We start from the raw sequence: 53,622 nt of genomic DNA, 5'->3' as shown, positions 1-53,622 counted from the left end.
GAAAATTATCTGGCGCATTAAAGACTCGACCGCTAAATTCATGACGATGAATGATCAAGGTTTAGACATGAGCACCCAACGCAACACCCCGGACAACTGCGACAACCTGCTGCTGGATAACCAGCTGTGCTTTGCCCTGCACTCGACGTCACTGCTGATGACCAAGGTCTACAAACCCTTGTTGCAAGCACTGGGCCTGACCTATCCGCAATACCTGGCAATGATGGTGCTGTGGGAGCGCGACGGGCTGACCGTCGGCGAAATCAGCACGCGCCTGCTGACCGATCCCGGCTCCCTGACGCCACTGCTCAAACGCCTGGAAGCCGAAGGCCTGCTGAGCCGCACCCGCAGCCGCGAAGATGAACGCGTGGTGATTGTCGAGCTGACCGAACAAGGTCGCGCCCTGCGGGAAAAAGCCCGAGAGATTCCGCCGTGCATCCTCGGCGCCAGCGGCCAGACCCTGGAACAAATGCGCAAACTGCAGGCCGATCTGCAAAATCTGCGCAGTCATCTGCAAGAGAGCCTCTAACCTTCAGTACACCACACCACCACTGTGGGAGCGGGCTTGCTCGCGAAAGCGGACTCACATTCAACATTGATGTTGGCCGATAGACCGCCTTCGCGAGCATCGGAACGCCGCCCGGCCCGCTCCCACATTTTTTGTTCGGCAAACTTTTTAAAATTTATCTTGCGCGCAAAACATTCGCGAGCTACATTCATTCCGCAATTACTTAGCGCGCAAACCTTTAGCGCAAAAATCAAATTCGAACGAGGCCCATACCATGCAAACTCTCTATACCGCAGTTGCAACCGCTACCGGTGGCCGTGATGGTCGCGCCGTTTCCAGCGACAACATCCTCGACGTCAAGCTCGCCACGCCAAAAGAACTCGGCGGTGCCGGCGGTGCGGCGACCAACCCTGAGCAACTGTTCGCGGCCGGTTACTCCGCATGCTTCATTGGCGCACTGAAATTCGTCGCCAGCCAGACCAAGCGCAAAATCCCTGATGATTCCTCGATCACCGCTCACGTCGGCATTGGCCAGATTCCAGGTGGTTTCGGTCTCGACATCGACCTGCACGTCAGCCTGCCAGGCCTGGAACAGGCCGACGCGCAATCGCTGGTCGACGCCGCGCACCAGGTCTGCCCGTACTCCAACGCCACGCGCGGCAATGTAGACGTTCGCCTGCACGTCACTGTCTGAGTGTTCGCACCCAACAGACGCGCACAAAAAAGCCCGACTCGATGGTCGGGCTTTTTCTTTCCTGCAAAAAACTGCGCTTATTTAGCGCGGCCTTTGTAAGAACCGCCTTCGCGGGTATCGATCTCGATCATGTCGCCGATTTCGATGAAGTCGGCAACCGACAGTTCGGTACCGTTCTTCAGTTTGGCAGGCTTCATCACCTTGCCGGAAGTGTCACCGCGAGCGGAACCTTCGGTGTAGTCAACCTGACGCACGATAGTGGTCGGCAGTTCTACGGAAACCAGACGTTCTTCGAAGAAGATCGCTTCGCAAACATCGGTCATGCCTTCTTCAACGAAAGGCAGAACAGCTTCGATGTCTTCGGCGTTCAGCTCGTACATGGTGTAGTCAGTGGTGTCCATGAACGTGTAGGTGTCGCCGCTGATGAACGACAGGGTCGCTTCTTTGCGGTCGAGGATTACGTCGTCCAGTTTGTCGTCAGCGCTGTAAACGATCTCGGTCTTGTAACCGGTCAGCAGGTTTTTCAGCTTGGTCTTCATGATCGCGCTGTTACGACCGGACTTGGTGAATTCAGCTTTCTGAACCAGCCAAGGGTCGTTTTCGAGACGGATCACCGTACCGGGTTTCAGTTCTTTACCAGTTTTCATTGCGAATATCCGAATTTGGATGGGATTTACAAAAATCTAGGCCGCGTATCATATCCAATTTACATAAAACTGTACCAGCGCCGTGGCAAGATCGGCCTGCAAAGCCTGATCCAGACACCATGCCTGGGCGTGCTTTTGCAGTTCTGGCCAGTGTTCCTGTGTCGCAACCCATGCCTGAGCCATTCCAGCGCCCGTGTTCCAGGCTCGCCATAATCCGACGAGCGCGGCTTTTGCCGCCGGAGAAAGGCCTGCGGTGTACAGCGTCAGAAAGGCTTCGAGTTTGTCCAGGTGAACATCTTCTTCCTGTTGATAAATATGCCACAGCATTGGCCGGGCCGCCCATTGCGCGCGGACGAACGAGTCCTCTCCACGCACCGCATTGAAATCACAACACCACAGCAGCAGGTCATATTGATCCTGTCGGACGAACGGCAACACCTGCACGGTCAACGCCCCGCGCACCTGTAATGCGCCGACACCAAGCCCTTCAACGCCCAGCCAGCGCTCGACGTCGCCCAGAATCCGGCCCTCGGGTACCAGCAGATGAGTGGCATGAACGTCGCTCGCCATGACGTCCAGCCAATCGGCCAATCCGGCATTCTCGTAGGCGAATAACGAAATCAGCCGCGTACCTTCGGCGCGATCGACGCCCAGCCCTTGCAGGAATTCGCGCTGAGCCTCAGTGCTGTGTTGAAACTGCTCGCGCCGCTCCAGCAACCCGCGCTCACGCAACAAGCCGCCAGTACCCGCCTTAAACCCCGGAAAGAAGAAGTACTTCTGCACCTGTTTGTACTTCACCGACGGCAAGCCATGGCAGCCGACGATCCAGTCTTCGGCACTCAAATAATCGAGGTTCATCCACAGCGGAGTCTTTTCGCGCGCCGCCATTGCCTCCATATAGGCATGCGGCAACTGGCAGGCGAATGCAGCGATCACCACATCGGCGGCCTCTGTCGGCGCCCAGTCGGCCGGCCAATGGCAAACTTCGACGCCTTGCTGCCACTGCCGGGCAGCACTGATGTCGAGTTCCGGGCACAAGCGTTCGAAGGCCCGCAGGTCATCGACCCACAGCCGTACTGCGCAGTGATGTTCGGCCACCAATTGTCGGGCCAGGCGCCAGGTCACGCCGATGTCGCCGTAGTTGTCGACGACCGTACAGAAAATATCCCAGTCGACTTTCATTCCAGGCTCCGTGGGGCAAAGACCTTAATTGTCCGCATAAATCGTTGCGCGCAGAAGAGCCGACGCCGATTAATCTTCATGCGACAATCGCCGCAGCCCACCACCCTCGCCAGGAAGCAGCCATGCCCTACCGTCCACACGTTCGCCGCACGGTGTCCATCACACTCAGCCCATTGCAACTGATTGCCAGCATCGCCGTGGGTTTGTGGCTGGGTTTTTTGGCCATCGCGCTGACCTGCTGGCTGGCGTCGAAACTGCTGTTCAGCGAACAACTCGCCCCGCTTGCTGACGCAGCGCATCGAATAGCACAACCCAAGCCTGCGGCGGTTGAGCCGGCACCCGAGAATCCGATGTTCGAGCAGTACAAGGAAAACCTGCGCAAACAGGCGCAACAGCAAACGCTCGATCAGGCACGCAGCAATACCCGCAACCTGTCCAACCCGAAATGCCAGTTCTGGCTACAGCAAGACCAAACCGCACCCACCGAAAAAAGCCGCGCCAACGTCCAGCAATTCTGCGATTGATCATGAACAAACACACGGTCCACCAACTGATTCTGGAAAAGCTTGCGGTCGATCTCGACATCGCCGAGCGTGCAGCGCAAACCGCGTACGAAACCGCGACTCACGAAGAAAACATCGCCGAGAACAAGTACGACACCCTGGGACTGGAAGCGTCTTATCTGGCCGCCGGTCAAGCCAAACGGGTGGAGGAAATCCGCCAGTCGCTGGTGCTGTGCCAGAACCTGACATTGCGCGCTTATGACGACCAGCGCGGGATTGAAGTCGGTGCGCTGTTGGGCCTGGAAGACGAAAAGGGGCGCGAACAGTGGCTGTTCCTGGCGCCTGATGCAGCCGGCTTGAAGGTTGATCTGGTGGGGCAACTGATTACCGTCATCACCCCACGCTCACCGCTGGGCAAAAGTTTGCTGGGCAAGTTCGAGGGTGATGAGGTGGAGATCGTGGTAGCAGGCACTCGGCAACAGTTCGCTGTCACCGAGGTGGTCTAGTGGCCTGTACGGTTAGTTCGTTAGTCCAAATTCGGATGCCAGAAACCCATAGCCAAGGCGCTGTGACGAGTCATAGCCCGCTATGGCGAGGAACAGCAACGCAGGATATGGGTTTCTGGCGCCGAAGTTGGGCTAACAGAACTGACCACACAGGCCACCATACTCAATGAACCGGTAGTTCAACGCCTTCGAACAGCTCTTCCAGTTCCTGCTTGTTGTGGCACTGGATGGCTTTGGCCATGACTTCGCGAGTCAGGTGCGGGGCGAACTTCTCGATGAAGTCGCACATGAAGCCACGCAGGAACGTCCCGCGACGGAAACCGATTTTGGTCACGCTGGATTCGAACAGTTCGCTGGCGTCGAGCACCACCAGGTCGTTGTCGAGTTTGGTGTCGACGGCCATTTTCGCCACGATCCCGACACCCAGGCCCAAGCGAACGTAAGTCTTGATCACGTCGGCGTCGGCGGCAGTGAACACCACTTTCGGGGTCAGGCCGCGATGGCTGAAGGCTTCGTCGAGTTTCGAACGACCGGTGAAACCGAACACGTAGGTCACGATCGGGTATTCAGCCAAGGCTTCGAGGGTCAGCTTTGGCAGCTTGGTCAGCGGGTGACCTTGCGGCACGACTACGCAACGGTTCCAGCGGTAGCACGGCATCATCACCAGGTCGCCGAACAGCTCCAGCGCTTCGGTGGCAATGGCAAAATCCACGGTGCCATCAGCGGCCATTTCGGCGATCTGCATCGGTGAACCCTGGTGCATGTGCAGGGCAACGTCCGGGTATTGCTTGATGAAATTGCTGATCACCGGTGGCAGTGCATAACGTGCCTGGGTGTGGGTGGTGGCAATCGACAGGGTGCCTTTCTTCTCGTTGGAGAACTCCTGCGCGATCTGCTTGATGCTTTCGACCTTGCGCAGAATTTCGCCAGCCGTGGTGATGATTCGCTCACCGGCCGGGGTCACTCGGGTCAGGTGTTTGCCGCTGCGCGCGAAAACCTCGACACCCAACTCGTCTTCCAGCAGACGGATCTGCTTGCTGATGCCCGGCTGCGAGGTGTACAGGCTTTGAGCAGTAGCGGAAACGTTGAGGTCGTGGTGCGCCACTTCCCAGATGTAGCGCAATTGTTGAAGCTTCATATCAATCCCTCAAAGCAGATAGACGCCACGGGCATCAGCGACGGTATATAACTATATTAATGGTTTGAAGAATAAATCTAGAACTTTTTCATCAAAAGGCCAGCATTCTCGCCTTAAATATCGCCGTGACGCCGACGCTGCGACAATGGCACCAGGTAAACCGGAACCTGCGACAACTGCAGCACACGCGCAGCAGTCCGTCCCAACGGTGTTTCTCCACCGGCCCCATGGCTGTGACTTCCTAGGATCAACAAATCCACCGAGAGTTTCTGTGCCTGATCAAGAATGACCTGCGACGGGTCACCCTGAAATACTCTGACCGATTGAATAAGCTCCAGGTCCTGCTGCCCCTCCCCCAACTCTTCGCGGAAACTGTCGAATACCCGTTGCTCGATATTGGCCATCACCGTGTTCAAACCCTGACTGTGAAATTCATTCAAGGCTTGCTCGTCGAGATAGCTCTGCAACACCGATTCGGCAAAAAGCCCCATGGGCTCAACGGCGTGCACCACATACAGATCGGCTTTGAATGTTCGTGCCAATGCCAACGCATGCTGCATCACAAAGGGTGCGTACAGGCCGAGGTCAGTGGCATACAGCATCGAATGGATCATTTGATCTCCTCGAATGCAAAGATGGCGGCGATTAATTCAGCTTAGCAGTGCCACAGCGATACGACGTTCTGCGCAAGGCATTGAACGTTGGGCTTAAATCTTCAGTTCATTACTGACACCGTGAGGGACGTGGCCGGTGGCGACCACCTCACGCGCCAACTCGCAATGACCTGCCTGGTCGTCGAAAAATACGTCGGCGGCGAAGGCTTCAAGAAACGCCGATTTCGCCAGCCCGCCGAGAAACAGCGATTCGTCGAGTCGAATATCCCACTCGCGCAAGGTACGGATGACCCGCTCGTGAGCCGGTGCCGAACGCGCGGTCACCAGTGCAGTGCGGATCGGGCAACTGTCATCAGGAAACTCGCGCTGCAACAGATTGAGCGCGGCCAGAAAACCTTTGAACGGACCTCCGCGCAACGGCTCGCGAGCGGCTTCGCGCTCGTTGGCCTGAAAGGCCTCGAGGCCACCCGACTGATAAACCCGCTCCGACTCATCGGAAAACAGCACAGCGTCGCCATCGAAGGCGATGCGCAACTCTTCGCTGGCGGCGCGGCTCGCACCACCGGACAGAATCGTCGCCGCGGCGAAGCCGGCATCGAGTGCGCTGCGCACATCATCGGCGTGGGTGGAGAGAAACAGATCGCAGCCGAAGGCCTTCAGGTACGGATATGGACTGCGCCCGCCGACAAACGCCGCGCGGGAAATCGTCAGCCCGTAATGGTGAATCGAGTTGAAGACTCGCAAACCGGTGTCTGCACTATTGCGCGACACCAGCACCACCTCGACCCGCGCCCGACCGAGGCTGGTATTGAGGTTCAACAGTTTTTGCACCAGAGGGAACGCATCACCCGGCTCGAGGATTTCGTCTTCGTGCTCGATCTGATACTGCCGATAAGCCTCGACGCCACTCGCCAGATAGAGCTTGTGGCTTTCGCTCAGATCGAACAGCGCTCGCGAAGAAATCGCCAGCACCAATTTGTCGCCTATCCCTTTTGCCATGCTGCTCCCCCCGGGTGAAACGACTTAACCGTTATGCCGATCGATAAAACCCAGGGCCTGATACAAGGCCTCGATTTTCGGCAACTCGCAACCGGCGGCCTTGGCGGCTGCCAGTGGCCGCGCATAAATCGCAGCCAGTTCCAGTGGCCGTTTATGCTGGTAGTCGTGGTACATGCTCGGCCAGTAGTCGGGCATTTTTTCGGTGACCTTGAACAGGTGCTCGGCATACCCCGGCGGCATGCTGTGGCCACAGGCAAGTGCGCCCTTCACCACTTCGGCCATCAATGCCTGAATCAGTTCACGGCTGCTGTCATCAGTCATCAGCGGTGTCGTGCTCGCGCCGAGCAAGACCGATAAACCGTTGTAAGGAACATTCCAGACCAGTTTTTGCCAGCGCGCCTGCTGAAGGTTGCTCATCGCCTGCGATTCAAGACCGGCGGTACGAAACAACCCTGCCCCTTGCTCGACAATCGCCTGGCGCGCCGTCTCGTCATCAAGCGCCGGTCCGCTGTGATAACCCACGTTCACCGCACCGAGTGCCTGATGTTCGATCACTCCGGGCCCCGCGCGGTGAACGCAGATAAAGCACAGCCCACCCAACAAGTGCAGTGAGTCGGGTAACAGATCGCGCAGGCTGTCTTCGACATCCAGGCCATTTTGCAGCAACAGGACCTTCGCCCCCGGCGCCGCGGCCTTGATGATCGCCGGTGCAAGCTCGGCGTTGCTGGTGGTTTTCGCGCCGACCAGCAACCAGTCGCACAGCGGCATATCGTCGGCCGACGAATACGCCTGAACCGGATTCAAGGTCAACGCGCCATAGGGCGCGCTGTTGAGTTGCAGGCCGCGTTCGGCGACCGCTGAAAACTCGCTGCGCAACAGAAAGTGCACATCGAACCCGGCCCGCGCCAGCATCACACCGTAAAAGCCACCGATTGCTCCGGTGCCGATAATGCCGATTCTCGGCTTTTCAACTGCAGTGCCCGTCATGGCAACTCCTCTGGATTTCGACTCAGCGCCTGCCCCAGCGCAGCATTCAGTTCGGTGCGGGCCAGGCGCGACTGTAACGCCCCATAAAACTCGCCATCGCGCACGACAAACAGCGCGGGCAAATGAAAGACCTGATAACGCTCTACCGCGCCACCATTGTTCCCCGCGTCGATCCAGCACAGCTGATCGACTTCAAGCTCCAGTTCCGGCAACTGCTGGCGCGCCCAACGGCAACTGGAACAGCCGACGCTGGTAAAAATCACCAGCGACACACCACTCATCGCCAACAGCCGCTGGTCGGCATCGAAATCAGTCAGCTCGCATTCGACAACTATACTGGGTGAAGCACTGTCGAATGACCGACACTTGGAGTCTGTGTTCATGGGGCGCTTTATTCCTCATCCTGACGATGTGCCTGTCGAGTTAACGTTGCGCAAGCATCAGTGTATTTCTCGGCAAGAACTGCACACTATCAGTCTCGGAGGCGTGGCTTGCAATTACCACCGCGCCTGGCGCAAAGGAACGGCACTGGAAGTGCGAATGCCGACCCTGAGCGAAAATGTCTGTTATCTGGGCTACGTGGCCTGGTGCCTGCGACGAAAGCACGGTTATCTGGTCGGCATCGCATTCATTGACGAACAGACCCTGTTTAAAGCGCGGATGGGCGAGCAGGTCTGCCAGATCGAACGTTTTTGCCGTCAGCAAAAGCCCCAGGTTGAACAGCAAGGCGTCGATGCGCTGGCCCTAAAATGGCTCGACCAGCATGCCACCGAGTACTCTCACGAGACCGTTCGACAGGCCTTTGCGCAGTAAACGCTGGATAAACCCGCGCCTGCCCATTGTCGAGCCACCGCGTAACGCGCTAAGGTTCGGCTCCCCGCTGCGCTTAAATCATGCTGTGCTCCGCCGCGCGGGGATCGCTGGCGGCCGGCACCCGTGACCTGACGAGTAACACGATGGCTGATTTACCGATCAATGACCTAAACGTCGCCTCCAACGAGACGCTGATCACTCCTGACCAGCTCAAGCGTGATATCCCCCTGAGCGATGCTGCCCTGCGCACCGTGACCAAGGGCCGCGAAGTCATTCGCAATATCCTGGATGGCACCGACCACCGCCTGTTCGTCGTCATCGGGCCTTGCTCGATCCACGACATCAAGGCTGCACACGAATATGCCGAGCGCCTCAAGGTACTCGCCGCTGAAGTGTCCGATACCCTGTATCTGGTCATGCGGGTCTATTTCGAGAAGCCTCGTACCACTGTCGGCTGGAAAGGCCTGATCAACGACCCGTATCTGGATGACTCGTTCAAGATTCAGGATGGCTTGCACATTGGTCGTCAGTTGCTGCTGGACCTGGCCGAAATGGGCCTGCCGACGGCGACCGAAGCCCTCGACCCGATCTCGCCACAGTACCTGCAGGACCTGATCAGCTGGTCGGCGATTGGCGCACGCACCACCGAATCCCAGACGCACCGTGAAATGGCTTCGGGCCTTTCCTCGGCAGTCGGCTTCAAGAACGGCACCGACGGTGGCCTGACGGTTGCCATCAACGCCCTGCAATCGGTTTCCAGCCCGCACCGCTTCCTGGGGATCAACCAGGAAGGTGGCGTGTCGATCGTCACCACCAAGGGCAATGCCTACGGTCACGTAGTACTGCGCGGCGGCAACGGCAAGCCGAACTACGATTCGGTCAGCGTCGCACTCTGCGAGCAAGCGCTGAACAAGGCGAAGATCAAGCCGAACATCATGGTCGACTGCAGCCACGCCAACTCCAACAAGGATCCGGCGCTGCAACCACTGGTGATGGAGAACGTCGCCAACCAGATCCTCGAAGGCAACCAGTCGATCATCGGCCTAATGGTCGAAAGCCATTTGAACTGGGGTTGCCAGGCGATTCCGAAAGACCTCGCCGAGTTGCAATACGGCGTGTCGATCACCGACGCCTGCATCGATTGGACAGCGACCGAAAACACCTTGCGCAGCATGCATGCCAAGCTCAAGGATGTGCTGCCGAAACGTCAGCGCACCTGACTGCATTCAGCGCACACAAAAACGCCGGGCTAAGCCCGGCGTTTTTTTATTCGGTGATCCTGCTCAGAGCTTGGCCGCATGCCGTTGGTGACGTTCCATGTAGCGCTCCACGTAGGAACACGACGGAATGACTGTGTAGCCCATTTCCTCAGCGTACTGCAGCGCCTGTTCGGTCAACGCCGCCGCAATACCGCGACCACGCAGCGCGTTGGGCACGAAAGTACGATAGATATCCAAGGTCTGTTTCCCCAGATCCATATAGGTCAGGTAGGCACGATGACCGTCCACATTGGTCTCGAACTGATGACCAGCCTGGTCATGGTGGATGGACAACGCCTCGCTCATCACTACTCCTCGCGGGTCTTGAACTGACCCCTACCTTACCGATGTTTTCCCGGCGAAGGAACCTCTACGCCACCCCGTGTCTGTTTGGACACCGAGAGGAACTGCAGCCATCTCGCGCAACCGGACACATTTCGAATAGTAGTCACCAAAGGCTGAAATGCTCAAGGCGCACTTGTCATCATGTCGATTGCGTCGGTCCAGCGCAGGGCACGTAGTGGCGGCTCGACCGAACATCTCCCCTGGTCGATAGCCTGAACATTGCCGGATGTTGAGACTTAAGACGAACCGGCCTTGTTAAAGTCACCTCTAGATGCACAAAGAGGCGTGAGCCGCTCCGCAAATTCTGAACAAAAGTGTAGACGAATCGATATAGAGCGACTTGGGCTCTAGAGCGTGAAACAGTCATATTCGTCTGTCAGCTATACAAGCAGGTCGCTCAGGGCGGGCTTCCCAGCTGACTAATTTTTATACAACACGATTAAAAGTTGCTCGAAAAAGATTCCGCGCCTACAATTTTTTTTGCTTCTTGCGCTACGTCAGTTTACTTACTACAAGTAATGGGTAGTATGTATGCCGGCTATTTCCTCACTCTGAGGAGACAGCTACTTAATAGAAAGTCCTTGAAGGGGAACACGATGAACAACGTTCTGAAATTCTCTGCTCTGGCTCTGGCCGCAGTTCTGGCTACCGGTTGCAGCAGCGTATCGAAAGAAACCGAAGCACGTCTGACTGCTACTGAAGACGCAGCAGCTCGCTCCCAGGCTCGTGCAGACGAAGCCTACCGTAAAGCTGATGAAGCTCTGGCTGCTGCTCAAAAAGCACAACAGACTGCTGACGAAGCTAACGAGCGTGCTCTGCGCATGCTGGACAAAGCTAGCCGCAAGTAATAGTCCCTCGGGACTGTTATCAAGCCGATCCATTTTTTGGGTCGGCTTTTTTATTGCCCCGATTTTGCCGAGGGCAATAAAAAACCCGCCGACGCTGTGAGGCCCCGGCGGGTCGTTTGAAGCGCTTACTGCAGATCGATCGGTACAGCCGACGCCACAGGCGCGGAGGTATTCGGTACAGCGATTTCCACCGGCATACCATCTTCAGCGGCGACCACGTCGCGCACCACATCCCAGTTCATGCGCAGGTTCTTGGCCAGGTCTTCACGCTTGAGCAAAGCGTTGATCACCGCGGTGTGCTTGTCGACCACCGACGGGTTGCCAGTGTCGTCCAGCGGCGTATGCGCCTCCAGGTAAACCTTGCCGCCACTCATGCCGAACTTGTACGGGTCGTTGAGGATCCGCACCGACGTTCCCACCGGCACCATGCCGGCCATTTCCAGCACATTGTTGTTGAACATGCGGAAGCAGCCATGGCTGGTACGCATGCCGATACCGAACTTCTTGTTCGAACCGTGAATCAGGTAGCCCGGTGTGCCCAACGTGAACTTGAACGGCCCCAGCGGGTTGTCCGGACCGGCCGGCACCACGTTTGGCAGCGGATCGCCATCGGCGGCGTGTTCGGCCTTGATCGAGGCTGGAGGGGTCCAGGTCGGGTTCGGTGTTTTGGCAGTGATGCTGGTGTGGGCGATGGGTGAGCCCCAGCCTTCACGACCAATACCCAGCGGGAAGGTGTACACCACGTTCCGGCCTTTGGGGTAGTAGTAGAGGCGATACTCGGCCAGGTTGATCACGATGCCTTCACGCGGGCCTGGTGGCAGGATGAAGCGTGTTGGCAGTACGACTTCGGTACCGGCACCCGGCAACCACGGATCGACGCCCGGGTTGGCGGCGACCATTTCCAGGTAGCCCAGATCGTAGGTGGTGCCCAGATCGGCAAAGGTGTCTTCGTACTTGGCTTTGACCGTTTGCACCTGGCCGACGATATCTTCGCCCGGCGGCGGTAAAGGCAGCTCCAATGCTGCAACGGGACCCGCTACACACAAGGCGGCAAGAGACAAGTAGCGGGTGACGGCAGGAAAGCGCGGCAGCATCCGGAACATCCTTCGTATGATCAACAGAGGGTATGGGGGCAAGATTGTACACCGAAGCCCCCGAATTCGGGGAGCCGGGTCGATGGGCTGCCCTTTTGGGGGCTTTACAGCTCGAAGCGCAACTCGGGCCAGATCGGCGATGTGCCGCGCTTTTGCGACTCGAGGATCGCCCGGCACAGCGAGCACAGTCGCTGGTCCTGAAACACCGTCCGGTCGACGCTCGACCAGCGCGGTTGTGCCGGCAGCAAAGTGCCGCACAGGGTACGGTCGGCCGAGCCACCCAACTCCAGTTGACGCGTCACCAGATGCACCCGGACTTCCTGGCAGGCGAACAGATCCAGCTGTTCGTCAGGCTCGATCAGTTGGTAGGCAAACAGGGACCAGGCAGGACGCGGCATCGGGGGCTCCAAATCAGGGGGGCGCCACATTAGCCGAAAGACTGCCGCTAGAAAAGCGTCATAACAGCGGTTTTAGCGTAGGCCAGACATTTTCCAGCAACTTGCCCTGCGCCGCGACCGCCGGATGAATGCCATCGGCCTGCATCAGCTCGGGATTCCCGCCGATTCCCTGAAGGAAAAACGGCACCAGCGGGACTTTTTTCTCCTCGGCCAGATCGCTGTAGACCTTCGCGAACGCCTCGGTGTAGCGCACCCCATAATTGGGTGGCAATTGCATACCCAGCAGCAGCACCCTGGCACCGCTGGCCCTGGCGTTGTCGATCATCGACGCAAGATTTTGTTGCAATTGCGTTGGCAGCAATCCGCGCAGCCCGTCGTTGCCCCCCAACTCGAGAATCACCACCTCAGGCTTATGCTCCACAAGCAACGCCGGCAGGCGTGCCTGGCCACCGGCACTGGTGTCGCCACTGATGGACGCATTGACCACCGTCTCGGTGAAACCTTCGTGCTTGAGCCGCTGCTCGAGCAACGACACCCACCCTTGCCGGGTATCCAGGCCGAAAGCTGCGCTGATACTATCGCCAACGATCAGGACTGTACCCGCCGCTGCGTTCTGGGCCATGCACATCAAGGCCAGGCCAGCACTCAAAAACCACACACGCATCGGACTCTCCATGGGCGCAAGCATTCTCACTGCGCGGAACCTTAGCAAAGTGGTTCCCAGCGCGGAAGGTGAACTGACCATCCTGCACGAACTCAACCTGGAACTGAACAAGGGCGACAGTTTGGCCATCGTCGGCAGTTCCGGCTCCGGCAAATCTACCCTGCTGGGTTTGCTGGCGGGTCTCGACCTGCCCAGCAGCGGCGAAGTCACCCTTGCCGGGCAAGCCCTGAGCAATCTGGATGAAGACCAGCGCGCGCGGATACGCGCCGAGCACGTCGGCTTCGTGTTCCAGTCGTTCCAGTTGCTCGACAGCCTCAACGCCCTGGAAAACGTCATGTTGCCACTCGAGCTGGACGGCCGCAAAGACGCCCGCGAACGCGCCACCGAACTGCTGCGCCGCGTTGGCCTGGGCCAACGCCTGAGCCATTCGCCGCGCCAGCTTTCCGGTGGCGAACAACAGCGCGTGGCGATCGCCCGGGCATTTGCCGCCGAACCCGACGTGCTGTTTGCCGACGAACCTACCGGCAACCTCGACACGCATACTGGCGAGCACATCAGCGACCTGCTCTTTGAACTCAATAAAGAAAGCGGCACGACGCTAGTCCTGGTGACCCACGACGAACGCCTGGCACACCGTTGCCACCGTCTGATCCGCCTTGAAGCCGGCCTGTTGGTCGTCGCCCCTCTGGAGCCTTGATGGTACGTTTGCCGCTGTTGCGCCTGTTCAGTCTCGCCATTCGCCAATTGCTGCGCGATGCCCGCGCCGGAGAACTGCGGGTGTTGTTCTTCGCCCTGTTGGTCGCCGTGGCGGCGAGTACCGCCATCGGCTATTTCGGTGCCCGCCTGAACGGCGCCATGCTGCTGCGCGCCACCGAGTTTCTGGGGGCGGATATGCTGCTGGAAGGCAGCTCGCCCGCGCGCCCGGAACAAATTCAATCCGGCAAGGAGCTGGGGCTGCAACACGCCCAAGTGGTGGAGTTTTCCAGCGTCATCGCCACCGACAACGGCATTCAGCTGTCGAGCATCAAAGCGGTCGACGGGGTCTATCCATTACGCGGCCAACTGAAAAGCGCGCCCGCGCCGTTCGCTCCCGAAGAGGCCGGTGGAAGTCCGAAACCGGGCGAAGCCTGGGCCGAAGCGCGCCTGCTGACGGCACTGAATCTGAAGGTCGGTGACACCATCGACGTCGGCATGAAAACTCTGCACCTGACTCGTGTGCTGACCTATGAACCGGACCGTGCCGGCAATTTCTACAGCCTCACGCCCCGGGTGATGATCAATCTCGCCGACCTGGCGGCCACCGGTGTGGTCCAGCCCGGCAGCCGGGTCAGTTACCACGAACTCTGGCGCGGCACGGCACCGGCCCTGGAAACCTATCGAGAGCTGATCAAACCGGGGCTGGCCGCCAACCAGCGCCTGCAGGACGCCCGCGATGGCAACCGGCAAATCGGCGGTGCGCTGGGCAAAGCCGAACGTTACTTGAACATGGCCAGCCTGGTCGCCGTGCTGTTGTCCGGCGTTGCCGTGGCGCTCTCGGCGACCCGATTCGCCACCCGCCGCTTCGACGCCAGCGCGCTGCTGCGCTGCCTGGGTTTATCGCGTCGGGAAACCCTGCTGCTGTTCAGCGTACAACTGACTGTACTCGGCCTGCTGGCCAGCCTCAGCGGCGCCCTCCTCGGCTGGCTCGCGCAGCTGGGGTTGTTCGCCTTGCTGGGTGAATTGCTGCCCAGCGATGTACCGCCAGGCGGGCTGCTGCCGGCCGTCGCCGGGATCGGCACCGGACTGGTAGCACTCGCCGGATTCGCCCTGCCGCCACTGGCGGCACTGGGTCGCGTACCACCGCTGCGGGTACTGCGCCGCGACATACTGCCAATCCCTTCCAGCACCTGGATGGTTTACGGCACCGCACTGGCAGCCTTGGGCCTGATCATGTGGCGCTTGAGCCTGGACCTGCTGCTGACCTTCGCCCTGCTCGGTGGCGGTGTCATCGCCGCACTGGTCCTCGGCGGCCTGTTGCTGCTGGTACTCAACAGCCTGCGGCGCCTGTTGGCCCGTGCGTCCTTGCCGTGGCGGCTGGGTCTGGGCCAATTGCTGCGTCACCCATTGGCGGCGGCGGGACAATCGCTGGCCTTCGGCTTGATTCTATTGTCGATGGCGCTGATCGCCCTGCTGCGCGGTGAATTGCTGGATACCTGGCAAAACCAGTTACCAAAAAACGCCCCCAACTACTTCGCACTGAATATTTTGCCCGCCGACAAACAGGCCTTCACCGATCGACTGATCGAGCTCTCTGCCCAATCCGCGCCACTGTACCCGGTGGTGCCGGGACGGCTGATCAGCATCAACGGCGAACCGGTGCAAGGCATCGTCAGCAAGGACACCGAAGGTGATCGGGCCATCCAGCGCGATCTGAGCCTGACCTGGGCTGCCGACCTGCCCGCCGGCAACAGCATCACGGCTGGTAGCTGGTGGTCTGCGCAGCCGACAGGCGATGTACCCGGTGTTTCGGTGGAAGGCAAAGTGGCCGAGAGCCTGAAGCTCAAGCTCGGCGATCATCTGGTTTTCAGCATCGGCGGGGTCAACCGCGAGGTGCAGGTTACCAGCTTGCGCAAGATCAACTGGGACAACTTCCAGCCGAACTTCTTCATGATCTTCCAGCCCGGCACCTTGAAAGACCTGCCGGCTACTTACCTGACCAGTTTTTACCTGGCGGCAGGTCATGACCAACAGATCATCGACCTGGCGCGAGCGTTCCCGGCGGTGACCATTCTGCAGGTCGAAGCCTTGCTGGCGCAGCTGCGCAGCATCCTTGAGCAAGTCACGCTGGCGGTCGAGTACGTGTTGTTGTTCGTGCTCGCGGCCGGCATGGCAGTGCTGTTTTCCGGCTTGCAGGCGACGCTCGATGAGCGTATTCGCCAAGGTGCGCTGCTACGTGCGCTGGGCGCCGAACGGCCGTTGCTGGTCAAGGCGCGGCGGATCGAGTTCGGCTTGCTCGGAGCCGTCAGCGGTTTACTCGCGGCGCTGGGCTCGGAACTGGTGAGCCTGGTGCTTTACCGCTATGCGTTCGATCTGGCCTGGCATCCGCATCCGTGGCTGCTGTGGTTGCCGGTGATTGGGGCGCTGCTGATCGGCGGCGCGGGCGTGTTCGGCACTCGTCGGGCGCTGAATGCCAGCCCCCTGACAGTCTTGCGCGAGGGTTGATAAACTTGATGCCTCCTGACCAAAAGAAACCGCAATGAGCCGCTATCGCCCTCCTCGCACCGCCGGCACCGCCCTCATCACGCCTGAGGGCGAAGCGCGGATGCGTGCCGAGTTCCATGAGCTCTGGCATGTACGCCGCCCCCAGGTGACCCAATCGGTCAGCGAGGCTGCTGCGCAGGGCGACCGCTCTGAAAACGCCGAGTACACCTACGGCAAAAAGATGCTGCGCGAGATCGACAGCCGCGTGCGGTTTCTCACCAAGCGGCTGGAAGCGCTCAAGGTTGTCAGCGAAAAACCCAGTGACCCGAACAAGGTCTACTTTGGGGCCTGGGTGACCATCGAAGATGAACACGGCAAAGAGTCGCGCTATCGCATCGTCGGCCCGGATGAACTTGATCTCAAACTAGGCTTGATCAGCATCGATTCACCGCTGGCGCGGGCCTTGATCGGCAAAGCGCTGGATGCCGAAGTCCAGGTTCAGACGCCTACTGGCGAGCAGTTCGTGTATATCGTCGCAATCGACTATCCCTGAATCTCGGCAAGACCTCAGCGACGGGTAATCAACCCTTGGCGAGCAACACGCGTCAGCTGCCTGATCACTTCGGGCGCGTCTTCGGCGCTGGGTGACTGGATCACCGCCAGATCGAAGCTGTCGCTGGCAAAGCGCGCCAGCGATTCGCCGTCTTCGACAAACTGGATCAGGAACGCTGCAGGGCCGCCGGTACGACGTGGCCAGCCATCGAGATAACGCAACAGGGTCGGCTGATGATTACCGCCAAGGAGGATTTTTGGATTGCGCTGGGTCGGGTGTGCCGTAATCGGCGCAGGACGTACTGGGGGGCGTAGTGCATTCATCGTGTCGTGTCTCGGCCTCAAAAGTCTGCATGGCAGGTGAGAGGCAACACCGAACCAGCGCTTTAGCGGTATTTCGAAGCCTGTTTCAAGCTTCTATCGGCAACTGGATGAGTTACCTGGCGCCCCGCAAGTAGCTGTTTAAATCGGCGCATGGCAAGCATCCTAGAGAAGCCGACAGGACAGTGTCAAGAATCTCGCGCAACAAAAAAAGACCCGCACAATGCGGGTCTTTTGGTTGAGTCAGAGCGGTTAGCCGCTGATGGCACGATCTACCGACAACTTGCCTGCGCCTTCGATCAGTACGGCGATGCTGACACCGAGCAGGGTCAGGGCATATTCATAGCCGTTGTTGGCCATGAACAATCCATTGTGAATGTGCACCGAGAAAATCGCGACCAGTGAGAGGAAGGCCAGCCCTAGCGCTGCCGGGCGTGCCAGCAGACCGATGACCAGCGCCAGACCGGCGAAGAACTCGGTACCACCCGCCAGGATCGCCATCAGGTGACCCGGTGCCAGGCCGATGCTTTCCATGTACTGCGCGGTGCCGGCAATGCCATAACCGCCGAACATGCCGAAGAGCTTCTGTGAACCGTGGGCAGCGAAGATGAGGCCGACGAAGATCCGCATAATGGTCAGACCGTAGCCAGCGCGGGTGGACAGTACCTTGTTGATCAGTGTGCTCATGCTATGTCATCCAGTGTAAGTGTGTGTTGGTTGACCGCTATATTAATCAGTAAACATAATGTTAAAAGCGCAAAAAACCCGCCATAACAATCAGTTTAGTCGATCATTTACGTGAGACAACTTTCTGACCTTGAGGCTCCAATGACTCCCGCTCCCGGTCATATGCCAAAAAGTATTTATTCACACTATTAACATAGCTGACAGGACCCATTCCCACCTGCTCCATAGCAATGCGCTCGACCTGGAAAAACCACTGATTGGGGTTCAAGCCCCGGCGCCGGGCCTCGGCACGCATCCCTTGAACACGTTCCGGCCCAAGGTTGTAGGCCGCCAGAACGAAAGCCATGCGCTCACGCTCATTGAGCTTGGGGCTGGCGAAAAACTTGCGACGGATCAGCGCCAGGTACTTGGCCCCGGCCTGCACATTGTTGTCCACGGACTGAATGTTATTGACCCCGACCCGCTGCGCCGCCGACGGGGTAATTTGCATCAACCCGGTCGGGCCACTGCCGCTGCGGGCGCTTGGCTCCAGCGCCGATTCCTTGAACGCCAGCGCCGCCAGGTTCAACCAGTCCATACCCTGTTCTCGGGCGTGCTTTTGCAAGACCGGGCGCAGCTTCTCAAGACGTTGACGGTCAGCGCGATCCAGCGGGTAGTGAACCTGATACAGGCGTCGGTAAATACGCAGGAAAGCCACATCCTCATCGGACGGGGTTTTATAGGTTTGCAGGAAGCGATCGATGCTCGCTCGCAACATCGATGCGTCACGACGGACGAACCAGTACTCCTTGCCCGGCTCGCTGATGACCACCTGCCGATCGAAACGCAGCTTGGGCAGGATCTTGCCCCAGCGCTCGGCAATCGGTTGCTCGACGATGGTCAGGTGGAAAATCCCGCCCTGCACCATCTCCAGCACGTCTTCGACCGCCAGGCTCGGGTCGACCCATTCGACCTTGACCGGTGGCAGTTTGTGCAGCGCCAGCTTCTGATTGATCTGGTTGATTGCCTCACCGGCCGTGCTACCGGCGGGCAGCGCCAGGGTTTTACCGGAAAGTTGTTCAAGCCGGGTATAGCGGCGCTCGCCCTTGATCCCCACCAGCAGCAATGGCACGTTTGCACCTATCGGCTCGCTGGTACTGACCGCGTGTGCGGACTGCGCATCGAGCAACTCCCCCGGCGCTACCAGGTCACCCTCGCCGCGCTGTAACGCGCCGAGCAATTGATCCTTGGCTTTGGGGATGATCTTGAGGGAGATTTCCTGGCCGTCACGGGCATGGCCATTGAGGTACTGTTCGAAGGCTCGCAGGCGATGGTATTCAACGCCGATGGCCTGGCCCTGGACCTCGCCGGAACTGTTCCGGCTCTGATTGACCAGCACCCGCAATACGCGGCTGCCGCGGATTTCCGCCAGATCGCGGACCTTGCCCGACTGAACGGCTTCCAAGGGACCCGCCAACCGCGCAACGGCCGGCATCGGCAGCAGCATCGACAAGCACAGCACTAGCAAAACCTGGAGTCGTGTCATCCGTTCTCCGGAAAGAATACTGTCCAACGTCTCGATATTTCGAGCCGTGGGTCGACAGAAACAGAGCGCCTGGAGCGCTGGCAGAGTGCGAAAGAGCGCAGCCGCGACGGCCATCTGGCTCGTCGAAGCTCTCTTCCGGCATCAAAAGACAGCTTTAACTCTTTGTAGTTCTTCGTTTTTATTATAAATCTACAGCTCTGGTATGCTTTCCGGCCGCAGGCCTAGGGTCACACCATGCAACTCATCGATATCGGCGTCAACCTGACCAACCCCGGTTTTGCCGACAAACACCAGGCGGTACTCGATCGCGCGTATGCCGCTGGCGTCTGCCAATTGGTACTGACCGGCACCAGTGTCGAAGGCAGTGAACAGGCCCTGGAGTTGTGCCAGCAACTGGACGAAACCGGCCAGCGGTTGTTCTCCACCGCCGGTATCCACCCGCATTCGGCCAGTGACTGGAATGCCGACAGCGCTCAGCGCTTGCGCAGTTTGCTCAAGGAGCCAAACGTGCGGGCGGTCGGCGAATGCGGGCTGGATTTCAATCGTGACTTCTCGCCGCGTCCGCAACAGGAAAAAGTGCTCGAAGAGCACCTGGCAATGGCCGTCGAACTGCAACTGCCGGTCTTCCTCCATGAACGCGACGCCAGCCAGCGCCTGCTGGAAATCCTGCGCGACTACCGCGACCAGCTACCGGCCGCCGTGGTGCATTGCTTTACCGGCGAGAAGCGGGCGCTGTTCAGCTACCTGGACCTCGACCTGCATATCGGTATCACCGGCTGGATCTGTGACGAACGTCGCGGCACTCACTTGCACCCGCTAGTCCGCGAGATTGCGCCTGGGCGCTTGATGCTCGAAAGCGACGCGCCGTACCTGTTGCCCCGCAGCTTGCGCCCCAAACCCAAGAACGGGCGCAATGAACCGGCGTATCTGACCGAAGTGCTGCGTGAGGTGGCCTTGCATCGTGGCGAAAGCCTGGAAGACGTAGCGGCTCACAGCACCGCGTGTGCGCGAGCGTTTTTCGGGTTGCCGTCGGTTGATTGAACCCGCTACACCAGGATCATCATTGATCCACATCAAAAAGCCCTTCGCTGAGTAGCGGCACAATGCTGGCACCTTGCCAATACTGTTTCCGCTATCAGAGAAGACCTCCATGGGTGCCTGGCTTAGCAACATTTCGCTGAAATACAAATTCTGGGCGGTCAACGCGGTCGCCTTCGTCACCACCCTGCTGCTGGTGCTGTATGCCGTGCAACTGGAGCAACAAGCGCGCAACCAGGCCTCACAGCAGTCGGCCGTTGCTCAAGCGCGACTGATCAGCAACTGGCCGGTCGGCCAGGCCTTGCCTGAAGCCAAGCATTTCCTGAGCTTCGGCAAAGGCCAGACTCCCCTGCTGAACCAACAGCCATTGCCCGAGTTGAACAACGCCAACGGCTGGGTCGACATCAATGACATGCCGCTGTTTGGCGAGAACCCGTTGATCGGTGCCGAGGTGCTAGCGCGTGCCAACGGCGAGCAGATCGCCGTTCTGGCCTATGGCCCGAGTTTGAGTCAGGTGTTCGGCGAACGATTCGCCAACTATGCGGCAGCCGTGTTCATCCTGATGCTGGCGATGCTCGGCGCCTCACAATTGTTGATCCGTTTTCTGCTCGCCCAACTCAACACCCTCAAGGACGTGATGCTGCACGTCGAAAAAACCGGCGACCTGTCGGCTCGCGTACCGCTGGCTTGCACCGATGAGGTGGGCCAGATGGCCAGCGCCTTCAACGCCATGCAGGCCGGCTACCAACGCGTGGTCAACACCGTGGCCAATACTGCCCGCCAACTGGATATCGGCGCGGCGCGTCTGGCCGCCAGCATGAACGAGGTACGCCACGGCATGCTCGGCCAACAAAGCGAAACCGATCAGGCCGCCACCGCGATCAATGAGATGTCGGCCACGGTCTATCACATCGCCCAACATGCCGGCGCCACTCGCGACCTCTCGCAAACCGCCGACAGCCTAGCCGGCAGCGGCCAGGAAGTGGTCATCCGGGTACAACAGTCCATCGCCGGACTCTCCAGCGGGGTGCAGCAAACCGCCGAGATGATTCAGCGTCTCGCCGAAGACAGCCAGAAAATCAACGGCGTGGTCAGTGTGATTCACAGCATCGCCGAGCAAACCAACCTGCTGGCCCTGAACGCCGCCATCGAAGCCGCACGCGCCGGGGAAATGGGCCGGGGCTTTGCGGTGGTCGCCGATGAAGTGCGCAATCTGGCCAAGCGTGTGCAGACCTCTACTGATGAAATCACCAGCATGATCTCGGCGCTGCAAGCCGGGACACGGGATGCGGTGGACTTCATGCAGGAAAGCTCGTTCAAGGCCGATGACTGTGTGCAGCAGGCTCAAGAAGCTGGCGCCGCACTGGCAGAGATCACCGGCGCAGTGGCGCAGATGCGCGAAAGCAACACCCAGATTGCCGTGGCGGCGGAACAGCAGAGCCAGGTGGCAGAAGAGATGAACCGCGCAGTGGTGAGCATCCGTGACGTCACCGTGAACACCGTGCAGCAGACCGTGGATTCGGCGACCACCAGCAATGAACTGGCAACGCTGGCGGGTGAGTTGAGCAAGGCGATCGGGCAACTGAAACTTTGAGGGTCCCATCGCGGGCAAGCCTTGCTCCCACAGATTTGGGGCCAACTGCGCGATGCGTGGACGAGTCTAAATTCGTAGGAGCAAGGCTTGCCCGCGATAGCGCCATACCGGTCAACATCAATATCAACCATGCCCCCCTATCGCACCGATAGCCAACCTTGATTCGCCGACGACCGCCGCCCCACCTATCCTTCAATCATGTGTTCAACACGGATCGAGGATTCCCCACATGGGCAAACGTCACCCCAACCTTCCCGCCTGGCAATGGCGTGCATACCCGCAAAACCACCAGCACCCGACCAATCTGGTGTTGCACCTGATTGCCGTGCCGCTGTTCATCGTGGCGTTTCTACTGATCGTTTCCGGGGTGTTCGGCCTGAGTTTTCTGAACGTCGCCATTGGCGTCGTCGGCCTGCTCGCCGCACTTGGCTTGCAACGCCACGGCCACAGCCTGGAGGCGCTAGCCTCCGAGCCGTTCAGTGATCGCAAAGATGCGGTGTCGCGCTTGCTGGTCGAGCAATTCCTGACGTTCCCGCGTTTTGTCCTCAGCGGTGGCTGGTGGCGCGCCTGGCGCAAACGCCATCACCGCTGAAGGTCTTACGCGAAAATAGTCACCGTCTGCCGGCTCAACGCAATCAATTGCCCTTCAGCGCTCCACAGCGCTGCGGCGGCGTGGCCATATCCGTCACGGGCATGTTCGATTTCCACGAGATATTTGCACCAGTCCAACGTGCTCAACGCCAGCAACGGCTGAACGAACTCGATGGTCCAGGTCAGCGTGCTGCCCGCCGCCGGTTTCTTCAGGTGTGGCAACAATGCCGGAGGCCAGGCATCCACCAGCGCCAGAATGTGCGCCTCGGTGACCGGCTCTTCCTTGACGTCGCCACGCAAGCGAACCCAGCCGCCCATCTCCCGGGATTTATTACCGGTGAACGGCAAACCGCCGACACTCCAACGCATCGCCAGATGGCGCATGAACTCGGGCGTCACGCCTTTGATGTAGGGCAATTCCTGGCAATCGTCCCAGTGTTTCATCTCTGGCGCGGGCGCGGCCACCACCTCGACTTCGGAAGGACGCGAAGCGCCAAAGCTGCCCTGAACCAGGGTCACCACCTGGCCGTTCTGCACGGCTCGCCCCAGCACCTGGCTGACCGCTTTGCCTTCGCGCAGCACGTCCACCTCAAAACTCACGGGCACACCGGGTTCGACCGGGCCGACAAAGGTGATCGCCAATGAACGCACCGGGCGATCCGACGGGACTTTCGCGCGCATGGCTTCGTACTGCAACGCGGCGACCAGACCGCCGAAACTGGCGCGGCCCTGGGCCCATTCCGCCGGAATAGACAGCTCATGCGGCGAACTGCGCACGGCGTCGAGCAAATCGGAAAAACGCATGGAAACCTCAAGGCTGGGAAAGGATCGAAGGATCTTAACCAGCCAGCAGCGCCTGTACAGCACCTATTCCGGCCAAAGAGGCTGACAGATAGGCCGCCAACGGCGACGAAAAGCAATCCGCGTCAGGCTTTGAAACAAGCCGATATGAGTTTGTCGAGCACCCGATCGGCGCGACCTTCAGCCTTGGTCATGGTTGCTCGCCAGACGGCCACACAAGGCAGCAAGTCGGGCTCGTGCTCGGCACGGGCCAACCATTGCCAGCAATCGTGCCAGTCGCCGAGCGCTTCCTGTGCCGATTTGAGACGTCGCATGGCAGCTTTGGGCAAGCGATCCAGTTCCGGGTAGGCTTCGATCGCATAGCGCACGCGTTTGATCAACAGCCGCAGACGATGGCGGTCATGCGCGGGATCGTGCAGGGCCACATCCAGCGCTTTCCATTGTTTGGCCAGGCGTTTCTCGATGCGCGTACGCAACCCCTTGAGCAAGCCTTGACGTTGGGAGGCGCGCAAAAAGCGTGGAAATGCATCGAGAATCATCAATAGCTGCGCCAATTCCGGGCTGTCGGCCACAGCCGGATAGGCCTGCGCCATTTGCACCATTCGGCGCTTGGCCGCGTCTGCTTGACCGTGTGCCAGCAAGTACGCCGCCAGCACTTCTCGGTCGCGCAGCGGCGTGGTCAGGCTTCCAACACCCGCCGCTGCTGCTTCCAGTTGTTCGACACCGGGCAAACCGCGCAATGGCCGCAACAAGCTGCGCAAACGGCGAACCGTTGTGCGCAAGTCATGCAGCGCTTCAGGGTCGGTGCTGGCGCTCAAGCGCGCCTGGCAGGCCAGCAATCGCACTTCCAGCCCCAACACCTTGGCCACCAACCGATTCACCAACGCAGACATCGCTCTCTCCCAAGTCGACAACCAGCATCAGATCGCAAGTTTACGCTCATGCTGGCGGTAAAACCGGGTGCCGACATTGCGTCAGATCATTGTGAATTCAACGCCCTGCGCGGGATTCGCGAATATAGAAGCGTGCTTTCTCGGCTTTTTTAGTGCAGCCCTCGTAGGCCTCGAACTGCTGCTGGGTCTTGGCCCCGGTCAGCAGCGAAAGCGCCTTGGAGTAACTCACGGTACCAGCGAAACCTTCGGCCTTGGCAATGTCCAGCTCCTGCCAGGCGGCATCCAGTTGACTACCGCAACTGTCGCGGTAAGCAGATTTTCCCGCGCAACCGGCAAGCACCAACGCGATCAATGGCAGACAGATCCAGGCTTTCATCAATGATTCCTCAAGGTATAAAAAACAATCGTGCAGGTAAGACGGCCAATGCTGCAAAAAGTGCCTTGGTCCACCCATGGAAACTATAGCGCCCGCGAGAATACTCATGTGCCGTTATTGAGTATCAAAAAAACGACGCTAATGGCCTGACTCAGAGTCAGCATGATTGAAGCACGCCCCTCAATGGGTGCATTGTTGAAGCCTGTTTGATGAAGGGGCGAGTCATGAAAAAGCGTGTCGCATTGGTGCTGGGCTCAGGTGGCGCCCGAGGCTATGCCCATATCGGAGTTATCCAGGAAATCGAAAGACGCGGTTATGACATCGCCTGTATCGCCGGTTGCTCCATGGGCGCGGTGGTCGGCGGTATCTACGCCGCCGGCAAACTCAACGATTACCGCGACTGGATCGAGAGCCTGGATTACCTTGATGTACTGCGCCTGGTGGACGTGAGCTTTCGTCTTGGGGCGATACGCGGCGAGAAAGTCTTCGGGCAGATCCGCAAGATTGTCGGCGAGATCAACATCGAAGACCTGCGCATCCCCTACACGGCCGTCGCCACCGACCTGACCAACCAGCAGGAAATCTGGTTCCAGGAAGGCTGCCTGCACCAGGCTATGCGCGCCTCGGCGGCGATCCCCAGCCTGTTCACGCCGGTCATGCAAGGCAATCGCATGCTGGTCGACGGCGGCCTGCTCAATCCTCTGCCGATTGTTCCAGTGGTCTCGAGCCATTGCGACCTGATCATTGCGGTCAACCTCAACGCGACCAACCAGCGGCACTATCAGTTGCCAGTGATCCAGCGCCCTGCCGCGTTCAGAAGCCGCTTCGACAACCTGCTCAACTCGCTCGGTTCACGCCTGCCGTTCCGCCGCAAACAGGCCGAACAATTGCTGCTTCTGGAACAGGAAGCACTGCGCAGTGAAGCCGCCGAAATCAACCCCTGGATCGAATCCGCCGAGCCCGAAGCGCAACAACCCGCTGCCGCCCCGGAAGGCGACGGGGCGCCGAGATCGGCCACGGGCTCATTTATCATCGACAACGTTGGCCCAGCCTCGTTGCTGGACTTGATCAACCAAAGTTTCGAAGTGATGCAAACGTCGTTGGCGCAATACAAGATCGCCGGTTATCCACCGGACATCCTGATCAACGTGCCAAAGCGGGTTTGCCGGTTTTTCGAGTTCTACAAGGCGCCGGAGCTGATCGCGCTGGGACGGGAGATTGCCCGGGATACCATGGATCGGTACGAGAATGAGCGCGATTGACCCCCTCCAAATCCTGGCCGGATGTTCCGGCCCCACTGCGGGCAAGCCTTGCTCCTACGTATTGATGCCATCCACAAATCGTGCGGCCGACTCAAAATCCGTAGGAGCAAGGCTTGCCCGCGATAGCGATTGGCCAAACGACACAGGACTACAGACTGCCCTCGTTCAATAGCCGATACCCTACCCCCGCCTCGGTCAGGATAAACCTCGGCCGGGTCGGGTCATCCGCCAGTTTCTGACGCAGATGCCCGACCACAATCCGTAAGTAATGGCTGTCTTCGGTATGGGTTGGGCCCCAGATATCCTTGAGTAACTGCTGCTGGGTGATGACCCGCCCGGCGTGGCGCGCCAGTTGCGCCAGCACCGAGTACTCCTTGCGGGTCAGCGCCACCTCGGCACCGTCCAGCAATACCCGCCGGTACGCCAGATCGACCGTCAACGGGCCGAACTTGAGCGCCGCTTCCTGGGCTTCACCCGCTGGAGCCTGCCGCAACAAGGCGCGGATCCGCGCCAGAAACTCCTGAATGCCAAACGGCTTGGTCACGTAGTCGTTGGCGCCGCCATCCAGCGCCTCGACTTTCTGCCCTTCGCTGGCGCGCACTGACAGGACCAGCACCGGCACTGTCGACCATTCACGGAATTCGCGCAGCACTTGCTGGCCGTCCATGTCGGGCAGGCCGAGGTCGAGCACCAGCAAATCCGGCTTGTTCAGCGCAGCCTGGGCCAGGCCCTCGGTGCCGGTACCGGCTTCAAGCACTTTGTAGCCCTGGGAGGCCAGGCTGATGCGCAGGAATTTGCGGATCTGCGGTTCATCGTCAATGACCAAAATGGTCGTGGTCTGGCTCATGGTTTCAAATCAGGCAAAGTAAGTGGCGAGAGAGTAGCGCAGGCAGCGTCAGGCTTCACTTTCAAACCCCGGCTGCTCCTGCAATGGCAAATGAATGGTGATGCAGGTGCCGCGCCCACCGATACCATCGGCGACGCTGATCCGCCCGCCATGGGCGCCGACCATGCCCTGGCAGATCGCCAGACCCAGCCCGGTGCCCTGCCCGCCCCGATCACCACGGGCGGCGGTGTAGAACATGTCGAAGATCTTCGCGCGTTCCTCCTCGGGAATGCCCGGGCCCTCGTCACTCACGGAAAAAAACAGCTCGCTGTCACTGGCACCGGCACTCAGCTGCAAACGGCCATGGGCCGGCGAAAAGCGTGCGGCGTTTTCCAGCACATTCACCAGTGCCTGCTCGATCAATGCTGCATGCACATAGAGCAACGGCAACGCGCCCGGCACATCGGTGCTCACCTGCAACGGCGCCAGCACTGCACGCAAACGGTTGAGCGAACTGCCTACGATATCCGCCGGCGACACCCAATCGCGCGCCAGCTTCAGCGCGCCGTGGCCCAGGCGCGTCATGTCCAGCAAATTCTGAATGTAGCGGTCGAGCCGTTCGGCTTCATCGCGGGTGCCTTCCAGCAACTCACGGCGATCTTCCAGCGGGATCGCCTCGCCCAGCGCCAGCAAGCTGTCGATGCTGCCGCGCATGGACGTCAGCGGTGTGCGCAAATCATGGGACACCGACGCCAGCAAAGCACTGCGCAATTGCTCGGTTTCACCGTGCAAACGTGCCGCCTCAAGGTCGTCGGCCAACTGCGCACGGGCCAACGCTTGAGCCAGCGGCTGACTCAATGCAGTCAGCAAGCGTCGCCGCTGACCACTGAGCTGCTGACCCTCTTTCGGGCAAACGCCGAGCAAGCCCAACGGCCCGTCGTCGACTGACAACGGCCACCACCACCAGCGACCGAACGGTAATGTGCCGGTGCCCATGCCGGCCGGTTGATCGTGCTGCCAGGCCCAGTCGGCGGCAGCGCGCTCGGCTTCGGAAAACTGCAGCGGGCCACCGGTTTCGACCTTCCAGCCGCCCTGCCCGTCACGGTTAACCAGACACAATTGCAGATCGTTCCAGCCGACCAGATGCGTCGCCGCCGCGCTGATCACCGCTTGCCGGTCGGTGGCGGCGGTGAGCTTGCGCGACAGGTCGAGCAGTTCGCTGGTCTCTTGCTGCGTGTCGCGCAAGGCTTCCAGTTGTCGCCGCTGACGCGCCGCGAGGTTGCCGGTGAGCGCCGCCATCAGCAGGAAAAACAGCAGCGTCAACACGTCTTCCTCACGCTGAATCGCAAAGGAGAAGGTCGGCGGAATGAACAGGAAATCGTAGGTCAGAAATGACAACGCCGCACACGCCAGCGCCGGCCCGAGGCTGCTGCGTACCGCCACCAGCAACACCGCCGCGAGGAACACCAGCGAGATATTCGGCAGCGGCAAAATACTCGACACCGCCCACGCCAAAGCGCTGGCCAGCACCGTCGCCAACAGTGCCAGCGCATAGTCGAACCAGACCAACGAATGCACCGAACGCTGACGCGGTTGATGCTGTTGTTCATCGCTGTCGAGGACGTTGATTTCCAGGCCTCGGGCATTGCGCAACAAGCGTGAGGCCAAGCCGCCGCCGAACAGTCGACGACGCCAACGCTGACGCGACTGACCGACCAGTAGCAGGCTGGCACGCCGTTCGGTGGCGTGTTGAATCAGGGTTTTCGCCACTTCGCCAGCGCGCAGCAGCACCACTTCGCCGCCCAGCCGTTCAGCCAATTGCTGGGCGCTTTGCAGGCGCAAACGCGATTGCTCGTCGCGCACGCTGCCGTTGTCCACATGCACCAGGCTCCACGGCAAATGCCGACGCTGCGCGACCCGACTGGCATGCCGTACCAGACGCTCGGCCTGGGCATCGCCATCGACCCCCACCAACAAGCGACCGCGCACGGCCGGTGCCGCCTGACCCAACTGTCGGTAGCCGCGACTGAGGTCATCATCGACCTGCGCCGCCGCGGTTTGCATCGCCAGTTCGCGCAGTGCCGTGAGGTTGGTTTGGGTGAAGAACGCATCGATCGCCGCTCGCGCCTGCTCCGGCACATAAACCTTGCCATCACGCAGCCGCTCGAGCAGCTCGCGCGGCGGCAGGTCGATCAACAGCAGTTCGTAGGCTTCTTGCAGCACCCAGTCAGGCAGGGTTTCGCGCACTTGCACACCGGTGATCCCGCGCACCTGATCATTAAGACTTTCCAGATGCTGGACGTTGACCGTGGTGTACACGTCGATGCCGGCTGACAACAGCTCCTGAATATCCTGCCAGCGCTTGGCGTGGCGACTGCCGGGGGCGTTGCTGTGAGCCAGTTCGTCGACCAGCACCAGTTTTGGCTTGGCCTTGAGCAGGCCATCGAGGTCCATTTCCTCGAGCATCACGCCACGGTATTCCGAGCGCACCAACGGCAACTGCGGCAAGCCGCCGAGCAGCGCTTCGGTTTCCGCCCGACCGTGGGTTTCCACCACCCCGGCCATGACTTTCACGCCTTGGCGCAGCTGAGTGTGGGCGGCTTGCAACATGGCGTAGGTTTTACCGACGCCAGGCGCGGCACCGAGAAAAACCTTGAGCCGGCCACGACCATCGCGGGGTAAATCTGCTAACAGTGCGTCGGCTCGGCCGGAGTCGCTCATGCTTGAAGCTCTCTTTTTTCAGATATTGATGTAGTGGCTGTGCGGCCGCCTTCGCGAGCAAGCCCGCTCCCACACTAGATTTGTCAACGCTGAAGATCCTATGTGGGAGCGGGCTTGCTCGCGAATGGCACCACCGCGGTTCTACAGTTTTTCCAGCGCGATGTTCAGTTCCAGTACATTCACTACCGGCGGTCCTACCAGCGGCTGCTCGATGTGTGCATTCATCAACTGCTCGACCGTCGATATCGGCAGATTGCGCGCCGCCGCAACCCGCGACAGTTGATAGGCAATTGCCGACGGAGGCAAGTGTGGATCGAGGCCACTGCCAGAGGTGGTCAGCAACGCCAACGGCACCGGCCCCTGGCCAGGCACCAGCAGTTTGTTGGCATCGTCGATCACCCGGGTCGCGAGCGCCGGATTACTCGGTGCCAGGTTACTTGCACTGCTCGAGACGGTCGCAAATGCGCCCGCCGATGGCCGTGGATGGAACCACGCATCACCGACAAAGTCCTGGGCGATCAAGGACGAGCCGCGCACCTTGCCATCGGCGTCACGCACCAGGCTGCCATTGGCCTGATCAGGGAACGCGACCTGGGCGACACCGGTCACCACCAGTGGATAAGCGACGCCGGTGATCAGGGTCATCAAAACAAGCAGGCTCAACGCTGGACGGATCATAGAAGACATTTCAAAACCCTCGAATCGGAGAATATTCATCAGCGTGGGAGGTACACACCGCCTGTGGCGAGGGAGCTTGCTCCCGCTCGGCTGCGCAGCAGTCGTAAACGCGGTACATGCGGTGTGCCTGAATAAACACGGTGGCCCGGGGTGGGGCCGCTTCGCAGCCCAGCGGGAGCAAGCTCCCTCGCCACAAAAGCCCCGGCCTCCAGGCCCACCGTCAAACCAAATGCAAAGCAGTCAGCAGCATGTCGATCAGCTTGATGCCCACGAACGGCACCACGATGCCGCCCACGCCGTAGATCAACAGGTTGCGCCGCAGCAGGTGTGCAGCGCTCGCGGCCTGGACGCGTACCCCGCGCAGGGCCAGCGGGATCAACCCGACGATGATCAAGGCGTTGAAGACGATGGCCGAGAGAATCGCGCTCTGCGGACTGCTCAGATGCATGATGTTCAGCACGCCCAGTTGCGGGTAGATCGAGGCAAACAGCGCCGGCAGGATGGCGAAGTACTTGGCCACGTCGTTGGCGATGGAAAACGTCGTCAACGCGCCGCGCGTCACCAGCAACTCTTTACCAATCTGCACCACGTCCAGCAGCTTGGTCGGATCGCTGTCGAGGTCGACCATGTTCGCCGCTTCGCGCGCTGCCTGCGTCCCATCGTTCATTGCCATGCCGACGTCAGCCTGAGCCAGTGCCGGCGCATCGTTGGCACCATCACCGCACATGGCGACCAGACGCCCGTCGTTCTGCTCGTGACGAATGCGGGCGAGTTTCTTCTCTGGTGTCGCTTCGGCCAACACGTCATCGACACCGGCTTCAGCGGCAATCGCCGCCGCGGTCAGCGGGTTGTCGCCGGTCACCATCACCGTGCGAATCCCCAGCTTGCGCAGTTCGGCAAAACGCTCGCGAATGCCCGGCTTGACCACGTCCTTGAGGTGGATCGCACCGAGCAACTTACCCTCGGCACACACCAGCAGCGGGGTACCGCCGCTTTGGGCGATCTTGTCGATTTCCCGGGACATCGCCGGCAGTATCTCGGCACGCGTCAGGCCGATGAAGGCCAGCACCGAATCCACCGCGCCCTTGCGGTAGACGCGGCCCTGATAGTCAACGCCGGACAAGCGGGTTTCGGCACTGAACGGCACAACGGTCAGCACCTCGGTGGACGGTTCAGCCTGTGGATAAAGTCCGCGCAGGTACTCGACGATCGACTTGCCTTCGGCGGTGTCGTCGGCCAGCGAAGCGAACAGCGCACCTTCCGCCAGTTCCTTGGCACTGACGCCCGGCGCTGCATAAATCGCGGTGCAGCGACGGTTACCGAAGGTGATGGTGCCGGTCTTGTCCAGCAGCAACACATGCACGTCGCCCGCCGCTTCTACCGCACGGCCGGATTTGGCGATCACGTTCAGCCGCACCAGACGATCCATGCCGGCGATACCGATGGCCGACAACAAACCGCCAATGGTGGTTGGGATCAGCGTCACCAGCAGCGCCACCAGGAACACCAGCGGCAGGTTGCCGTTGGCGAAGTGGGCGAACGGCTGCAAGGTCACGACCACCACCAGGAAGATCATGGTCAGGCCGATCAGCAGAATATCCAGCGCCACTTCGTTCGGGGTTTTCTGGCGTTTGGCACCTTCTACCAGGGCGATCATGCGATCCAGCGTCGATTCACCGGGGTTCGCGGTTATGCGCACCAGCAACCAGTCAGACACCAGTCGAGTGTTGCCGGTGACCGCCGAGCGGTCACCGCCGGACTCACGAATCACCGGTGCGGATTCACCGGTAATCGCCGCTTCGTTGACCGCGGCAATACCTTCGATCACCTCGCCGTCACCGGGAATCATCTCGCCGGCTTCGACGCGAACCACATCGCCTTTGCGCAGGCTGACCGCTGGCACTACCTGAAAGCTGCCATCGGCTTTCTTACGCCGAGCGCTCAAGCCTTCGCTGCCGGCCTTGAGGCTGTCGGCACGAGCTTTGCCGCGACCTTCAGCCAAGGCTTCGGCGAAGTTCGCGAACAACACGGTGAACCACAGCCACAGGGCGATTTGTGCCGCGACAAACGTCGGCACTGCCGGATCTGGAATCACACACAACACGGTGGTGAGGATCGCGGTCAGTTCGACCACCAGCATCACCGGCGAGCGCTTCAGTTGCCGAGGGTCGAGCTTGACGAAGGCTTGCACCAGCGCCGGCCGCCACAGGGCCGAGATCGCGGTTTTCGGTTGTTCGACAGCTTGTGCCGACACAGCGTGTGGCGCGGCTTTTTTCGATACACGAACGGGCATATTCATCATCAAATCCCTCAGAAGCCCAAGCTCAGGTGTTCAGCGATAGGACCCAGCGCCAGGGTCGGCAGGAACGTCAGGCCGCCCACCAGCAATATGGTCACGGTCAGCAACGTCACGAACAGCGGGCCATGGGTCGGGAAGCTGTTCTGGCCAATCGGCGCGGTTTTCTTCATCGCCAGGCTGCCGGCCAGGGCCAGTACCGGGAGGATGTAGCCGAAACGCCCGATCAACATGCCCAGGCCCAGCATCAGGTTATGGAATGGCGTATTGGCGTTCAGGCCGGCGAATGCCGAACCGTTGTTGGCGCTGGCGGAGGTGTAGGCGTATAGCAACTGGCTGAAACCGTGGGGACCGGGGTTGCTGATCGTTCCCGCAGGGCCAGGCAGGCTCGCCGCAATGGCACCCAGCACCAGTACGCCGACCGGCATCACCAGCAAGGTGACAACCAACAGTTGTACTTCCTTGGCTTGCAGTTTCTTGCCGAGGTATTCCGGTGTACGTCCGATCATCAGGCCGGCGAGGAACACCGCGATCAGCACGTTGAGCAACATGCCGTAGAGGCCGGCGCCGACGCCACCGAAGATCACTTCGCCGACCATCATGTTGATCAGCGCGACCATGCCGCTCAGCGGGTTGAGGCTGTCATGCATACCGTTGACCGAGCCGTTGGAGGCTGCGGTGGTAGTCACCGACCAGAGTACGGTCGCCGTGGTACCGAAGCGTGCTTCCTTGCCTTCCAGCGGCGCAGTCTGTTCGACCGCAACGTTGTTCAGGGTCGGGTTCGGCTGGTATTCAGCCCACAGCGACACCGCGCCACCGATCAGGAACAACGCCAGCATGCAGGCGATGATCGCCCGGCTCTGACGCAGGTCCTTGACGTAATGGCCGAAGGTGAACACCAGCGCCACCGGGATCAGGATGATCGACGTGACTTCGAACAGGTTGCTCCAGGCCGTCGGGTTCTCAAACGGGTGCGCCGAGTTGACGCCGAAGAAGCCACCGCCGTTGGTGCCCAATTGCTTGATCGCAATCTGGCTGGCGGCAGGACCCAGTGGGATCACTTGATCCACACCCTGCATCGTCAGCGCATTCACATAATGAGCGAAGGTTTGTGGCACGCCCTGCCAGACCAGGAACAGCGCCAGCAACAGGCACAGCGGCAGCAGTCCGTAGAGGGTGGCGCGGGTCATGTCGACCCAGAAGTTACCGAGGGTTTGCGCCGATTTGCGACCGATGCCGCGACACAAGGCAACCAGAACAGCCAGGCCGGTGGCGGCGCTGACGAAGTTCTGCACGGTGAGGCCGATCATCTGGCTCAGATAGCTCAGGGTCGCCTCACCGCTGTAGGACTGCCAGTTGGTGTTGGTCATGAAGCTGACGGCGGTATTGAACGCCTGTGTCCACTCCTGCCCCGGCAGGTTTTGCGGGTTGAGTGGCAAATAGTCCTGAAACAACAGGATCGTGAACAACAGCAAAAAGCCCGCGAGGTTGAACGCGAGCAACGCCAGGGTGTATTTCTGCCAGCTCTGTTCGCTCTGCGGGTCGACCCCGGCCACGCGATAACAACCGCGTTCCACGGGCCCGAGGATCGGCGTCAGCCAGGTGCGCTGGCCTTCCATCACCTTGTAGTAGAACCTTCCCAGGAACGGTGCCGGAATCAGCACCACGGCGAAGAAGGCGAGGATCAGCCAATAGTCATAACTGTGCATAGCCGCTCCTAGTGCTGATCCGCGCGCAACAGCGCAACCAGTAGATAAATGAACAGTCCCACCGCCAACAGCAGGGACACCCCGTCCAGAACACTCATGGAATTTCTCCGTCGTACGGCAACTGCCGCGTGTGGCGCAATTGTCCGCAGGAAGGCTGTAAAGGAACGAGACCGAGGGGTTGGGCGCGGCATAAAGAAAGCGTAAAGAGTGGCTTTACGTGGGGGTTACAGGCCAGATTTCAGTGGTGTCAGGAACGGCCCCATCGCGGGCAAGCCTTGCTCCCACAGGTTTCACACAATCCTTGTGGGTGCGTGGCTTGCCCGCGATGGCGTCATATGAATCACCACCGCCCTCAACTGGCGCACAAAAAGCGCACATCCCGCAGCGAACATCCTCGATACGACAGCTTTCTGCGCTTTACGACCTAACAAATCGACATGGCACGCCCACTGCACACGCCCTCCACGGGCTTTTCCAAATCGCAGCGGGAGAAACGCATGAACACACAACTCAAACCGACGTTGGGCACCCTGCATTTATGGGGGATCGCGGTCGGGCTGGTGATTTCCGGCGAGTACTTTGGCTGGAGTTACGGCTGGGGCGTAGCCGGGACTCTCGGCTTTCTGGTGACCTCTCTCATGGTCGCGACCATGTACACCTGCTTCATTTTCAGCTTCACCGAACTGACTACGGCGATCCCGCACGCCGGCGGCCCTTTCGCCTACAGTCGCCGCGCCTTTGGTGAAAAAGGCGGACTGATCGCCGGCCTGGCGACGTTGATCGAGTTCGTCTTCGCACCTCCGGCCATTGCCCTGGCCATTGGCGCTTATCTCAACGTGCAGTTCCCCGCCCTCGACCCGAAACATGCAGCGGTCGGCGCCTACATCGTATTCATGGGCCTGAACATCCTCGGCGTAAAACTGGCGGCAACCTTCGAACTGGTGGTGTGTGTGCTGGCAGTCATCGAGTTGCTGGTCTTCATGGGCGTGGTCGCCCCGGCGTTCAGCTTCAGCAACTTCGCGCTCAATGGTTGGGCCGGCGCCGATGCGTTCGGCGCACCGGCCATTGCCGGGATGTTCGCGGCTATTCCCTTCGCTATCTGGTTCTTCCTCGCCATCGAAGGTGCGGCCATGGCCGCCGAAGAAGCCAAGGACCCGAAACGGACGATTCCCAAGGCCTACATCAGCGGCATTCTGACCTTGGTATTGCTGGCCATGGGCGTGATGTTCTTTGCTGGCGGCGTGGGTGACTGGCGGACCCTGGCGAACATCAACGACCCGTTGCCGCAAGCGATGAAAGCCGTGGTCGGTGAAAGCTCCGGCTGGCTGCACATGCTGGTGTGGATTGGTCTGTTCGGGCTGGTGGCGAGTTTTCACGGGATCATCCTTGGCTACTCACGACAATTCTTCGCCCTCGCCCGTGCCGGCTACCTGCCGGCCTACCTGGCCAAGCTGTCACGCTTCCAGACACCGCACCGGGCAATCATCGCTGGCGGCCTGATCGGCATCGCGGCCATTTACAGCGACGGGCTGATCAACCTCGGCGGCATGACCCTGACCGCCGCGATGATCACCATGGCGGTATTCGGCGCTATCGTGATGTACATCATGAGCATGCTCAGTCTGTTCAAACTGCGTAAAACCGAACCGAATCTGGAACGGACTTTCCGTGCGCCCGGCTATCCACTGGTACCGGCAACTGCCCTGGCATTGGCAGTGGTCTGCCTGGTAGCAATGGCCTGGTTCAACGCGCTGATCGGGGCGATCTTCCTCGGCTTCATGGCGGTCGGTTTTGTCTACTTCCTGCGGACAGCGCAATTGCGTGCCGATGCACCAGCGGACGCGATGCTGACCGGTCTTAGATGAGGTGCCCCAGGCAGAACAGGCCTAGAATGGAACCATAGAGAAACGCCGTGACTCAAAATGGATAGGCACGGCGTTGACGCGAAACCATTCGCGCCAACACCTGTCCTTAAGGAGAACCCTATGCCTTGGTATGCCTGGTTGATTCTGGTGGTTGCTATCGGATCGATCGTCGGTGGCTTGATGATGCTGCGCGACACCGCGAACAAAGTGGAATTGACCGATGAGCAACGTAAACGCGTCGCTGAGCGCAACGCCGAAGCGGACGCCAAGGATGCGCAAGATCGTTGATCTGAACGGTGGCGAGGGAGCTTGCTCCCTCGCCACAAAAACTTCTCTATTTCTCCCACTCGGCTTTGGCGATATGCAAGCCGTGCAGCCCCTTGTACGCAGCCCGTTCTGGCTGGCTCCAGCCTTTGAGCAACGTCTCCTCCAAACGATAGATTTCCACGCCCAGCGGCCGGCAGACACTTAGCGGATCCTGCGCATTCGGCCCCCACATCGGCAACGACAAATCGCCCCCCGGGCAGGTCGACAATGCACACAGCAGATCGATCTCGGCGAAGAACTCCAGGTAGTCGCCCTTCTGCGCCGGACAGGCCTTCATGAAGTACATGTCATCGTGGTTGAGCCCCGTGCACTGAAAAATGTTCAGCACGTCATGCACGTCGAACTCGGTCAGACCGTGAGGTAACACGGCGCGGGTCAGGTTCGAATGGCAGTGGTGATGGAAATCCTCGCCGGTGAGCATTTTGTTCACATAGGGATCGCAGCGCGTGCCCAGCAGATCGTGCAAACGTCCACCGTGTTCGTCGATGCCATAGTTGGCCAGGCTGTCGTCAGTGATGGTCACCAGCGGCCGCAGAAAAGGCAGGTTCGACCAGAGCCGGTCATGGGTGCTGACATGAGCCCCCTGCAATTGCCGGGTCCGCGCAGCCCACAGCCGTTCGCGCGGGTCGTTGGCATTCCAGACGTTGAAGTCTCCCACTTGCGGGCCCACGGGTGTGGTCACACGAAACACATGCCCCGCCGGTACATGCCAGGCGCGGCCGGTGCGGATCGGCACTTCGAATTGCTCGATCAGCGTGCGCCCGGCCGGTGTATCGCGGATCCGCTCGTAGAAGGCTTTATCGACCTGCAACGCCGAACCCTTACTGACCTGATAAGCCGCGGGATAGTCTTTGTACATGGCATGAGTCCTCGATCAATGACGGGAAGGATGGTTGAACAACTCAAGCAATTGCTGTTCGGAATCGTCGAGATAGTCGCTCAAGGCGTCGTAAGCGCCGGGCTTGTCGCCCTCGACCAGCAAGTCGTGAATGTGCCGGTCGCGCTCAAGCCAGGGCGCCTGGAAGCGGGGCTCGTCAGGTGCCGCACTGAACACCAGGCGCAGTTGCGCAACGACATTGGTAAAGAACTCATCGAACAGCGGGCTGCGTAACAAACCGACAATGTGTTGATGAAAACGCAGGCTGTGGGTGCCGACAGCCCGCCAGTCTTCACGCTCGCGGGCCAACTGCGCGGCTTCAATGGCGTCGATCATGTGATCGGATTGGTATTCGCGCAGCGGTCGACTGGCGCTGATGGCCTGTAGCTCCAGCGTACGTCGGACCTGGAACAGGTCGCGCAGCTGATCGGCGCCGAGCTGGCGAACCATCACGCCTTTATTTCGAACATAAAGGGTCAGGCCCTCCTGCCCCAAGCGGTGCAGCGCTTCGCGGATGGTATTGCGCGAGGCGTTATAGGCAATCACCAGATCGCCTTCCACCAACGCCCGCCCCGGCAGCAAGCGACCGCCAATGATGTCGGCGCGCAACTCCAGTGTGATGTGGTCAGCCAGGGACAGTCCGCTACTCATACTCATCGCCTCAGGATTGTTCAACAATCGTTAGTCAATGAGTAATCACTATTCGTGCCAGTTTCAACCTGCACGCCATGCCTGGCGCACAACGCAAAACGGCGACCCTTGGGTCGCCGTTTTCGTTACTGACTGTATTGCTTGCCCAATCCTGGCGGTACGCCATGGATATCGATCTCTTCCCACGGCCCGTTCGGGCTGATCGAACGACTCCAGCCGTTGTTCCAGTGGTAGTAGGTGCGCTGGCGGTAGAAGGTGTCGGTCTGGTTGTCGAGGACGTAGACGCCGAGTTTCGCATCCCAGTGGCTGTTGCCGCCGGGTGGTGGCGCGAAGCTTGCGGAGGTGCGCGACTGTGGCTTGCCGGGCTTGTTTGGGGTCACCGGTTTGCCAGGGGCGGTCGTCGGTTTGCTGCCTGGGTACGATGACGGAATGGGCGGCAACCGCTCTTCATGTGACGGTGGCTGGACCGCACATGCACTTAACCCCAAGACAAGACTGAGCAGGGTGATACGAGCGATGGCGGTCATAGCGGATTCCTGATTATTTGTCTGGGCTGTCGATGGTCAATTGTTGCGGCGCGGTAGTGCTGCTGGCCAAAGGCTCGCTGCGACCGACCCACTCGCCAGCAGTCGGCTGGCCGGCACGGGATACGCGCGCGACCAGTTGGACTTCAGGAAAGTTCGACAGTTTCAATTGCGGCATCATTGCGTCGGCATCGCCCAGTTCGACGGTCGCTGGCAGATCGGCAACGGTCAGGCGCTTGGCTGCCAATGGTGCCGGAGGCCCCGAGGTTGCGCGAGCGAAGATGAACACGCTGTCACCTGGCTGTACCTTGGCTTTCACGTTCGCCGCCAGATCAACCGTCACTTTCAGCAACGCTGCCGGCTTGGCCGCTACGACTGGCGCCTTGGCGACAGTAGCGCCGTTCGCTTGCAGTTTTTCGGTTGCCCGGGCAATGCCACCTTCCAGCGCGCTGCGCGAGTTATCTTCGGGTGGCAGTTGCGCCAACAGACGCCCCCAGTAGTCGATGGCCTCCTGATAACGCTCGCCTTCGAAAGCCGCGATGCCCAACAGTCCAAGGCTGGTGACTTCTTTAGGATCGGCCTTGAGTGCTTCGTCGGTCAACGCCTGGATCTTCTCCGACCACTTTTTGTTGTCGGCAAAGTACTGCGCCTGGGCCCACTGGCCGAGCAATTCAGGCTGACGGCCAGCCAATGCCACGGTGCGCTCGAAGATCTTCGCAGCGTCGCCAGGACGGTCCTGAGCCATGTAGGTACGACCCAGGAAATACAGGCCTTCGGCCGAATCCGGTTGAGCCGCGACAGCGCGTTCGAGACGACGGGTCATCTCCTCCATCGATTGCGGTGCCTGGGCAAATTCGCGGGTCAGTTCAACCTTGTCACTGGCGCCGAAATGCAAATACAGCCCCAGCCCCAACACCGGCACCAGGATCGCTGCCAGCAGTGGCAATGGCTTGCCCAGACGGGAAACCCGGTCCGTGTCGGCACCTTCGGTATCAGCCAGCAGTTCACGAGCCGCTTCGTCACGCCCGGCGCTCATTTGCGTCGCATCAAGCACGCCTTCGGCCTGTTGAGCCTGCAACTCAGCCACGCGCTCCTGGTAAAGCGCCACGTTCAGCGCGGTACGATCCTCTTCACGCTGGGCGCGACGGCCACGTAGAACAGGGATCAACAAAAAACTCAGGGCAACCAGTAGAAGCAGACCTGCAGCGAGCCAGAAATCAATCATTCTTGGTGTTATCCAACAGTTGGTCGAGGCGCTTGCGCTCATCAACAGAAAGCGTGTCTGTACCTGCCGTGCGCTCGGCACGACGGCGACGGACGATCAAGGCGATCACCAGCACGCCACCGAGCAACAACCCGGCCGGGCCAAACCACAGCAACGCGGTCTTGCCGGTCAGGGCTGGCTTGTAGCGCACGAAGTCGCCATAGCGGTCGACCATGAAGTCGATGATCTGCTGGTTGTCCTTGCCCTCGCCGAGCATGCGGAAAATCTCTTTGCGCAGGTCAGCGGCGATCGGTGCATTGGAATCGGCAATGTCCTGATTCTGGCACTTGGGGCAACGCAGTTCTTTGGTCAGTTCGTGAAAACGCTCGCGCTCGGCGTCATTGGCGAACACGTAAGTGTCGATGGCCGCGTGAGCGACTCCGGCGATACTCAGGCCGAGTACGGCGGCAGCAATCCAGCGCTTCATGGCTTGGCCTCATCGACCAGCGCCTGATACTTGGCCGCCAGTTTTTCGCGCCAGACCACTTCGTCGATCACCCCGACGTATTTGTCGCGGATGATGCCTTTGGCGTCGATGAAGAAGGTTTCGGGAGCGCCGTAAACGCCGAGATTCAAGCCCAGGGAGCCCGCCTCGTCACGGATGTCCAGCAGGTACGGGTTATGGAACTCGACCAGCCACTTCAAGGCATCGGTGTTGATGTCCTTGTAGTTGACGCCATAAATCACCACACCCTGCTGGGCCAGTTTGTTCAGCACCGGATGCTCGACCCGGCAGGAAATGCACCAAGTGCCCCATACGTTGACCAGGGCCGGTTTGCCCAGCAGATCAGCGCGGGTCAAGGTCTTGTCGCCTTGCACGGTCGGCAGGGAAAACTCGGGGAACGGCTTGCCAATCATCGCCGAGGGCAGCTCGGCCGGGTCCAGGTAGAGCCCCCGGTAAAGAAACACCGCCACCAGCAGAAACAGCGCCAGTGGCAACACCATTAACCAACGTCTCATGCAGTGGCTCCCGTCATGCCCAGCGCTTCACGCACGCGACTTTTCACCTTGACCCGATAACGACGATCCAGCGCCGCCAGCAACCCGCCGAAACCTGTCAGCAAACCGCCGAACCAGATCCAGCGCACGAACGGTTTGACGTGCACGCGCACGGCCCAGGCGCCATTCTCCAGCGGCTCGCCGAGCGCCACGTACAGGTCGCGGGTGAAACCGGCGTCGATACCGGCTTCGGTCATCATTGAGTTCTGCACGGTGTACAGACGTTTTTCCGGGTGCAGCACCGCGACTTCCTTGCCCGAACGGATCACCCGAATGGTGCCTTTGTCGGAGGTGAAGTTCGGTCCTTCGAAGTGCTTGGCGCCCTCAAAAATGAAGTGATAACCGGCAAGGTCCATCGACTCGCCCGGTGCCAGGCGCAGATCGCGCTCGGCGCTGTTCTGGCTTGAAAGCACCACGCCCAAGGCGCACACGGCGATACCGAGGTGCGCAACCTGCATGCCCCAATAGCTGCGGGTCAAGCTCGGCAGGCCTTTGATCAGGCCCTTGTTGCGGGTCTTGTCGAAAATGTCACGCACACCGGCCAGCAACACCCAGGCCGCAAGCATGAAGGTCGCCAGCACGGCCCAGTTGAAATCGCCATAAGCGATCCCGGCGACGACCGCCAAAGCAGCGCTACCGAGCAACACCGGGGTCAGCATATTCATCAGCCATTTCACCGGGGTGTCTTTCCAGCGCACCAGCACACCGACGGCCATCACCACCATCAGCAACGCCATCAACGGAATGAACAACGCGTTGAAATACGGCGGGCCGACCGACATCTTGGCGCCGCTCAGGGCATCGAGCACCAGCGGGTACAAGGTGCCGAGCAGAATCATCGAAGCCGCGACCACCAGCACCAGGTTGTTGCCCAGCAGCAGGGTTTCACGCGACCACAGGTTGAAGCCGACGTGGCTCTTGACCACTGGCGCACGCAGGGCAAACAGCGTCAGCGAACCGCCGACTACAAACAGCAGGAAGATCAGGATGAACACGCCCCGCGCTGGGTCCGAGGCAAACGCGTGCACCGAGGTCAGTACACCAGAACGCACCAGGAAGGTTCCCAGCAGGCTCAGCGAGAACGCGGCAATGGCCAGCAACACGGTCCAGCTTTTGAACACGCCGCGTTTTTCAGTCACGGCCAACGAGTGAATCAGCGCCGTACCGACCAGCCAAGGCATGAACGAGGCGTTTTCCACCGGGTCCCAGAACCACCAGCCGCCCCAGCCGAGTTCGTAGTAGGCCCACCAGGAGCCGAGGGTGATGCCGATACCGAGGAACGCCCAGGCGACGATGGTCCAGGGCCGCGACCAACGGGCCCACGCCGCATCCAGACGCCCGCCGAGCAAGGCAGCAATCGCGAAGGCGAAGGCCACCGAGAAACCGACATAACCCATGTAGAGCATCGGCGGGTGAACGATCAGGCCAATGTCTTGCAGCAACGGGTTGAGGTCATGACCGTCAGTGGGAATCTGCGGCAGAACCCGTGCGAACGGGTTCGAGGTGAGAATCAGAAACAGCAGGAACCCGGTGCTGATCATGCCCATCACCGCCAGCACGCGAGCCAGCATGACCTGCGGCAACTGCCGGGAGAAGATCGACACGGCGAAGGTCCAGCCGCCGAGAATCAATGCCCAGAGCAGCAAGGAACCTTCGTGGGCGCCCCACACCGCGCTGAATTTGTAGTACCACGGCAAGGCGCTGTTGGAGTTGTTGGCGACATACCCCACCGAGAAGTCATCGGTCATGAAGGCGTAGGTCAGGCAGCCGAAGGCGAACAGCAGAAAAGTGAACTGGCCCCAGGCCGCTGGCTGGGCCAGGCCCATCCACATGCGGTCACCGCGCCAGGCACCGAGCAACGGCACGGTGGCCTGAACGATGGCAAAGCACAGGGCGAGAATCATCGCCAGATGGCCCAACTCGGGAATGAAGATACCTGAGGTCATGGATCAACCCTCCTTCGCGGGTGTTGGAGCGGATTGACCACTGTCTTTGAGCGCCTTGGTCACTTCTGGCGGCATGTATTTCTCGTCGTGCTTGGCCAGCACTTCGTCAGCCACCACCACGCCGTCTGCATTCAGTTTGCCCAGCGCAACGATGCCCTGCCCTTCACGGAACAGGTCCGGGAGGATGCCGCGGTAGGTGATGGTCACGGATTTATTGAAGTCGGTGACGATGAATTTCACGTCCAGCGAATCGCCGGAGCGTTGCAGCGAGCCCTTCTCGACCATGCCGCCAGCACGAATGCGCGTGTCTTGCGGGGCTTCGCCATTGGCGATTTGGGTCGGTGTGTAAAAGAGGTTGATGTTCTGCTGAAGGGCACTGAGGGCCAGGCCGACAGCTGCGCCGACACCGACCAGGATCGCGAGAATAATGATAAGACGCTTTTTACGCAGCGGATTCACTTGCTGTTCTCCCGGCGCAGACGGCGCGCCTCTTGTTGCAGGTAACGCTTGCGGGCCAGGATCGGCGCAGCCACGTTGAGAGCCAGTACCGCCAGGCAGATGCCATAAGCCGACCAGACATAAAGACCGTGATGGCCCATGGCGAGGAAGTCGCCGAATGAAGCAAAACTCATTACGCGGCCTCCAGGCTGTTTTGCACTTCGGCCTTGACCCAGCTGGCACGGGCTTCGCGCTTGAGCACTTCAAGGCGCATGCGCAGCAACAGCACGGCGCCGAAGAAACAGTAGAAACCCAGCACCGTCAGCAGCAACGGCAGCCACATTTCGGCCGGCATTGCCGGTTTTTCGGTGAGGCTGAAGGTGGCGCCCTGGTGCAGGGTGTTCCACCACTCCACCGAGTACTTGATGATCGGGATGTTGATCACGCCGACAATCGCCAGCACCGCGCAGGCCTTGGCCGCGCTGTCACGATTGCTGATGGCGTTGCCCAGCGCAATGAGACCGAAGTACAGAAACAGCAGAATCAGCATGGACGTAAGTCGCGCATCCCAGACCCACCACGAGCCCCAGGTCGGTTTACCCCAGATCGCCCCGGTGACCAACGCCACAGCGGTCATCCAGGCACCGATCGGCGCTGCGCATTGCAGGGCGACGTCCGCCAGTTTCATCTTCCACACCAGCCCGACAATGCCGCAGACCGCCAGCATCACGTAGCAGGACTGCGCCAGCATGGCGGCCGGCACATGAATGTAGATGATTCGAAAGCTGTTGCCTTGCTGGTAGTCCGGCGGCGCGAAGGCCAGGCCCCAGACCACGCCGACGCCGATCAGCAGCAACGCCGCGACACTCAGCCAGGGCAGCAGTTTGCCGCTGATGCCGTAAAACCATTTGGGCGAGCCGAGCTTATGAAACCAGGTCCAGTTCATTGCTGTTTCCATCACGGTTGTTCTTCGCCATCACGAAGAACCAGGGTCTTTACTGGTTAAAAATTAACCAGACCTCATTATTCGCCGACGCTGATCTTCAGGCCAGCAGCTATTGCAAAGGGTGTCAGGGTTATCGCCAGGGCGGTCAGGCTACCAAGCCACAGCAAATAACCGGTTGCCGGCATACCCTGCAAGGCTGCCTGCAAGGCGCCACTGCCGAGAATCAACACCGGGATGTACAGCGGCAGAATCAACAACGCCAGCAACAAACCGCCGCGCTTCAATCCGACCGTCAGCGCCGCGCCCACCGCACCGAGCAAGCTCAATACCGGTGTACCGAGCAACAGCGACAAGAGCAAAACCGGCAGACAAGCGGCAGGCAAACCGAGCATCAACGCCAGTAACGGGGCAAGCAACACCAGTGCCAAGCCGGAAAACGCCCAGTGTGCCAGCACCTTTGCCAAAACCAGAAGAGGCAGGGGGTGCGACGAAAGGACCCACTGTTCAAGGGATCCGTCCTCGAAATCACTGCGGAAAAGCCCGTCCAGCGAGAGCAAAACCGATAAAAGGGCCGCGACCCAGACCAGCCCCGGTGACAAGGTTTGCAACAATTGTGTCTCAGGTCCGACCGCCAATGGAAACATTGAGACAACAATGGCGAAGAACACGAGAGGGTTGGCAAGCTCGGCAGGACGCCGACACAGCAAACGCGCCTCACGGGCGACCAACAGTGCGAAAACACTCATACGGCCCACTGCCCCAAATCGATGTCGCGGTAACCGGCCGGCATCCGGGCCAACGTGTGGTGAGTGGTCAGAATGACCATGCCGCCTCGCTCGCAGTGTGCGGCCAGGTGTTCTTCCAACTGGGCGACGCCTTGTTTATCCAGCGCGGTGAATGGTTCGTCGAGGATCCATAGCGCCGGGCTGTCCAGATACAAGCGGGCCAGGGCCACGCGGCGTTGTTGACCAGCGGACAGGGTGTGACAAGGAACATCTTCGAAACCGCGCAGTCCTACCGCTGCCAGCGCCTGCCAGATCGCCTCATGCGTCGCCGGCTGATGCAACGCGCACAGCCAGCTGAGGTTCTCTTCAGGGGTCAGCAGGTCCTTGATTCCGGCGGCATGGCCGATCCACAACAGGTTATGGGCCAGCTCCGGACGCTGCGTGTTCAAAGGCTGGCCGTTGAGCAATACCTGGCCGCTGGTCGGCTGCATCAAACCGGCAAGCAGGCGCAGCAAGCTGGTCTTGCCGCTACCGTTAGGGCCGCTGATCTGCAACATGTCACCGCGGCCCAGACGCAACTCGAGGTTTTCGAAGAGCATCCGCCAGTCTCGCTCACAGGCGAGCGCTACGGCTTCTAGTAGAGGGATGGTCAAGAGATCGCGGGCCTTTACGGTTCAAGTCGGCAATGGAGCGGCCGTTAAAGTGATGCAGCATAGATGTATTGACGGCCTGTTCTAGAGAGCTGCGTCAAACATTTGCGATGTTTTCCGCGCCCCGACAACAACGGGGCGGCATTATACATGTCATGTCCTACTCCAAAGAGGGCAATTTCGACAGGGTGTGACCTGATGACCGGCGAGATGAACATCCTTCCACTGCCCGCTACGACGCCGGCCACCTCGCGCCCGCTGGTGGTTGGTGGTGAGTTGCTCAAGCTGCAGACCCCGGTGGAAGGCTTGATCGCCGCGGGCCAAAGCGCCAGCGCTGAAGTGCTGTCGCTCAAACAGAACGACCAGACGTTCCAGCTGCTGCTCAAGGTCACCCTGGACAGTGGCCGTCAAACCAACGTGCAAGTCACCAGCAACCAGCCGTTGCCTCTGGGCACCAACCTGACGGTCAGCCAGCCTTCAGCCAGTAGTCTGGCGATTACCGTGCAACAGGCCATCGCCGCGAACGTCGCCACCCTCACCCGCCTTGATACGGCGCAATTGCCGGTTGGCACCTTGCTGCAAGGTAAAGTCCTGACCACCCAATTGATGCCGCAAACACCGGGGCAGCCGGCGGTCTATCGCTCGCTGGTGAGTGTGCTCAATACCGCGCTCAGTGGTAGCACCTTGAGTATCGACAGCCCGCAGCCGTTGCGTATCGGCAGCCTGCTCAGCGCCTTGGTCCAGAGCGCGCAAAGCTTGAGCTTCGTGCCTCTGGCCAGCCGTCAGGAGCAACTGGCGGTGAGTCAGCAACTGCTGGCCCAGCAAAGTCGCCAAGGCTCATTGAGCGGGCTGATCGATGCCCTGCAAAACCTGCCAGCCTCCGACACCACCTCCGACGACCTGCGTGCCGCCGTCGACAAACTGCTTGCCGACCTGCCAGACGTTCAGCAACTGAGCACCCCCAAAGGTTTGGCGCAGGCGCTGGTCAACAGCGGGCTGTTTCTGGAAAGCAAACTGCTCACCGGACAGAACCCGGCCCTGACACCGGACCTGAAAGGCAATTTGCTGCGATTGATCGCACAATTGGCCCCCGACCTGCCGGCCAATACCAGTTTCAACGCGATCATCGCCGCCAACACCTTGGCGCAGGTGCTGCCAAGCTTTGTCCGCAGCGCCCTCGGCACCCTCGGTCAGGTCAGCGCCAAACCGCAGCCGAGCAACTTCCCCCTGCCCTCGCGGTTGCTGCAAAGCCTGGAAGGTGAAGGCGATCTGGAGCATTTACTGCGCCTGGCTGCAGCGGCCGTTTCGCGCCTGCAAAGCCATCAACTGTCGAGCCTGGAACAGACCGGCATGACCGAGGATGGCAAGCTGCAAACCACCTGGCAGCTGGAAATCCCCATGCGTAACCTGCAAGACATCGTGCCGTTGCAGGTCAAGTTTCAACGCGAGGACACCCCCGAGAAGGAACAACACGAGAAATCCGTCGAGCGCGAGCCGAAACAACGGCTTTGGCGAGTCGAGCTGGCGTTCGACATGGAACCGCTCGGGCCGTTGCAGATCCAGGCACAGCTGGCCCAGGGCAAACTCTCCAGCCAGCTCTGGGCCGAGCGGCCTTATACCGCCAGCCTCATCGAAAGCAACCTGGAGGGCTTGCGTGCGCAGCTGCTGGCATCGGGCCTGAATGTTGGCGACCTGAATTGCCACCTCGGCACACCGCCCCAAGGCAATCAAACCCGCCTCGAACAACGCTGGGTCGACGAAACCGCATGAACAATCACACGCCACCGCGCCAGGCCATCGCCCTCAAATACGACGGCAGCCATGCCCCGACGCTCACCGCCAAAGGCGATGACGAACTGGCCGAAGCGATTCTGAAGATCGCCCGCGACTATGAAGTGCCGATTTATGAAAACGCCGAGCTGGTGAAGTTGCTGGCGAGGATGGAGCTGGGTGAAAGCATCCCTGAAGAGCTCTACCGCACGATTGCCGAGATCATTGCGTTTGCCTGGAAACTCAAGGGCAAGTTTCCACAAGGGCATGGTTCTGAGGAGACGATAGTGGAGCGGGATGTGACAGAACGCGGGGATGATTACTGATCAAGCAAGTGTTGCAAGCTCACTGTGGCGAGGGAGCTTGCTCCCGCCGACCGGTTCGCGCTCGGGCGCAGCAGTCGTAAAAAAGCTGACGGAATCTATCTGGAAGAATGTAATTGTTGGTTTCAGGGCTGCTTCGCAGCCCAGCGGGAGCAAGCTCCCTCGCCACAATTGTTCACCCGTCGGCAGACTCGCGCAGTCGCTATTAGTTCTTGTGCAACTTGCTCATCAACTCGGCCTCTGCCTGGGTCAGGCCGCAGGACTGGGTCAATTCGTCGACGCTGGCGCCCATCCCCACCAGGCGGGCTGCCTGGGCGAATGACAGACTCGACGGGTCGCGCTGCTCAAGCTGGGCCAGCTTGTCCGGCAAGGGGCCGACCACCGCACGCAGTTCATGCAGGTCTTCACCCATGCGCACGTTACCGTTCTGGTAGTCGTCGACACGCTTGGCCAGGTCCTTGATGCGTTGATCGCGCAACGCATCGCCCTGGGCTTGCAGCGCTGCCAGCTCTCGCTGTTTGCGCGTGTAAGCCAGGAACATCGCCAGGGTCCCTACCCACAGGAGCCCCAGTAAAATGACAGCAACCTCGAGAATCAATCAGATACTCTCCAGTTCCGACCACTCTTCTTCACTCATCATCTTGTCCAGCTCGACCAGGATCAGCAACTCGTTGTTCTTGTTGCACACGCCCTGGATGAACTTGGCCGATTCTTCGTTACCGACGTTAGGCGCGGTTTCGATCTCGGACTGACGCAGGTAAACCACTTCGGCCACGCTGTCGACCATGATCCCGACCACTTGCTTGTCGGCTTCGATGATCACGATGCGGGTGTTGTCGCTGACTTCGACGGTGCCCAGGCCGAAGCGCTGGCGGGTGTCGATCACGGTCACCACATTGCCGCGCAGGTTGATGATGCCCAGCACGTAGCTTGGCGCACCCGGAACCGGCGCGATTTCGGTGTAGCGCAGGACTTCCTGAACACGCATCACGTTGATGCCGTAGGTTTCATTGTCCAGCTTGAAGGTTACCCATTGCAGGATCGGATCTTCGGAACCCTTTGCAGACGACGCCTTATCATTCATACCCTGACCCCTCGAAAAACCGCCTGTGGCGGTGTGTGTTCTGCCCGGCCGCACTGTGTATGCGGCCAGCTGCTTGTTATGTAGGTTTGTGGGCCGGCTTACCGCCGCCCATGTGCTTGGCACCACCGCTGGCGATCAACTCCGCCAGCTCCGAGACATCCAGCAACGCACACATGTGCTCGATCACCGTCCCGGCCAGCCATGGCCGTTGACCCCGATGGCTGCGCCATTTGATTTCGTTCGGGTCCAGGCGCAACGAGCGGCTGACCTGATGCACCGCCAGCCCCCACTCATAACCCTGAACCGAGATTACGTATTGCAGGCCCTGGCGGAAGTCATCGCGATAACGATCGGGCATGACCCAGCGCGCGGTATCCAGCACCTTCAGGTTGCCGGCCTGGCTTGGCAGAATCCCGAGGAACCATTCAGGCTGGCCGAACAACGGCGTCAGCTCATGACCGGCCAACGAGTAAATCGAACCGAGGCACACCAGCGGCACGGCCAGGGTCAGACCGGCGACGTCGAACAACAGGCATTCAAACGGTTCGGCAGCCCAGCTTGGCCGATCATCGCCGACCACCGGCGGTGGCGTGTTGCTCGGCGGCAGATGGACTTCAACCACCGGCTCGACCAGCGCTTTGAGCAAGGGGGCGACCGTTGAAACCGGCGCCAGTATCGGTGCCGGCGCTTCCAGTACCGGCACGACAACGGGCGCCTCGGCAACCGGAGCTACAACGGGAGGCGCGACCACTGGCTTTTGTGCATCGCGAGCCTGCTCTTCGAGCACCGCAGCCTGGAACTCGTCCAGTGCGCCTTGCGCCTCAATGGCTTCAACGACCTCGACGACTTCTACAACCTCGGACAATACCTCGACTTCTGACGGCAACTCCTCGGTCGCGTCTTGCAACAACGCATCCAGATAGGACTGCAACGCCAGTTGTGGTCGGCTGGTAATTTTTACTGGCCGGTTCATTGGCACCCCATCCCGGCAGAGAAAAGATTCACCTCAAGCCACCTGCGGAACAAGTTGCTGCGCCAGCAAATGCTTGAGCAGTGCGCGGTACGCCAGCACTCCACGGCTCTTGCCGTCGAACTGCGAAGGGGTCAGGCCGGCTCGGCTGGCATCACGCAGTCGGGTATCGACCGGGATGTAGCCTTGCCAGATTTCTTCCGGGTACATGTCGCGCAGCACCCGCAAGGTTCCCAGCGAGGCTTGGGTTCGACGATCGAACAGGGTCGGCACGATGCTGAACGGCAGCGCTTGTTTACGCGAACGGTTGATCATCGCCAAGGTGTTGACCATGCGCTCCAGACCTTTCACTGCAAGGTGCTCGGTCTGCACCGGGATCACCAACTGCTGGCTGGCCGCCAAGGCATTGACCATCAGCACGCCAAGCAACGGTGGGCTGTCGATCAACGCGTAATCGAAGTCCTGCCACAATTGCGCCAGGCTCTTGGCGATCACCAGGCCCAGACCGCTCTGCCCCGGCGACTGGCGCTCGAGGGTGGCGAGCGCGGTGCTCGACGGCAACAGGGAAATACGCTCGTCGCTGGTCGGCAGCAACAGCTGCCCGGGCAAGCCTTGCGGCACGCTGCCCTTGTGCAGAAACAGGTCGTAGCTGCTGTGTTCCAGGCTGTCGGGGTCGTAACCGAAGTAGCTGGTCATGGAGCCGTGCGGGTCGAGATCGACCACAACCACGCGCTTGCCCGCCTCTGCCAGCAAACCGGCTAAAGCGATGGAGGAAGTGGTTTTACCGACACCACCCTTTTGATTGGCGACTGCCCAGACTCTCATTCAGATTGTTCCTCCCGGTCGAATCAATACAACCGAGAAATAGCTCAACGTTATAAGCCGGGTGACGGAGAATTGACGGCACTCTCGTGTCCCGGCGACTTGATAGTCGTCGGTGCAGTTTGTGTGCCAGCACGCTTCAACGCGGCGTCCGGTTTTGCATTAGCGGTTCCGGTACCGGTCAGGCTGCGGCGTACATCGAGATTGCGCGACACCACCAACACCACGCGCCGGTTACGCGCACGCCCTTCGGCGGTCGCGTTATTGGCCACGGGCTGGAACTCGCCGTAACCCACCGAGGCCAGACGCCCAGGGTTGACACCCTGCATGGCGAGCATGCGCACGATGCTCGCCGAGCGGGCCGAGGACAGTTCCCAGTTGGTCGGGTACTGCGCCGTGCGGATCGGTTGATCGTCGGTGAAGCCCTCAACGTGAATCGGGTTGTCGAACGGTTTCAGAATCGCCGCGACCTTGTCGATGATGTTGAACGCGATATCGCTGGGCATCGCATCGCCGCTGCCGAACAACAGGCTCGAGTTGAGTTCGATCTCGACCCACAACTCGTTGCCACGCACGGTCATCTGATTGGAGCTGATCAAATCGCCAAACGCCGCACTGATGTCATCGGCAATACTCTTGAGCGGATCCTTGCTGGCCTGGGCGATGCCGGCATCGATCTGCTCGCTGTCCTTGACCAGCGGCTTGGCCGGGGTAACCGTCTTCGGACGCTCTTCGCCAATGGGGATCGGCTTGAGGGCACGGTCAGAGTTGGTAAAGACCCCGACCAGCGCTTCGGAAATTTCCTTGTACTTGCCTTCGTTGATCGAAGAGATGGAATACATCACCACGAAGAAGGCGAACAGCAGTGTGATGAAGTCCGCGTAGGACACCAGCCAGCGCTCGTGGTTGACGTGTTCATCGTGCTGACGGCGGCGTGCCATAGTCCATTACCCCCATCAGTCCATGAAGCCCTGAAGCTTCAACTCGATGGAGCGTGGGTTTTCACCTTCGGCGATCGACAGAATGCCTTCCAGCAACATTTCGCGATAACGCGACTGCCGCAACGCGATGGACTTGAGCTTGCTGGCAATCGGCAACAACACCAGGTTGGCACTGGCCACGCCATAGATGGTCGCGACGAAGGCCACGGCAATGCCGCTGCCCAGTTGCGACGGATCACCCAGGTTGCCCATCACATGAATCAGGCCCATGACCGCACCGATGATACCGATGGTCGGCGCGTAGCCGCCCATGCTTTCAAAGACTTTGGCGGCTTCGATGTCACGGCTTTCCTGGGTGTAGAAATCCACTTCGAGGATGCTGCGAATCGACTCGGGCTCAGCGCCGTCGACCAGCAGCTGCAAGCCTTTGCGCGAGTAGCTGTCGGGTTCGCTGTCCGCTACCCCTTCAAGCCCGAGCAAGCCTTCCTTGCGCGCGGTAAGGCTCCAGTTGACCACACGGTCGATACCACCGGCCAGGTCGACGCGAGGCGGAAAGAGGATCCAGCGAAGAATCTGCATGGCGCGCTTGAAGGCACTCATCGGCGACTGCAACAACGCAGCGCCAATGGTCCCGCCGAGCACGATCAGTGCCGCCGGGCCATTGGCCAAGGCACCGAGATGCCCGCCTTCCAGGTAGTTGCCACCAATAATGGCGATGAACGCCATGATGATCCCGATGAGGCTTAAAACATCCATCAGATGCACGCCTCGGCAAGGTGCTTGCCGATATCGTCGAGGCCGTAGATCGCGTCTGCCAGATCGGCTTTGACGATCGCCATCGGCATGCCGTAGATCACGCAACTGGCTTCATCCTGGGCCCAGACCGCGCTACCGCCCTGCTTGAGCAGACGCGCGCCTTCGCGACCGTCGGCGCCCATGCCGGTAAGGACTACCGCCAGAACTTTGTCACCGTAGGACTTGGCCGCTGAACCGAAGGTGATGTCCACGCACGGCTTGTAGTTCAGACGCTCGTCGCCCGGGAGGATTTTCACCGCGCCACGGCCGTCGATCATCATTTGCTTGCCACCCGGTGCCAGCAAGGCCAGGCCCGGACGCAGGATGTCACCATCCTCGGCTTCCTTGACGCTGATCCGGCAGAGCTTGTCCAAACGCTCGGCGAAAGCCTTGGTGAAGGCCGCCGGCATGTGCTGGATCAGCACGATCGGCGCCGGGAAGTTTGCCGGCAGCTGCGTCAGCACCCGCTGCAAGGCAACCGGGCCGCCGGTTGACGTACCAATGGCAACCAGCTTGTAGGCTTTGCGTTTCGGGGCTGGCGACGAGGCGCTAACCGGCGCACGCGCAGGAATCGGCGTCGGGGCCGGACGCACAGGCGCAGGCGCACTGCTGCCAAAACTCGAAGGTGCCGGTGTCGGGGCTGGCGCGGCGGCTGGAGCCGGGGCGCTGTAGGCGCTGAAACGACGGTTACTGCGCGAAATGCTGTGGACCTTTTCGCACAGCAGTTGCTTGACCTTCTCGGGATTGCGCGAGATGTCTTCGAAATTCTTCGGCAGGAAATCCACTGCGCCGGCATCCAGTGCATCGAGAGTGACCCGAGCGCCTTCGTGCGTCAGTGAGGAGAACATCAAAACCGGGGTAGGACAGCGCTGCATGATGTGCCGCACCGCCGTGATGCCATCCATCATCGGCATCTCGTAGTCCATGGTGATCACGTCTGGCTTGAGGGCCAGGGCCTGATCGATCGCCTCTTTACCGTTGGTCGCCGTACCGACAACCTGGATACTCGGATCCGCTGAAAGAATTTCCGAGACGCGGCGGCGGAAAAAACCAGAATCATCCACCACCAGGACTTTGACTGCCATAAACACTCCGTTAGACGGAGCGAGGCTCAGTCGCCCCGCTCCGCCAGAATCAAATACGCCGTGCGGCGTAACGCTTGAGCATGCTCGGGACATCGAGAATCAAGGCAATTCGGCCGTCACCGGTAATGGTGGCGCCGGACATGCCCGGGGTTCCCTGAAGCATTTTGCCCAATGGCTTGATGACCACTTCTTCCTGGCCCACCAGCTGATCGACGACGAAGCCGATCCGCTGAGTGCCCACCGAAAGGATCACCACATGGCCTTCACGCTGCTCTTCGTGAGCGGCGGAGCTGACCAGCCAGCGTTTGAGGTAGAACAGTGGCAGCGCCTTGTCCCGCACGATCACCACTTCCTGACCGTCGACCACGTTG

The 53,622-nt window shown here is 60.2% G+C and carries 61 protein-coding genes (1 of these 61 cut by a window edge); 18 read left to right on the top strand and 43 right to left on the bottom strand.

Features of this window, described 5'->3' with window-relative positions; genetic code table 11:
* Positions 1–67: 67 nt before the first annotated feature.
* Together AC3WK5_RS20240 and AC3WK5_RS20235 are read left to right on the top strand one after the other, a co-directional pair.
* Positions 68–529 (top strand): MarR family winged helix-turn-helix transcriptional regulator, encoded by a 462-nt coding sequence (locus AC3WK5_RS20240; protein ID WP_103315661.1) that lies wholly within the window; start codon positions 68–70, stop codon positions 527–529.
* A 253-nt stretch (positions 530–782) separates the two neighbouring features.
* Positions 783–1,202, top strand: coding sequence for an organic hydroperoxide resistance protein (locus tag AC3WK5_RS20235; RefSeq protein WP_103315659.1), 420 nt, complete (start codon positions 783–785; stop codon positions 1,200–1,202).
* Positions 1,203–1,279: 77 nt separating this feature from the next.
* On the opposite strand, the gene AC3WK5_RS20230 is transcribed toward AC3WK5_RS20235, so the two are convergent.
* Both AC3WK5_RS20230 and earP read right to left on the bottom strand, forming a co-directional pair.
* Positions 1,280–1,849, bottom strand: coding sequence for an elongation factor P (locus AC3WK5_RS20230; protein WP_007943632.1), 570 nt, complete (start codon positions 1,847–1,849; stop codon positions 1,280–1,282).
* A 48-nt stretch (positions 1,850–1,897) separates the two neighbouring features.
* The gene (earP, locus tag AC3WK5_RS20225) at positions 1,898–3,031 is read right to left on the bottom strand and encodes an elongation factor P maturation arginine rhamnosyltransferase EarP (RefSeq protein WP_103315658.1); all 1,134 of its coding nucleotides are present in this window, start codon (positions 3,029–3,031) and stop codon (positions 1,898–1,900) included.
* 122 nt (positions 3,032–3,153) lie between these two features.
* Here earP and AC3WK5_RS20220 point away from each other — a divergent pair, with 122 nt between their 5' ends.
* Entirely contained in the window at positions 3,154–3,555 is a 402-nt protein-coding gene (locus AC3WK5_RS20220; protein ID WP_103315657.1) for a hypothetical protein, read from the top strand.
* A 2-nt stretch (positions 3,556–3,557) separates the two neighbouring features.
* Positions 3,558–4,040, top strand: coding sequence for a GreA/GreB family elongation factor (locus AC3WK5_RS20215; protein WP_103315656.1), 483 nt, complete (start codon positions 3,558–3,560; stop codon positions 4,038–4,040).
* Between the two features lie 163 nt (positions 4,041–4,203).
* Here the strand turns inward: AC3WK5_RS20215 and cysB are convergent, their stop codons facing one another.
* The 5 genes from cysB to AC3WK5_RS20190 all read right to left on the bottom strand — a co-directional run bounded on the left by cysB (position 4,204) and on the right by AC3WK5_RS20190 (position 8,161).
* Entirely contained in the window at positions 4,204–5,178 is a 975-nt protein-coding gene (gene cysB, locus AC3WK5_RS20210; RefSeq protein ID WP_007955684.1) for an HTH-type transcriptional regulator CysB, read from the bottom strand.
* 113 nt (positions 5,179–5,291) lie between these two features.
* Positions 5,292–5,792 (bottom strand): universal stress protein, encoded by a 501-nt coding sequence (locus tag AC3WK5_RS20205; RefSeq protein ID WP_103315655.1) that lies wholly within the window; start codon positions 5,790–5,792, stop codon positions 5,292–5,294.
* Positions 5,793–5,885: 93 nt separating this feature from the next.
* The gene (locus AC3WK5_RS20200) at positions 5,886–6,791 is read right to left on the bottom strand and encodes a 5'-nucleotidase (RefSeq protein WP_054596345.1); all 906 of its coding nucleotides are present in this window, start codon (positions 6,789–6,791) and stop codon (positions 5,886–5,888) included.
* A gap of 24 nt (positions 6,792–6,815) precedes the next feature.
* Positions 6,816–7,778 (bottom strand): putative 2-dehydropantoate 2-reductase, encoded by a 963-nt coding sequence (locus tag AC3WK5_RS20195; RefSeq protein ID WP_054596344.1) that lies wholly within the window; start codon positions 7,776–7,778, stop codon positions 6,816–6,818.
* Complete coding sequence (locus AC3WK5_RS20190) at positions 7,775–8,161, bottom strand: thioredoxin family protein (RefSeq protein ID WP_103315654.1); 387 nt, start codon at positions 8,159–8,161, stop codon at positions 7,775–7,777. Before AC3WK5_RS20190 ends, AC3WK5_RS20195 begins: the two co-directional genes overlap by 4 nt.
* Between AC3WK5_RS20190 and AC3WK5_RS20185 the strand changes: the two genes are divergently transcribed.
* Entirely contained in the window at positions 8,160–8,591 is a 432-nt protein-coding gene (locus tag AC3WK5_RS20185; RefSeq protein ID WP_103315653.1) for a PilZ domain-containing protein, read from the top strand. The genes AC3WK5_RS20190 and AC3WK5_RS20185 overlap by 2 nt on opposite strands.
* 143 nt (positions 8,592–8,734) lie before the next feature.
* Positions 8,735–9,811: a 3-deoxy-7-phosphoheptulonate synthase gene (locus AC3WK5_RS20180; protein WP_054596341.1), complete on the top strand. Its 1,077-nt coding sequence runs from the start codon at positions 8,735–8,737 to the stop codon at positions 9,809–9,811.
* A 63-nt stretch (positions 9,812–9,874) separates the two neighbouring features.
* On the opposite strand, the gene AC3WK5_RS20175 is transcribed toward AC3WK5_RS20180, so the two are convergent.
* Positions 9,875–10,156: a GNAT family N-acetyltransferase gene (locus AC3WK5_RS20175; protein WP_019692933.1), complete on the bottom strand. Its 282-nt coding sequence runs from the start codon at positions 10,154–10,156 to the stop codon at positions 9,875–9,877.
* Between the two features lie 635 nt (positions 10,157–10,791).
* Between AC3WK5_RS20175 and oprI the strand changes: the two genes are divergently transcribed.
* Positions 10,792–11,043 carry an outer membrane lipoprotei OprI gene (gene oprI, locus AC3WK5_RS20170; protein WP_002553018.1) on the top strand — a complete coding sequence of 84 codons (252 nt, stop codon included), beginning with the start codon at positions 10,792–10,794 and terminating at the stop codon, positions 11,041–11,043.
* 125 nt (positions 11,044–11,168) lie between these two features.
* Here the strand turns inward: oprI and AC3WK5_RS20165 are convergent, their stop codons facing one another.
* From AC3WK5_RS20165 to AC3WK5_RS20155, 3 genes are all read right to left on the bottom strand, one after another.
* On the bottom strand, positions 11,169–12,137 hold the full coding sequence (locus tag AC3WK5_RS20165) for a L,D-transpeptidase family protein (protein ID WP_054596340.1): 969 nt from the start codon (positions 12,135–12,137) through the stop codon (positions 11,169–11,171).
* A 104-nt stretch (positions 12,138–12,241) separates the two neighbouring features.
* Entirely contained in the window at positions 12,242–12,535 is a 294-nt protein-coding gene (locus AC3WK5_RS20160) for a hypothetical protein (protein ID WP_019692935.1), read from the bottom strand.
* 58 nt (positions 12,536–12,593) lie between these two features.
* Positions 12,594–13,199: an arylesterase gene (locus AC3WK5_RS20155; RefSeq protein ID WP_054596339.1), complete on the bottom strand. Its 606-nt coding sequence runs from the start codon at positions 13,197–13,199 to the stop codon at positions 12,594–12,596.
* A gap of 10 nt (positions 13,200–13,209) precedes the next feature.
* Here AC3WK5_RS20155 and AC3WK5_RS20150 point away from each other — a divergent pair, with 10 nt between their 5' ends.
* The 3 genes from AC3WK5_RS20150 to greB are packed head-to-tail and all read left to right on the top strand — an operon-like array spanning position 13,210 to position 16,932.
* A complete protein-coding gene (locus tag AC3WK5_RS20150) occupies positions 13,210–13,896 on the top strand; it encodes an ABC transporter ATP-binding protein (RefSeq protein ID WP_103315652.1) in 687 nt (228 codons plus the stop codon).
* Positions 13,896–16,400: an ABC transporter permease gene (locus AC3WK5_RS20145; protein WP_103315651.1), complete on the top strand. Its 2,505-nt coding sequence runs from the start codon at positions 13,896–13,898 to the stop codon at positions 16,398–16,400. The genes AC3WK5_RS20150 and AC3WK5_RS20145 overlap by 1 nt, the downstream gene beginning before the upstream one ends.
* Before the next feature lie 34 nt (positions 16,401–16,434).
* Positions 16,435–16,932, top strand: coding sequence for a transcription elongation factor GreB (gene greB, locus AC3WK5_RS20140; RefSeq protein ID WP_054596336.1), 498 nt, complete (start codon positions 16,435–16,437; stop codon positions 16,930–16,932).
* A 14-nt stretch (positions 16,933–16,946) separates the two neighbouring features.
* On the opposite strand, the gene AC3WK5_RS20135 is transcribed toward greB, so the two are convergent.
* The 3 genes from AC3WK5_RS20135 to AC3WK5_RS20125 all read right to left on the bottom strand — a co-directional run bounded on the left by AC3WK5_RS20135 (position 16,947) and on the right by AC3WK5_RS20125 (position 19,464).
* Complete coding sequence (locus AC3WK5_RS20135) at positions 16,947–17,255, bottom strand: hypothetical protein (protein WP_054596335.1); 309 nt, start codon at positions 17,253–17,255, stop codon at positions 16,947–16,949.
* Between the two features lie 249 nt (positions 17,256–17,504).
* A complete protein-coding gene (locus tag AC3WK5_RS20130; protein ID WP_103315650.1) occupies positions 17,505–17,939 on the bottom strand; it encodes a DoxX family protein in 435 nt (144 codons plus the stop codon).
* Positions 17,940–18,042: 103 nt separating this feature from the next.
* Entirely contained in the window at positions 18,043–19,464 is a 1,422-nt protein-coding gene (locus AC3WK5_RS20125; protein ID WP_103315649.1) for an MltF family protein, read from the bottom strand.
* A 234-nt stretch (positions 19,465–19,698) separates the two neighbouring features.
* Between AC3WK5_RS20125 and AC3WK5_RS20120 the strand changes: the two genes are divergently transcribed.
* The 3 genes from AC3WK5_RS20120 (at position 19,699) to AC3WK5_RS20110 (ending at position 22,688) form a co-directional block, all read left to right on the top strand.
* A complete protein-coding gene (locus tag AC3WK5_RS20120; protein WP_103315648.1) occupies positions 19,699–20,505 on the top strand; it encodes a TatD family hydrolase in 807 nt (268 codons plus the stop codon).
* A 109-nt stretch (positions 20,506–20,614) separates the two neighbouring features.
* Positions 20,615–22,096, top strand: coding sequence for a methyl-accepting chemotaxis protein (locus AC3WK5_RS20115; protein ID WP_103315647.1), 1,482 nt, complete (start codon positions 20,615–20,617; stop codon positions 22,094–22,096).
* A 229-nt stretch (positions 22,097–22,325) separates the two neighbouring features.
* A complete protein-coding gene (locus AC3WK5_RS20110; protein ID WP_103315646.1) occupies positions 22,326–22,688 on the top strand; it encodes an Mpo1-like protein in 363 nt (120 codons plus the stop codon).
* 5 nt (positions 22,689–22,693) lie between these two features.
* Here AC3WK5_RS20110 and AC3WK5_RS20105 read toward each other — a convergent pair whose 3' ends face one another.
* From AC3WK5_RS20105 to AC3WK5_RS20095, 3 genes are all read right to left on the bottom strand, one after another.
* Positions 22,694–23,491 (bottom strand): acyl-CoA thioesterase, encoded by a 798-nt coding sequence (locus tag AC3WK5_RS20105; RefSeq protein ID WP_103315645.1) that lies wholly within the window; start codon positions 23,489–23,491, stop codon positions 22,694–22,696.
* A 122-nt stretch (positions 23,492–23,613) separates the two neighbouring features.
* On the bottom strand, positions 23,614–24,381 hold the full coding sequence (locus AC3WK5_RS20100) for a CHAD domain-containing protein (protein WP_103315644.1): 768 nt from the start codon (positions 24,379–24,381) through the stop codon (positions 23,614–23,616).
* A gap of 97 nt (positions 24,382–24,478) precedes the next feature.
* Positions 24,479–24,757 carry a hypothetical protein gene (locus AC3WK5_RS20095; RefSeq protein WP_054596327.1) on the bottom strand — a complete coding sequence of 93 codons (279 nt, stop codon included), beginning with the start codon at positions 24,755–24,757 and terminating at the stop codon, positions 24,479–24,481.
* 224 nt (positions 24,758–24,981) lie between these two features.
* On the opposite strand from AC3WK5_RS20095, the gene AC3WK5_RS20090 reads away from it, so the two are divergent.
* Positions 24,982–26,019, top strand: a complete 1,038-nt coding sequence (locus AC3WK5_RS20090) for a patatin-like phospholipase family protein (RefSeq protein WP_103315643.1) — start codon at positions 24,982–24,984, stop codon at positions 26,017–26,019.
* 148 nt (positions 26,020–26,167) lie between these two features.
* Here AC3WK5_RS20090 and AC3WK5_RS20085 read toward each other — a convergent pair whose 3' ends face one another.
* From AC3WK5_RS20085 to kdpF, 6 genes are all read right to left on the bottom strand, one after another.
* Positions 26,168–26,866 carry a response regulator gene (locus AC3WK5_RS20085; protein ID WP_103315642.1) on the bottom strand — a complete coding sequence of 233 codons (699 nt, stop codon included), beginning with the start codon at positions 26,864–26,866 and terminating at the stop codon, positions 26,168–26,170.
* 48 nt (positions 26,867–26,914) lie between these two features.
* Positions 26,915–29,566, bottom strand: a complete 2,652-nt coding sequence (locus AC3WK5_RS20080; protein ID WP_103315641.1) for a DUF4118 domain-containing protein — start codon at positions 29,564–29,566, stop codon at positions 26,915–26,917.
* A gap of 141 nt (positions 29,567–29,707) precedes the next feature.
* On the bottom strand, positions 29,708–30,253 hold the full coding sequence (kdpC, locus tag AC3WK5_RS20075; protein WP_103315640.1) for a potassium-transporting ATPase subunit KdpC: 546 nt from the start codon (positions 30,251–30,253) through the stop codon (positions 29,708–29,710).
* 211 nt (positions 30,254–30,464) lie between these two features.
* Complete coding sequence (kdpB, locus tag AC3WK5_RS20070; RefSeq protein WP_103315639.1) at positions 30,465–32,543, bottom strand: potassium-transporting ATPase subunit KdpB; 2,079 nt, start codon at positions 32,541–32,543, stop codon at positions 30,465–30,467.
* A gap of 11 nt (positions 32,544–32,554) precedes the next feature.
* Positions 32,555–34,249: a potassium-transporting ATPase subunit KdpA gene (gene kdpA / locus AC3WK5_RS20065; RefSeq protein ID WP_103315638.1), complete on the bottom strand. Its 1,695-nt coding sequence runs from the start codon at positions 34,247–34,249 to the stop codon at positions 32,555–32,557.
* A gap of 8 nt (positions 34,250–34,257) precedes the next feature.
* Positions 34,258–34,347, bottom strand: coding sequence for a K(+)-transporting ATPase subunit F (gene kdpF / locus AC3WK5_RS20060; RefSeq protein ID WP_019692955.1), 90 nt, complete (start codon positions 34,345–34,347; stop codon positions 34,258–34,260).
* A 399-nt stretch (positions 34,348–34,746) separates the two neighbouring features.
* On the opposite strand from kdpF, the gene eat reads away from it, so the two are divergent.
* Together eat and AC3WK5_RS20050 are read left to right on the top strand one after the other, a co-directional pair.
* On the top strand, positions 34,747–36,114 hold the full coding sequence (gene eat / locus AC3WK5_RS20055) for an ethanolamine permease (RefSeq protein WP_103315637.1): 1,368 nt from the start codon (positions 34,747–34,749) through the stop codon (positions 36,112–36,114).
* Between the two features lie 120 nt (positions 36,115–36,234).
* Entirely contained in the window at positions 36,235–36,402 is a 168-nt protein-coding gene (locus tag AC3WK5_RS20050; protein WP_007931351.1) for a DUF2897 family protein, read from the top strand.
* 46 nt (positions 36,403–36,448) lie between these two features.
* On the opposite strand, the gene AC3WK5_RS20045 is transcribed toward AC3WK5_RS20050, so the two are convergent.
* The 12 genes from AC3WK5_RS20045 to ccmA all read right to left on the bottom strand — a co-directional run bounded on the left by AC3WK5_RS20045 (position 36,449) and on the right by ccmA (position 45,410).
* Complete coding sequence (locus AC3WK5_RS20045) at positions 36,449–37,300, bottom strand: urea carboxylase-associated family protein (RefSeq protein WP_054596320.1); 852 nt, start codon at positions 37,298–37,300, stop codon at positions 36,449–36,451.
* 15 nt (positions 37,301–37,315) lie between these two features.
* Positions 37,316–37,969, bottom strand: a complete 654-nt coding sequence (locus AC3WK5_RS20040) for a GntR family transcriptional regulator (RefSeq protein WP_103315636.1) — start codon at positions 37,967–37,969, stop codon at positions 37,316–37,318.
* A gap of 125 nt (positions 37,970–38,094) precedes the next feature.
* Positions 38,095–38,496 carry a hypothetical protein gene (locus AC3WK5_RS20035; protein ID WP_103315635.1) on the bottom strand — a complete coding sequence of 134 codons (402 nt, stop codon included), beginning with the start codon at positions 38,494–38,496 and terminating at the stop codon, positions 38,095–38,097.
* Between the two features lie 13 nt (positions 38,497–38,509).
* The gene (ccmI, locus tag AC3WK5_RS20030; RefSeq protein ID WP_103315634.1) at positions 38,510–39,718 is read right to left on the bottom strand and encodes a c-type cytochrome biogenesis protein CcmI; all 1,209 of its coding nucleotides are present in this window, start codon (positions 39,716–39,718) and stop codon (positions 38,510–38,512) included.
* Positions 39,711–40,184: a cytochrome c-type biogenesis protein gene (locus tag AC3WK5_RS20025; RefSeq protein ID WP_103315633.1), complete on the bottom strand. Its 474-nt coding sequence runs from the start codon at positions 40,182–40,184 to the stop codon at positions 39,711–39,713. The genes ccmI and AC3WK5_RS20025 overlap by 8 nt, the downstream gene beginning before the upstream one ends.
* Positions 40,181–40,717, bottom strand: coding sequence for a DsbE family thiol:disulfide interchange protein (locus AC3WK5_RS20020; RefSeq protein WP_054596315.1), 537 nt, complete (start codon positions 40,715–40,717; stop codon positions 40,181–40,183). The genes AC3WK5_RS20025 and AC3WK5_RS20020 overlap by 4 nt, the downstream gene beginning before the upstream one ends.
* Positions 40,714–42,702 (bottom strand): heme lyase CcmF/NrfE family subunit, encoded by a 1,989-nt coding sequence (locus AC3WK5_RS20015; RefSeq protein ID WP_103315632.1) that lies wholly within the window; start codon positions 42,700–42,702, stop codon positions 40,714–40,716. Before AC3WK5_RS20015 ends, AC3WK5_RS20020 begins: the two co-directional genes overlap by 4 nt.
* Positions 42,703–42,705: 3 nt before the next feature.
* Positions 42,706–43,161 (bottom strand): cytochrome c maturation protein CcmE, encoded by a 456-nt coding sequence (gene ccmE / locus AC3WK5_RS20010; protein ID WP_054596313.1) that lies wholly within the window; start codon positions 43,159–43,161, stop codon positions 42,706–42,708.
* Positions 43,158–43,334, bottom strand: coding sequence for a heme exporter protein CcmD (gene ccmD / locus AC3WK5_RS20005; RefSeq protein ID WP_019692354.1), 177 nt, complete (start codon positions 43,332–43,334; stop codon positions 43,158–43,160). Before ccmD ends, ccmE begins: the two co-directional genes overlap by 4 nt.
* On the bottom strand, positions 43,334–44,086 hold the full coding sequence (locus AC3WK5_RS20000) for a heme ABC transporter permease (RefSeq protein ID WP_054596312.1): 753 nt from the start codon (positions 44,084–44,086) through the stop codon (positions 43,334–43,336). The genes ccmD and AC3WK5_RS20000 overlap by 1 nt, the downstream gene beginning before the upstream one ends.
* 77 nt (positions 44,087–44,163) lie before the next feature.
* Entirely contained in the window at positions 44,164–44,832 is a 669-nt protein-coding gene (ccmB, locus tag AC3WK5_RS19995) for a heme exporter protein CcmB (RefSeq protein ID WP_054596311.1), read from the bottom strand.
* A complete protein-coding gene (gene ccmA, locus AC3WK5_RS19990; protein ID WP_256585146.1) occupies positions 44,829–45,410 on the bottom strand; it encodes a cytochrome c biogenesis heme-transporting ATPase CcmA in 582 nt (193 codons plus the stop codon). The genes ccmB and ccmA overlap by 4 nt, the downstream gene beginning before the upstream one ends.
* Before the next feature lie 249 nt (positions 45,411–45,659).
* Here ccmA and fliK point away from each other — a divergent pair, with 249 nt between their 5' ends.
* Both fliK and AC3WK5_RS19980 read left to right on the top strand, forming a co-directional pair.
* Positions 45,660–47,231: a flagellar hook-length control protein FliK gene (fliK, locus tag AC3WK5_RS19985; protein WP_103315630.1), complete on the top strand. Its 1,572-nt coding sequence runs from the start codon at positions 45,660–45,662 to the stop codon at positions 47,229–47,231.
* Positions 47,228–47,557: an EscU/YscU/HrcU family type III secretion system export apparatus switch protein gene (locus AC3WK5_RS19980; protein WP_019692359.1), complete on the top strand. Its 330-nt coding sequence runs from the start codon at positions 47,228–47,230 to the stop codon at positions 47,555–47,557. The genes fliK and AC3WK5_RS19980 overlap by 4 nt, the downstream gene beginning before the upstream one ends.
* A gap of 202 nt (positions 47,558–47,759) precedes the next feature.
* On the opposite strand, the gene AC3WK5_RS19975 is transcribed toward AC3WK5_RS19980, so the two are convergent.
* The 8 genes from AC3WK5_RS19975 to AC3WK5_RS19940 all read right to left on the bottom strand — a co-directional run.
* On the bottom strand, positions 47,760–48,152 hold the full coding sequence (locus AC3WK5_RS19975) for a DUF2802 domain-containing protein (RefSeq protein WP_103315629.1): 393 nt from the start codon (positions 48,150–48,152) through the stop codon (positions 47,760–47,762).
* Positions 48,153–48,638 (bottom strand): chemotaxis protein CheW, encoded by a 486-nt coding sequence (locus tag AC3WK5_RS19970; RefSeq protein WP_019692361.1) that lies wholly within the window; start codon positions 48,636–48,638, stop codon positions 48,153–48,155.
* A gap of 76 nt (positions 48,639–48,714) precedes the next feature.
* The gene (locus tag AC3WK5_RS19965) at positions 48,715–49,611 is read right to left on the bottom strand and encodes a CheW domain-containing protein (RefSeq protein ID WP_103315628.1); all 897 of its coding nucleotides are present in this window, start codon (positions 49,609–49,611) and stop codon (positions 48,715–48,717) included.
* 33 nt (positions 49,612–49,644) lie between these two features.
* Positions 49,645–50,433, bottom strand: a complete 789-nt coding sequence (locus tag AC3WK5_RS19960; RefSeq protein ID WP_054596306.1) for a ParA family protein — start codon at positions 50,431–50,433, stop codon at positions 49,645–49,647.
* A 50-nt stretch (positions 50,434–50,483) separates the two neighbouring features.
* Positions 50,484–51,371, bottom strand: coding sequence for a flagellar motor protein MotD (gene motD, locus AC3WK5_RS19955; protein ID WP_103315627.1), 888 nt, complete (start codon positions 51,369–51,371; stop codon positions 50,484–50,486).
* A gap of 15 nt (positions 51,372–51,386) precedes the next feature.
* Positions 51,387–52,127, bottom strand: coding sequence for a flagellar motor protein (locus AC3WK5_RS19950; RefSeq protein WP_054596304.1), 741 nt, complete (start codon positions 52,125–52,127; stop codon positions 51,387–51,389).
* Positions 52,127–53,251, bottom strand: a complete 1,125-nt coding sequence (locus AC3WK5_RS19945) for a protein-glutamate methylesterase/protein-glutamine glutaminase (RefSeq protein ID WP_103315626.1) — start codon at positions 53,249–53,251, stop codon at positions 52,127–52,129. The genes AC3WK5_RS19950 and AC3WK5_RS19945 overlap by 1 nt, the downstream gene beginning before the upstream one ends.
* A 49-nt stretch (positions 53,252–53,300) precedes the next feature.
* Positions 53,301–53,622, bottom strand: the 3' end of a protein-coding gene (locus AC3WK5_RS19940; protein ID WP_103315625.1) for a chemotaxis protein CheA. 1,919 nt of this gene lie beyond the right edge of the window; the window shows 322 of its 2,241 coding nt (coding positions 1,920–2,241); its start codon lies beyond the right edge, outside the window; the stop codon is at positions 53,301–53,303.

It is taken from the genome of Pseudomonas sp. FW306-02-D09B (assembly GCF_058782685.1).
The sequence above is the reverse complement of the archived record's forward strand: the minus strand, read 5'-3'. Positions and strand labels throughout refer to the sequence as shown.

What these genes read in the sequence shown, in the direction of transcription:
- AC3WK5_RS20240 (WP_103315661.1), top strand. Translation starts at nt 68, where the DNA reads ATGAGCACCCAACGCAACACCCCGGACAACTGCGACAACCTGCTGCTG.
- AC3WK5_RS20235 (WP_103315659.1), top strand. Translation starts at nt 783, where the DNA reads ATGCAAACTCTCTATACCGCAGTTGCAACCGCTACCGGTGGCCGTGAT.
- AC3WK5_RS20230 (WP_007943632.1), bottom strand. Translation starts at nt 1,849, where the DNA reads ATGAAAACTGGTAAAGAACTGAAACCCGGTACGGTGATCCGTCTCGAA.
- earP (WP_103315658.1), bottom strand. Translation starts at nt 3,031, where the DNA reads ATGAAAGTCGACTGGGATATTTTCTGTACGGTCGTCGACAACTACGGC.
- AC3WK5_RS20220 (WP_103315657.1), top strand. Translation starts at nt 3,154, where the DNA reads ATGCCCTACCGTCCACACGTTCGCCGCACGGTGTCCATCACACTCAGC.
- AC3WK5_RS20215 (WP_103315656.1), top strand. Translation starts at nt 3,558, where the DNA reads ATGAACAAACACACGGTCCACCAACTGATTCTGGAAAAGCTTGCGGTC.
- cysB (WP_007955684.1), bottom strand. Translation starts at nt 5,178, where the DNA reads ATGAAGCTTCAACAATTGCGCTACATCTGGGAAGTGGCGCACCACGAC.
- AC3WK5_RS20205 (WP_103315655.1), bottom strand. Translation starts at nt 5,792, where the DNA reads ATGATCCATTCGATGCTGTATGCCACTGACCTCGGCCTGTACGCACCC.
- AC3WK5_RS20200 (WP_054596345.1), bottom strand. Translation starts at nt 6,791, where the DNA reads ATGGCAAAAGGGATAGGCGACAAATTGGTGCTGGCGATTTCTTCGCGA.
- AC3WK5_RS20195 (WP_054596344.1), bottom strand. Translation starts at nt 7,778, where the DNA reads ATGACGGGCACTGCAGTTGAAAAGCCGAGAATCGGCATTATCGGCACC.
- AC3WK5_RS20185 (WP_103315653.1), top strand. Translation starts at nt 8,160, where the DNA reads ATGGGGCGCTTTATTCCTCATCCTGACGATGTGCCTGTCGAGTTAACG.
- AC3WK5_RS20190 (WP_103315654.1), bottom strand. Translation starts at nt 8,161, where the DNA reads ATGAACACAGACTCCAAGTGTCGGTCATTCGACAGTGCTTCACCCAGT.
- AC3WK5_RS20180 (WP_054596341.1), top strand. Translation starts at nt 8,735, where the DNA reads ATGGCTGATTTACCGATCAATGACCTAAACGTCGCCTCCAACGAGACG.
- AC3WK5_RS20175 (WP_019692933.1), bottom strand. Translation starts at nt 10,156, where the DNA reads ATGAGCGAGGCGTTGTCCATCCACCATGACCAGGCTGGTCATCAGTTC.
- oprI (WP_002553018.1), top strand. Translation starts at nt 10,792, where the DNA reads ATGAACAACGTTCTGAAATTCTCTGCTCTGGCTCTGGCCGCAGTTCTG.
- AC3WK5_RS20165 (WP_054596340.1), bottom strand. Translation starts at nt 12,137, where the DNA reads ATGCTGCCGCGCTTTCCTGCCGTCACCCGCTACTTGTCTCTTGCCGCC.
- AC3WK5_RS20160 (WP_019692935.1), bottom strand. Translation starts at nt 12,535, where the DNA reads ATGCCGCGTCCTGCCTGGTCCCTGTTTGCCTACCAACTGATCGAGCCT.
- AC3WK5_RS20155 (WP_054596339.1), bottom strand. Translation starts at nt 13,199, where the DNA reads ATGCGTGTGTGGTTTTTGAGTGCTGGCCTGGCCTTGATGTGCATGGCC.
- AC3WK5_RS20150 (WP_103315652.1), top strand. Translation starts at nt 13,210, where the DNA reads ATGGGCGCAAGCATTCTCACTGCGCGGAACCTTAGCAAAGTGGTTCCC.
- AC3WK5_RS20145 (WP_103315651.1), top strand. Translation starts at nt 13,896, where the DNA reads ATGGTACGTTTGCCGCTGTTGCGCCTGTTCAGTCTCGCCATTCGCCAA.
- greB (WP_054596336.1), top strand. Translation starts at nt 16,435, where the DNA reads ATGAGCCGCTATCGCCCTCCTCGCACCGCCGGCACCGCCCTCATCACG.
- AC3WK5_RS20135 (WP_054596335.1), bottom strand. Translation starts at nt 17,255, where the DNA reads ATGAATGCACTACGCCCCCCAGTACGTCCTGCGCCGATTACGGCACAC.
- AC3WK5_RS20130 (WP_103315650.1), bottom strand. Translation starts at nt 17,939, where the DNA reads ATGAGCACACTGATCAACAAGGTACTGTCCACCCGCGCTGGCTACGGT.
- AC3WK5_RS20125 (WP_103315649.1), bottom strand. Translation starts at nt 19,464, where the DNA reads ATGACACGACTCCAGGTTTTGCTAGTGCTGTGCTTGTCGATGCTGCTG.
- AC3WK5_RS20120 (WP_103315648.1), top strand. Translation starts at nt 19,699, where the DNA reads ATGCAACTCATCGATATCGGCGTCAACCTGACCAACCCCGGTTTTGCC.
- AC3WK5_RS20115 (WP_103315647.1), top strand. Translation starts at nt 20,615, where the DNA reads ATGGGTGCCTGGCTTAGCAACATTTCGCTGAAATACAAATTCTGGGCG.
- AC3WK5_RS20110 (WP_103315646.1), top strand. Translation starts at nt 22,326, where the DNA reads ATGGGCAAACGTCACCCCAACCTTCCCGCCTGGCAATGGCGTGCATAC.
- AC3WK5_RS20105 (WP_103315645.1), bottom strand. Translation starts at nt 23,491, where the DNA reads ATGCGTTTTTCCGATTTGCTCGACGCCGTGCGCAGTTCGCCGCATGAG.
- AC3WK5_RS20100 (WP_103315644.1), bottom strand. Translation starts at nt 24,381, where the DNA reads ATGTCTGCGTTGGTGAATCGGTTGGTGGCCAAGGTGTTGGGGCTGGAA.
- AC3WK5_RS20095 (WP_054596327.1), bottom strand. Translation starts at nt 24,757, where the DNA reads ATGAAAGCCTGGATCTGTCTGCCATTGATCGCGTTGGTGCTTGCCGGT.
- AC3WK5_RS20090 (WP_103315643.1), top strand. Translation starts at nt 24,982, where the DNA reads ATGAAAAAGCGTGTCGCATTGGTGCTGGGCTCAGGTGGCGCCCGAGGC.
- AC3WK5_RS20085 (WP_103315642.1), bottom strand. Translation starts at nt 26,866, where the DNA reads ATGAGCCAGACCACGACCATTTTGGTCATTGACGATGAACCGCAGATC.
- AC3WK5_RS20080 (WP_103315641.1), bottom strand. Translation starts at nt 29,566, where the DNA reads ATGAGCGACTCCGGCCGAGCCGACGCACTGTTAGCAGATTTACCCCGC.
- kdpC (WP_103315640.1), bottom strand. Translation starts at nt 30,253, where the DNA reads ATGTCTTCTATGATCCGTCCAGCGTTGAGCCTGCTTGTTTTGATGACC.
- kdpB (WP_103315639.1), bottom strand. Translation starts at nt 32,543, where the DNA reads ATGAATATGCCCGTTCGTGTATCGAAAAAAGCCGCGCCACACGCTGTG.
- kdpA (WP_103315638.1), bottom strand. Translation starts at nt 34,249, where the DNA reads ATGCACAGTTATGACTATTGGCTGATCCTCGCCTTCTTCGCCGTGGTG.
- kdpF (WP_019692955.1), bottom strand. Translation starts at nt 34,347, where the DNA reads ATGAGTGTTCTGGACGGGGTGTCCCTGCTGTTGGCGGTGGGACTGTTC.
- eat (WP_103315637.1), top strand. Translation starts at nt 34,747, where the DNA reads ATGAACACACAACTCAAACCGACGTTGGGCACCCTGCATTTATGGGGG.
- AC3WK5_RS20050 (WP_007931351.1), top strand. Translation starts at nt 36,235, where the DNA reads ATGCCTTGGTATGCCTGGTTGATTCTGGTGGTTGCTATCGGATCGATC.
- AC3WK5_RS20045 (WP_054596320.1), bottom strand. Translation starts at nt 37,300, where the DNA reads ATGTACAAAGACTATCCCGCGGCTTATCAGGTCAGTAAGGGTTCGGCG.
- AC3WK5_RS20040 (WP_103315636.1), bottom strand. Translation starts at nt 37,969, where the DNA reads ATGAGTAGCGGACTGTCCCTGGCTGACCACATCACACTGGAGTTGCGC.
- AC3WK5_RS20035 (WP_103315635.1), bottom strand. Translation starts at nt 38,496, where the DNA reads ATGACCGCCATCGCTCGTATCACCCTGCTCAGTCTTGTCTTGGGGTTA.
- ccmI (WP_103315634.1), bottom strand. Translation starts at nt 39,718, where the DNA reads ATGATTGATTTCTGGCTCGCTGCAGGTCTGCTTCTACTGGTTGCCCTG.
- AC3WK5_RS20025 (WP_103315633.1), bottom strand. Translation starts at nt 40,184, where the DNA reads ATGAAGCGCTGGATTGCTGCCGCCGTACTCGGCCTGAGTATCGCCGGA.
- AC3WK5_RS20020 (WP_054596315.1), bottom strand. Translation starts at nt 40,717, where the DNA reads ATGAGACGTTGGTTAATGGTGTTGCCACTGGCGCTGTTTCTGCTGGTG.
- AC3WK5_RS20015 (WP_103315632.1), bottom strand. Translation starts at nt 42,702, where the DNA reads ATGACCTCAGGTATCTTCATTCCCGAGTTGGGCCATCTGGCGATGATT.
- ccmD (WP_019692354.1), bottom strand. Translation starts at nt 43,334, where the DNA reads ATGAGTTTTGCTTCATTCGGCGACTTCCTCGCCATGGGCCATCACGGT.
- AC3WK5_RS20000 (WP_054596312.1), bottom strand. Translation starts at nt 44,086, where the DNA reads ATGAACTGGACCTGGTTTCATAAGCTCGGCTCGCCCAAATGGTTTTAC.
- ccmB (WP_054596311.1), bottom strand. Translation starts at nt 44,832, where the DNA reads ATGAGTGTTTTCGCACTGTTGGTCGCCCGTGAGGCGCGTTTGCTGTGT.
- ccmA (WP_256585146.1), bottom strand. Translation starts at nt 45,410, where the DNA reads ATGCTCTTCGAAAACCTCGAGTTGCGTCTGGGCCGCGGTGACATGTTG.
- fliK (WP_103315630.1), top strand. Translation starts at nt 45,660, where the DNA reads ATGACCGGCGAGATGAACATCCTTCCACTGCCCGCTACGACGCCGGCC.
- AC3WK5_RS19980 (WP_019692359.1), top strand. Translation starts at nt 47,228, where the DNA reads ATGAACAATCACACGCCACCGCGCCAGGCCATCGCCCTCAAATACGAC.
- AC3WK5_RS19970 (WP_019692361.1), bottom strand. Translation starts at nt 48,638, where the DNA reads ATGAATGATAAGGCGTCGTCTGCAAAGGGTTCCGAAGATCCGATCCTG.
- AC3WK5_RS19965 (WP_103315628.1), bottom strand. Translation starts at nt 49,611, where the DNA reads ATGAACCGGCCAGTAAAAATTACCAGCCGACCACAACTGGCGTTGCAG.
- AC3WK5_RS19960 (WP_054596306.1), bottom strand. Translation starts at nt 50,433, where the DNA reads ATGAGAGTCTGGGCAGTCGCCAATCAAAAGGGTGGTGTCGGTAAAACC.
- motD (WP_103315627.1), bottom strand. Translation starts at nt 51,371, where the DNA reads ATGGCACGCCGCCGTCAGCACGATGAACACGTCAACCACGAGCGCTGG.
- AC3WK5_RS19950 (WP_054596304.1), bottom strand. Translation starts at nt 52,127, where the DNA reads ATGGATGTTTTAAGCCTCATCGGGATCATCATGGCGTTCATCGCCATT.
- AC3WK5_RS19945 (WP_103315626.1), bottom strand. Translation starts at nt 53,251, where the DNA reads ATGGCAGTCAAAGTCCTGGTGGTGGATGATTCTGGTTTTTTCCGCCGC.